Annotated in this window: 55 protein-coding genes and 1 pseudogene (1 of these 56 running past the window's edge); 24 read left to right on the top strand and 32 right to left on the bottom strand. The window is 66.6% G+C overall.

What is annotated here, in order from left to right:
- The first annotated feature begins 136 nt into the window (after window positions 1-136).
- A complete protein-coding gene (locus QSJ95_RS06760) occupies window positions 137-346 on the top strand; it encodes a hypothetical protein (protein ID WP_009615850.1) in 210 nt (69 codons plus the stop codon).
- Between the two features lie 64 nt (window positions 347-410).
- Here QSJ95_RS06760 and QSJ95_RS06755 read toward each other — a convergent pair whose 3' ends face one another.
- Window positions 411-998, bottom strand: coding sequence for a YajG family lipoprotein (locus QSJ95_RS06755; protein ID WP_009615848.1), 588 nt, complete (start codon window positions 996-998; stop codon window positions 411-413).
- Between the two features lie 513 nt (window positions 999-1,511).
- On the opposite strand from QSJ95_RS06755, the gene mqo reads away from it, so the two are divergent.
- Complete coding sequence (gene mqo / locus QSJ95_RS06750; RefSeq protein WP_009615846.1) at window positions 1,512-2,996, top strand: malate dehydrogenase (quinone); 1,485 nt, start codon at window positions 1,512-1,514, stop codon at window positions 2,994-2,996.
- Window positions 2,997-3,057: 61 nt separating this feature from the next.
- On the opposite strand, the gene QSJ95_RS06745 is transcribed toward mqo, so the two are convergent.
- The 3 genes from QSJ95_RS06745 to QSJ95_RS06735 form a co-directional block, all read right to left on the bottom strand.
- Window positions 3,058-3,459 carry a VOC family protein gene (locus QSJ95_RS06745; RefSeq protein ID WP_009615843.1) on the bottom strand — a complete coding sequence of 134 codons (402 nt, stop codon included), beginning with the start codon at window positions 3,457-3,459 and terminating at the stop codon, window positions 3,058-3,060.
- A 209-nt stretch (window positions 3,460-3,668) separates the two neighbouring features.
- On the bottom strand, window positions 3,669-3,956 hold the full coding sequence (locus QSJ95_RS06740; protein WP_009615841.1) for a PA4642 family protein: 288 nt from the start codon (window positions 3,954-3,956) through the stop codon (window positions 3,669-3,671).
- Between the two features lie 81 nt (window positions 3,957-4,037).
- Window positions 4,038-4,523: a hypothetical protein gene (locus QSJ95_RS06735; RefSeq protein ID WP_009615837.1), complete on the bottom strand. Its 486-nt coding sequence runs from the start codon at window positions 4,521-4,523 to the stop codon at window positions 4,038-4,040.
- A gap of 143 nt (window positions 4,524-4,666) precedes the next feature.
- Between QSJ95_RS06735 and QSJ95_RS06730 the strand changes: the two genes are divergently transcribed.
- Window positions 4,667-4,831, top strand: coding sequence for a hypothetical protein (locus QSJ95_RS06730; protein WP_285641015.1), 165 nt, complete (start codon window positions 4,667-4,669; stop codon window positions 4,829-4,831).
- Between the two features lie 393 nt (window positions 4,832-5,224).
- Here the strand turns inward: QSJ95_RS06730 and QSJ95_RS06725 are convergent, their stop codons facing one another.
- On the bottom strand, window positions 5,225-5,701 hold the full coding sequence (locus QSJ95_RS06725; RefSeq protein ID WP_043314067.1) for a WbuC family cupin fold metalloprotein: 477 nt from the start codon (window positions 5,699-5,701) through the stop codon (window positions 5,225-5,227).
- Between the two features lie 3 nt (window positions 5,702-5,704).
- Window positions 5,705-6,262: a hypoxanthine-guanine phosphoribosyltransferase gene (locus QSJ95_RS06720; protein ID WP_009615834.1), complete on the bottom strand. Its 558-nt coding sequence runs from the start codon at window positions 6,260-6,262 to the stop codon at window positions 5,705-5,707.
- A gap of 216 nt (window positions 6,263-6,478) precedes the next feature.
- Between QSJ95_RS06720 and upp the strand changes: the two genes are divergently transcribed.
- From upp to gpgF, 3 genes are all read left to right on the top strand, one after another.
- Window positions 6,479-7,117: a uracil phosphoribosyltransferase gene (gene upp / locus QSJ95_RS06715; RefSeq protein ID WP_285641012.1), complete on the top strand. Its 639-nt coding sequence runs from the start codon at window positions 6,479-6,481 to the stop codon at window positions 7,115-7,117.
- 3 nt (window positions 7,118-7,120) lie between these two features.
- A complete protein-coding gene (locus QSJ95_RS06710; RefSeq protein WP_285641010.1) occupies window positions 7,121-8,410 on the top strand; it encodes a uracil-xanthine permease family protein in 1,290 nt (429 codons plus the stop codon).
- Window positions 8,411-8,620: 210 nt separating this feature from the next.
- The gene (gpgF, locus tag QSJ95_RS06705; protein WP_043273284.1) at window positions 8,621-9,622 is read left to right on the top strand and encodes a glucosaminyl phosphatidylglycerol flippase; all 1,002 of its coding nucleotides are present in this window, start codon (window positions 8,621-8,623) and stop codon (window positions 9,620-9,622) included.
- A 291-nt stretch (window positions 9,623-9,913) separates the two neighbouring features.
- Here the strand turns inward: gpgF and QSJ95_RS06700 are convergent, their stop codons facing one another.
- The 3 genes from QSJ95_RS06700 to purU all read right to left on the bottom strand — a co-directional run bounded on the left by QSJ95_RS06700 (window position 9,914) and on the right by purU (window position 12,146).
- The gene (locus QSJ95_RS06700) at window positions 9,914-10,897 is read right to left on the bottom strand and encodes a zinc-dependent alcohol dehydrogenase family protein (RefSeq protein ID WP_285641009.1); all 984 of its coding nucleotides are present in this window, start codon (window positions 10,895-10,897) and stop codon (window positions 9,914-9,916) included.
- Window positions 10,898-10,923: 26 nt separating this feature from the next.
- On the bottom strand, window positions 10,924-11,109 hold the full coding sequence (locus tag QSJ95_RS06695; RefSeq protein ID WP_043314071.1) for a hypothetical protein: 186 nt from the start codon (window positions 11,107-11,109) through the stop codon (window positions 10,924-10,926).
- Between the two features lie 185 nt (window positions 11,110-11,294).
- Window positions 11,295-12,146, bottom strand: a complete 852-nt coding sequence (gene purU / locus QSJ95_RS06690; RefSeq protein ID WP_009615828.1) for a formyltetrahydrofolate deformylase — start codon at window positions 12,144-12,146, stop codon at window positions 11,295-11,297.
- Between the two features lie 251 nt (window positions 12,147-12,397).
- On the opposite strand from purU, the gene mvaT reads away from it, so the two are divergent.
- Entirely contained in the window at window positions 12,398-12,772 is a 375-nt protein-coding gene (gene mvaT, locus QSJ95_RS06685; RefSeq protein WP_009615827.1) for a histone-like nucleoid-structuring protein MvaT, read from the top strand.
- An 83-nt stretch (window positions 12,773-12,855) separates the two neighbouring features.
- On the opposite strand, the gene sbcB is transcribed toward mvaT, so the two are convergent.
- Window positions 12,856-14,289, bottom strand: coding sequence for an exodeoxyribonuclease I (sbcB, locus tag QSJ95_RS06680; protein ID WP_285641005.1), 1,434 nt, complete (start codon window positions 14,287-14,289; stop codon window positions 12,856-12,858).
- A gap of 116 nt (window positions 14,290-14,405) precedes the next feature.
- Here sbcB and QSJ95_RS06675 point away from each other — a divergent pair, with 116 nt between their 5' ends.
- From QSJ95_RS06675 to QSJ95_RS06645, 7 genes are all read left to right on the top strand, one after another.
- On the top strand, window positions 14,406-15,173 hold the full coding sequence (locus QSJ95_RS06675) for a DUF975 family protein (protein WP_009615825.1): 768 nt from the start codon (window positions 14,406-14,408) through the stop codon (window positions 15,171-15,173).
- A gap of 90 nt (window positions 15,174-15,263) precedes the next feature.
- Window positions 15,264-15,989: an RDD family protein gene (locus QSJ95_RS06670; RefSeq protein ID WP_285641002.1), complete on the top strand. Its 726-nt coding sequence runs from the start codon at window positions 15,264-15,266 to the stop codon at window positions 15,987-15,989.
- Window positions 15,986-16,969 carry a stage II sporulation protein M gene (locus QSJ95_RS06665; RefSeq protein ID WP_285641001.1) on the top strand — a complete coding sequence of 328 codons (984 nt, stop codon included), beginning with the start codon at window positions 15,986-15,988 and terminating at the stop codon, window positions 16,967-16,969. The genes QSJ95_RS06670 and QSJ95_RS06665 overlap by 4 nt, the downstream gene beginning before the upstream one ends.
- Entirely contained in the window at window positions 16,956-18,527 is a 1,572-nt protein-coding gene (locus QSJ95_RS06660) for a DUF4129 domain-containing protein (protein WP_285640999.1), read from the top strand. The genes QSJ95_RS06665 and QSJ95_RS06660 overlap by 14 nt, the downstream gene beginning before the upstream one ends.
- The gene (locus QSJ95_RS06655) at window positions 18,524-19,798 is read left to right on the top strand and encodes a DUF4350 domain-containing protein (RefSeq protein ID WP_058070315.1); all 1,275 of its coding nucleotides are present in this window, start codon (window positions 18,524-18,526) and stop codon (window positions 19,796-19,798) included. Before QSJ95_RS06660 ends, QSJ95_RS06655 begins: the two co-directional genes overlap by 4 nt.
- Window positions 19,795-20,805, top strand: a complete 1,011-nt coding sequence (locus QSJ95_RS06650) for an AAA family ATPase (RefSeq protein WP_009615810.1) — start codon at window positions 19,795-19,797, stop codon at window positions 20,803-20,805. The genes QSJ95_RS06655 and QSJ95_RS06650 overlap by 4 nt, the downstream gene beginning before the upstream one ends.
- Window positions 20,802-22,133: a DUF58 domain-containing protein gene (locus QSJ95_RS06645; protein WP_285640997.1), complete on the top strand. Its 1,332-nt coding sequence runs from the start codon at window positions 20,802-20,804 to the stop codon at window positions 22,131-22,133. The genes QSJ95_RS06650 and QSJ95_RS06645 overlap by 4 nt, the downstream gene beginning before the upstream one ends.
- A 335-nt stretch (window positions 22,134-22,468) precedes the next feature.
- Here QSJ95_RS06645 and QSJ95_RS06640 read toward each other — a convergent pair whose 3' ends face one another.
- The 3 genes from QSJ95_RS06640 to QSJ95_RS06630 all read right to left on the bottom strand — a co-directional run bounded on the left by QSJ95_RS06640 (window position 22,469) and on the right by QSJ95_RS06630 (window position 23,761).
- Window positions 22,469-22,828: a PilZ domain-containing protein gene (locus QSJ95_RS06640; RefSeq protein WP_009615807.1), complete on the bottom strand. Its 360-nt coding sequence runs from the start codon at window positions 22,826-22,828 to the stop codon at window positions 22,469-22,471.
- Window positions 22,829-22,887: 59 nt separating this feature from the next.
- A complete protein-coding gene (locus QSJ95_RS06635; protein WP_009615806.1) occupies window positions 22,888-23,313 on the bottom strand; it encodes a DUF4124 domain-containing protein in 426 nt (141 codons plus the stop codon).
- A 76-nt stretch (window positions 23,314-23,389) separates the two neighbouring features.
- On the bottom strand, window positions 23,390-23,761 hold the full coding sequence (locus QSJ95_RS06630) for a tol-pal system YbgF family protein (protein WP_285640993.1): 372 nt from the start codon (window positions 23,759-23,761) through the stop codon (window positions 23,390-23,392).
- A 101-nt stretch (window positions 23,762-23,862) separates the two neighbouring features.
- On the opposite strand from QSJ95_RS06630, the gene QSJ95_RS06625 reads away from it, so the two are divergent.
- The 3 genes from QSJ95_RS06625 to pyk all read left to right on the top strand — a co-directional run bounded on the left by QSJ95_RS06625 (window position 23,863) and on the right by pyk (window position 27,180).
- A complete protein-coding gene (locus QSJ95_RS06625; protein ID WP_043273300.1) occupies window positions 23,863-24,669 on the top strand; it encodes a tetratricopeptide repeat protein in 807 nt (268 codons plus the stop codon).
- Window positions 24,670-24,733: 64 nt separating this feature from the next.
- Window positions 24,734-25,663, top strand: a complete 930-nt coding sequence (locus QSJ95_RS06620; protein WP_058487545.1) for a universal stress protein — start codon at window positions 24,734-24,736, stop codon at window positions 25,661-25,663.
- 65 nt (window positions 25,664-25,728) lie between these two features.
- A complete protein-coding gene (pyk, locus tag QSJ95_RS06615) occupies window positions 25,729-27,180 on the top strand; it encodes a pyruvate kinase (protein ID WP_043314080.1) in 1,452 nt (483 codons plus the stop codon).
- A 647-nt stretch (window positions 27,181-27,827) separates the two neighbouring features.
- On the opposite strand, the gene QSJ95_RS06610 is transcribed toward pyk, so the two are convergent.
- Genes QSJ95_RS06610 through QSJ95_RS06600 form a run of 3 tightly spaced genes read right to left on the bottom strand, consistent with a single transcriptional unit; the run spans window position 27,828 to window position 30,705 of the window.
- Complete coding sequence (locus QSJ95_RS06610; RefSeq protein ID WP_285640992.1) at window positions 27,828-28,601, bottom strand: enoyl-CoA hydratase; 774 nt, start codon at window positions 28,599-28,601, stop codon at window positions 27,828-27,830.
- Between the two features lie 48 nt (window positions 28,602-28,649).
- Entirely contained in the window at window positions 28,650-29,585 is a 936-nt protein-coding gene (locus QSJ95_RS06605) for an iron-sulfur-binding ferredoxin reductase (RefSeq protein ID WP_285640991.1), read from the bottom strand.
- Window positions 29,578-30,705: a GGDEF domain-containing protein gene (locus QSJ95_RS06600; RefSeq protein ID WP_285640990.1), complete on the bottom strand. Its 1,128-nt coding sequence runs from the start codon at window positions 30,703-30,705 to the stop codon at window positions 29,578-29,580. Before QSJ95_RS06600 ends, QSJ95_RS06605 begins: the two co-directional genes overlap by 8 nt.
- A gap of 254 nt (window positions 30,706-30,959) precedes the next feature.
- Between QSJ95_RS06600 and QSJ95_RS06595 the strand changes: the two genes are divergently transcribed.
- Window positions 30,960-32,483, top strand: a complete 1,524-nt coding sequence (locus QSJ95_RS06595; protein ID WP_043273308.1) for a fumarate hydratase — start codon at window positions 30,960-30,962, stop codon at window positions 32,481-32,483.
- A 143-nt stretch (window positions 32,484-32,626) separates the two neighbouring features.
- On the opposite strand, the gene QSJ95_RS06590 is transcribed toward QSJ95_RS06595, so the two are convergent.
- The 10 genes from QSJ95_RS06590 to QSJ95_RS06545 form a co-directional block, all read right to left on the bottom strand.
- Window positions 32,627-33,223: a putative adenosine monophosphate-protein transferase Fic gene (locus QSJ95_RS06590; protein ID WP_285641330.1), complete on the bottom strand. Its 597-nt coding sequence runs from the start codon at window positions 33,221-33,223 to the stop codon at window positions 32,627-32,629.
- Between the two features lie 2 nt (window positions 33,224-33,225).
- Window positions 33,226-33,399: a YhfG family protein gene (locus tag QSJ95_RS06585; RefSeq protein WP_285640989.1), complete on the bottom strand. Its 174-nt coding sequence runs from the start codon at window positions 33,397-33,399 to the stop codon at window positions 33,226-33,228.
- A 422-nt stretch (window positions 33,400-33,821) separates the two neighbouring features.
- Window positions 33,822-34,124 carry a ribbon-helix-helix domain-containing protein gene (locus QSJ95_RS06580; protein WP_009615780.1) on the bottom strand — a complete coding sequence of 101 codons (303 nt, stop codon included), beginning with the start codon at window positions 34,122-34,124 and terminating at the stop codon, window positions 33,822-33,824.
- A 33-nt stretch (window positions 34,125-34,157) separates the two neighbouring features.
- Window positions 34,158-34,739, bottom strand: coding sequence for a DJ-1/PfpI family protein (locus QSJ95_RS06575; RefSeq protein ID WP_058070321.1), 582 nt, complete (start codon window positions 34,737-34,739; stop codon window positions 34,158-34,160).
- 93 nt (window positions 34,740-34,832) lie between these two features.
- Window positions 34,833-36,482, bottom strand: a complete 1,650-nt coding sequence (locus QSJ95_RS06570; RefSeq protein WP_285640988.1) for a GMC family oxidoreductase — start codon at window positions 36,480-36,482, stop codon at window positions 34,833-34,835.
- 53 nt (window positions 36,483-36,535) lie between these two features.
- Entirely contained in the window at window positions 36,536-37,753 is a 1,218-nt protein-coding gene (locus QSJ95_RS06565; RefSeq protein WP_285640987.1) for a mandelate racemase/muconate lactonizing enzyme family protein, read from the bottom strand.
- The gene (locus QSJ95_RS06560) at window positions 37,750-39,048 is read right to left on the bottom strand and encodes an MFS transporter (RefSeq protein ID WP_285640986.1); all 1,299 of its coding nucleotides are present in this window, start codon (window positions 39,046-39,048) and stop codon (window positions 37,750-37,752) included. Before QSJ95_RS06560 ends, QSJ95_RS06565 begins: the two co-directional genes overlap by 4 nt.
- A gap of 88 nt (window positions 39,049-39,136) precedes the next feature.
- Window positions 39,137-40,561 carry an aldehyde dehydrogenase gene (gene aldA / locus QSJ95_RS06555; protein ID WP_285640984.1) on the bottom strand — a complete coding sequence of 475 codons (1,425 nt, stop codon included), beginning with the start codon at window positions 40,559-40,561 and terminating at the stop codon, window positions 39,137-39,139.
- A 212-nt stretch (window positions 40,562-40,773) separates the two neighbouring features.
- Window positions 40,774-41,718, bottom strand: coding sequence for a LysR substrate-binding domain-containing protein (locus QSJ95_RS06550; protein ID WP_285640983.1), 945 nt, complete (start codon window positions 41,716-41,718; stop codon window positions 40,774-40,776).
- A gap of 90 nt (window positions 41,719-41,808) precedes the next feature.
- Window positions 41,809-42,990: a porin gene (locus tag QSJ95_RS06545; RefSeq protein ID WP_051879288.1), complete on the bottom strand. Its 1,182-nt coding sequence runs from the start codon at window positions 42,988-42,990 to the stop codon at window positions 41,809-41,811.
- A 232-nt stretch (window positions 42,991-43,222) separates the two neighbouring features.
- On the opposite strand from QSJ95_RS06545, the gene QSJ95_RS06540 reads away from it, so the two are divergent.
- From QSJ95_RS06540 to QSJ95_RS06515, 6 genes are all read left to right on the top strand, one after another.
- Complete coding sequence (locus tag QSJ95_RS06540; RefSeq protein WP_009615764.1) at window positions 43,223-44,098, top strand: LysR substrate-binding domain-containing protein; 876 nt, start codon at window positions 43,223-43,225, stop codon at window positions 44,096-44,098.
- A gap of 174 nt (window positions 44,099-44,272) precedes the next feature.
- Window positions 44,273-44,533, top strand: a complete 261-nt coding sequence (locus tag QSJ95_RS06535) for a hypothetical protein (RefSeq protein WP_009615762.1) — start codon at window positions 44,273-44,275, stop codon at window positions 44,531-44,533.
- 89 nt (window positions 44,534-44,622) lie between these two features.
- Window positions 44,623-45,564, top strand: a complete 942-nt coding sequence (locus QSJ95_RS06530; RefSeq protein WP_285640978.1) for a LysR family transcriptional regulator — start codon at window positions 44,623-44,625, stop codon at window positions 45,562-45,564.
- 120 nt (window positions 45,565-45,684) lie between these two features.
- Window positions 45,685-46,338: a hydrolase gene (locus tag QSJ95_RS06525; RefSeq protein WP_285640977.1), complete on the top strand. Its 654-nt coding sequence runs from the start codon at window positions 45,685-45,687 to the stop codon at window positions 46,336-46,338.
- Window positions 46,339-46,390: 52 nt separating this feature from the next.
- The gene (locus QSJ95_RS06520) at window positions 46,391-46,561 is read left to right on the top strand and encodes a DUF1427 family protein (RefSeq protein WP_285640975.1); all 171 of its coding nucleotides are present in this window, start codon (window positions 46,391-46,393) and stop codon (window positions 46,559-46,561) included.
- 448 nt (window positions 46,562-47,009) lie between these two features.
- Window positions 47,010-47,147, top strand: coding sequence for a hypothetical protein (locus tag QSJ95_RS06515; RefSeq protein WP_285640973.1), 138 nt, complete (start codon window positions 47,010-47,012; stop codon window positions 47,145-47,147).
- Window positions 47,148-47,334: 187 nt separating this feature from the next.
- Here QSJ95_RS06515 and QSJ95_RS06510 read toward each other — a convergent pair whose 3' ends face one another.
- The 6 genes and pseudogenes from QSJ95_RS06510 to QSJ95_RS06490 form a co-directional block, all read right to left on the bottom strand.
- Window positions 47,335-47,586 carry a hypothetical protein gene (locus QSJ95_RS06510; protein WP_285640972.1) on the bottom strand — a complete coding sequence of 84 codons (252 nt, stop codon included), beginning with the start codon at window positions 47,584-47,586 and terminating at the stop codon, window positions 47,335-47,337.
- 16 nt (window positions 47,587-47,602) lie between these two features.
- Window positions 47,603-48,268 (bottom strand): hypothetical protein, encoded by a 666-nt coding sequence (locus QSJ95_RS06505; RefSeq protein WP_285640970.1) that lies wholly within the window; start codon window positions 48,266-48,268, stop codon window positions 47,603-47,605.
- Window positions 48,269-48,383: 115 nt separating this feature from the next.
- Complete coding sequence (locus QSJ95_RS06500) at window positions 48,384-48,854, bottom strand: hypothetical protein (RefSeq protein ID WP_285640968.1); 471 nt, start codon at window positions 48,852-48,854, stop codon at window positions 48,384-48,386.
- Window positions 48,855-49,737: 883 nt separating this feature from the next.
- A pseudogene (locus tag QSJ95_RS06495) lies at window positions 49,738-50,652 on the bottom strand (RHS repeat domain-containing protein); the annotation flags it as partial.
- A gap of 52 nt (window positions 50,653-50,704) precedes the next feature.
- A complete protein-coding gene (locus QSJ95_RS32955; protein WP_502945264.1) occupies window positions 50,705-51,022 on the bottom strand; it encodes a hypothetical protein in 318 nt (105 codons plus the stop codon).
- Window positions 51,019-54,310: the 3' portion of an RHS repeat-associated core domain-containing protein gene (locus QSJ95_RS06490; RefSeq protein ID WP_285640965.1), read on the bottom strand. The gene runs 878 nt beyond the window's last position; only the last 3,292 of its 4,170 coding nucleotides appear in the window; its start codon lies off the right edge, out of view; it ends in the stop codon at window positions 51,019-51,021. The genes QSJ95_RS32955 and QSJ95_RS06490 overlap by 4 nt, the downstream gene beginning before the upstream one ends.

Below are 54,310 nucleotides of genomic sequence, written 5' to 3'. Positions count from 1 at the left end.
AGGCACAGCCAGTTCGGTCGTCTTATTCACGACGAACGTCAGCCTTATCGAGAAGGGTTCTAAGCCTTTTCCGACACCTGGCACGTGACTGGCTAGTCACCTTTCGCCATCCGGTATCCCGCCTAGGAGATTCGCCATGCTCGAAATCGTACCCCACGAAAGCGCCTACCTGATCGAACACCTGGATGAAATCGAAGCCGTGGTCACCGACCTCTCCTTCAACGTCCAGGACGACCACTGGCTGGTGTACTGCCAGGCCTGCGGCCACGAACACCTGGACCTGCCGGAAGCCGACGAGCGCCAGCCGGCCTACGAGACCGACCCGTTCCGCCAGGCCGCCGCCTGAATTCCCGCGACCATGAACGAAAAAGCCCGGCACTCGCCGGGCTTTTTCATTCGCGCCAGTATGATCAGCGCTGGTTCAGCGTCTGCCCGATGGTCGGGTCCTTGAACACGCGGTCCAGGGCATCGCTGAGCACGTCGCTGACCAGCTTGGTGTTGGTCTGCTGGTTCGGCGCCATGCCGAAGCGCTGGTTCAGGCTGGAGCCGTAGCGACCGTTGTAGCGGCGCCCGCCGGCCTGCACGTCGACGCGGAAGGTCGCGCCTATGGTGGCCTCGGTGACGTAGATGCCGTCCTTGGGCGACTGGTACTTCAGCTCGGCCAGGGTGAGGGTCAGGGTCGGGGCGTTATAGGCGTTCGGCGAAGGGGTGAAGCCGAGCAGGCGCACCGCCGCCTCGGTCTGCGCCTGCAGCTTGGGAATCACGTCCTGGCTGCGCACGGTGACCGCGCTGGTCTCCGAGTAGAGGCCGCCACGGGTGCCCAGCTCGGTGCTCTGGCGGCCGTCGACCACCTTCACCACCACCGGCTGGCCCTGGCCGACGGCGACCGGCTGGCCCTTGAATACCGGGTCCGGGTTCAGTTGTTGCGGGCTGAGGGCACAGCCGGACAAGGCCAGGGTGCCGGCGGCGATCAGACTGAGCAACAGACGCTGCAACATGTTCGTGTCTCCATGGGTTGGGCTCGGAACGGCGGGCAGTATACCGGCCGTCGGAGCGCCCTGATAGCGCTCTGCAGCTTGGACGCTGGCACTTTGTTACAGGTTCCTTGGCGGTGACATGCGCAAGGACATAGCGCACCATATTGGTGCAAAAATAGGAAATACGGTGACTGGAACTCGGAAAAAAGTCTAAGTCCGAGGGCTTTTTTTGCTTTTCGTCGTTATAATCGCCCCCCGATTATAAGGACGCCTCCTGATCGGGTCCCACAGCACGACAGCCTTGCGCCCGTCGGCCTGTCACACCCTCCTAGAGAGTCGCCAATTGCGCCGTGGCCACCGGTCCCGCGCTTTGTACCGATCGTTGCGACGACACTTTCAGGCAAGGATTGCCGCGAGTCCCCTCCGTACCGAGTCCGGACCCGCCCGCAGCGACGACCCCCTTTGAGCTTCACGTCTCCATAAGAGCGTGATTTGAAGGTTTTTCACTACTTCACGAGAGTGTGGCGAGCGAGAATGGCGAACGAACACGAAGCGTTGGATGTGCTGCTGGTTGGCGCCGGCATCATGAGCGCAACCCTGGCGACCCTGTTGAAGGAAGTCGAACCCGGCACCCGCCTGGAGATCGTCGAACTGCAGGAGTCCGGAGCCATCGAGAGCTCCAACCCCTGGAACAACGCCGGCACCGGCCACGCCGGCCTCTGCGAGCTGAACTACACGCCGCAGGCAGCCGATGGCTCCATCGACATCAAGAAAGCGGTGCAGATCAACGCCCAGTTCGAGGTGTCCAAGCAGTTCTGGGCGCACCTGGTGGACAAGGAAGGCTTCGGCAATCCGCGCAACTTCATCAACCCGGTGCCGCACCTGAGCTTCGTCCGTGGCAAGGACGTGCCCTTCCTGAAGAAGCGCTTCGAGACGCTGAGCCAGCACCACGCCTTCGAGTCCATGGTCTACACCGAGGACCGCGAGCAGTTGGGCCAGTGGGCGCCGCTGACCATCCCCGGCCGCCCGGCCGACGAGCAGGTCGCCGCCACCCGCGTCGAGCATGGCACCGACGTCAACTTCGGCGCCCTGACCAACCAGCTGCTGGCCCGCCTGGGCAAGCAGGACGGCGCGAAGGTCAGCTACTTCCAGAAGGTCGTGGGCCTTGAGCGCGACGGCCAGGACTGGATCGTCGACATCAAGAACACCCAGAACGGCCAGTCGCGCAAGATCCGCGCGAAGTTCGTCTTCCTCGGCGCCGGCGGCGGCGCGCTGCCGCTGCTGCAGATGTCCGGCATCCCGGAAAGCAAGGGCTTCGGCGGCTTCCCGGTGAGCGGCCAGTGGCTGCGCTGCGACAACCCCGAGGTGGTCAAGCAGCACCAGGCCAAGGTCTACAGCCAGGCCGAGGTCGGCGCCCCGCCGATGTCCGTGCCGCACCTGGACACCCGCGTGGTCGATGGCAGGAAGTCCCTGCTGTTCGGGCCCTACGCCGGCTTCTCCACCAAGTTCCTGCGCCACGGCTCCTTCCTCGACCTGCCGCTGTCGGTGCGCGGCAGCAACCTGATGCCGATGCTGGCGGTCGCCCGCGACAACATGGACCTGACCCGCTACCTGGTGCGCGAAGTCATGCAGTCCATGGACCAGCGCCTGGAAAGCCTGCGCAAGTTCTACCCGCTGGCCAACCCGGCCGACTGGCGCCTGGAAACCGCCGGCCAGCGTGTGCAGATCATCAAGAAGGACGCCAAGAAAGGCGGCATCCTGCAGTTCGGCACCGAGCTTGTGGCCTCCGAGGACGGCACCATCGCCGCCCTGCTGGGCGCCTCCCCGGGCGCGTCGGTCACCGTATCGATCATGCTCGGCCTGCTGGAGCGCTGCTTCCCGCAGCAGTACAAGTCCGAAGCCTGGGGCGCCAAGCTCAAGGAAATCTTCCCGGCCCGCGAGAAGCAGCTGGAGACCGATGCCTCGGCGTACCGCGAGATCAACGCCTACACCTGGCAGAAGCTGCAGCTGGATCAGTGATCCAGCGCCAGCGCAAAAGGCCCGCCATTCGGCGGGCCTTTTCGTTTGTGCAGCCTTCGCTTCAGCGGGCGCTGATCATCCAGCCGACGCCGAAGCGGTCGTGGAGCATGCCGAAGCGCTGCGCCCAGAAGGTCTTCTCCAGCGGCATGTCCACCTGCCCCTCCTCGGCCAGCGCGGCGAAAGCCTTCTCGGCGGCGGCCACGCTGTGCAGGGCCAGGTGCAGCGAAAAGCCATTGAACGGCGCCTCGTGCTCGCCGCGGCCGTCGGACATCAGCACCTCGGTCTGGCCGATCTGCAGGCTGGCATGCATGACCTTCTCGCACCAACCGTCGGGCACCTGCAGCGGCCCCGGTGCCTCCTCGTAGCGCATCAGCGCGTTGAGCTGCGCGCCGAGGGCCTGCTGGTAGAAGGCGATGGCTTCGTCGCACTGGCCGTGGAAGAACAGATAGGGCTGTACATGCATGTCGGCGTCCTCACCTTGTCGTTGTTCTACCTGCAAGTCTAGGCGGGGGGCGGGGGATCTGCGCCGATGCGCTCTTCGTAGGATGGGTTGAGCTTGCGAAACCCATGCGGCCATGGCGATGGGTATCGCTTCGCTCCACCCATCCTACGGGGCCAGGCATCAGGCACGAAAAAGCCCGCACACGGCGGGCTTCTTCACGGCGAGATCGATCAGCCGCGGGCGGCTTCGATCACCTCGATGTAGGGCTCGGCCTGGCGCTGGTCGCGGATCAGCGCGACGAAGTCCTCGCCCTTGGCGTTCTTCGCGCCGAGGTCGTAACCGGCCTCGACGAAGAACTTCACGAAGCGCTCGAAATCGTCGATGCGCAGGCCGCGGTAGGCCTTGATCAGCTTGTGCAGCGACGGCGGGGTGTCGTCGGCCGGTTCGACCTCGAGGAACAGCTTGATCGACTCGTCGCCGATCTCTTCGCCAATCACCTGCTTCTTGTCTTTACGCATCGCTCACTTCTCTCTACGGCACCAGTCGACGGCCCGGCCGTCATCAAAGGCGGGCAGTGTAACCCCGCGGCGGGCGCCGGCTCAACGCAGGCGCACGGCGCCGCTGTGCAGGTCGGCCCAGACGTGGCCGTTGGGATAGCTGAGGAACTGGCAGAACACCGGGCCATGGCGCAGCAGGTCGAGCAGCTGGGTATAGGACGCTGCCGGGTAGGACAGGCTCAGGGTGCGGCTGGCGGCGTCGTAGCTGGGCTTCTTCAGGCTCTTGCCCTCGCTGTCGAAGCTGATCAGCACCTGGGTCACGGCGCCGCCCTTGTTCAGCGGCTTGCCCTTCAGGCGCAGCAGCGCCGGGGTGGTGATCGGGATCGGCTGCTGGTTGGACTGGCGCTGGTTGCCCAGCACCACGCTGTATTCGGTGACCTGCAGCAGTTGCTGCTGCTCCGGCGCCTCGCCGCGCAGGTTGTTGTCGTCCGGCGGCAGGAACTGGGCATGGGCCACCGGCGCAGCGGCGGCGAACAGCGGCCCGGAGAAGGCCAGGAAGGCAAGGCAGAACAGGTGGCGCAACGTCATCGTGAACCCCGCGGGAAAACTCGTCCGGCACTCTAGCACGGGCCCGGCGGCACTCGTACAGGTACGTGGTGGGGGCTTTCACGCATCGATAAGATTCGATGCATTCGCTCGCTCACATGCCGCCAGACGGAGGCAGAGGCCCCATGCTGCACAACGTTTACGAGCTCGACCTGCGCCCGCTGCTCGCCGAACGGCTCGGCTACGGCATCGAGCACAGCCCGCTGCTGCGCGACGATGCGGGCCACAACCAGGCCCTGCAGGCGCTGGTGGAGGACCTTTGCGCCGTGCATGGCGTGTCCCTGCCCTAGCCTTTAAACACGCTCAGGAATCCGGCTATCGCGGACAAAGTCCGCTACGTTGCAGGCGAGCTCGGCGCAGCCTGCAAGACGGGCGTAGGCGCTATGCGCCCTACATTGCTATGCCCTCCGGCAAACACAGAACCCCCGTAGGATGGTGTTGAGCGAAGCGATACCCATCACCATGGCCCGATGAGTATCGCAAGCTCAACCCATCCTACGAAGAGCATCTCGGCGCAGCCTGCAAGACCGTGCTTCCTACGATGTGTCAGCGCGGCGCGGTGATGTGCTTGATGCCGAGGAACGCCGACAGCCCCCGGCCCCCAGCTCGCGCCCTATGCCGCTGGCCTTGCCGCCGCCCCAGGAGGTCTGCGGGAACACCACCTGCGGCGAAAAGCCTCGCACTCAGGCGGGGAACTGCGCCCGCATCCAGGCCAGATATTCAGCCGCGCCAGGCTCGCCCTCGCGCGGGGCCCAGGCGCCGCGTTCGTCGTCGGCCAGGGCCTGGTAGGGGCCGGCCTTGCACTCGAAGATCAGGCTGTCCGGCGCCAGCGCCACCAGGGCGTGGAAGGTGCCCGGCGGCAGGTCCACGCCGGGGCAGTCGCCTTCGGGCGACAGCTCGCGGGTGGCGAGCAGTTCGCCGGCCTCGGAGAAGATCAGCAGGCCCAGGCGTCCCTTGAGCACGATGATGCTCTCGGCCTTGTCGGGGCTGCGGTGGCAGTGCGGCTGCACGTAGGTGTCCGGCTGCAGCGCATTGAGCAGGCGATGGCAGGGCTCCTCCATCGCATGCAGGTTGTGGTGCTGGCGGCGGCGCGGGCTGGCGGCCGCCTGACCGGCCAGCCCGGCGAACAGGGCCTGGTCGAGGAAACGCGGCCCGGCCACGGCTCAGAGGCCCTTGACGGCGAAGATGCCCGGGGCGTTGCGCCAGTAGCCTTTGTAGTCCATGCCGTAGCCGAAGATGTAGCGGTCCACGCAGGACAGGCCGACGTAGTTGGCCTTCAGGTCCGGGCGCGCCTTGCGGTCGTGGTCCTTGTCGATCAGCACCGCGGTGTGCACTTCGCGGGCGCCGGCGTGGCGGCAGAAGTCGATGATCGCCGAGAGGGTGTGCCCTTCGTCGAGAATGTCGTCGACGATCAGCACGTCGCGGTCGATGAAGGAGATTTCCGGCTTGGCCTTCCAGAACAGCTCGCCGCCGGTGGTCTCGTTGCGGTAGCGGGTGGCGTGCAGGTAGGACAGCTCCAGCGGGAAGTCCAGCTTCGGCAGTAGCTTGCCGGAGAAGATCAGCCCGCCGTTCATCACGCAGAACACCACCGGGTTGCGCTCGGCCAGGTCCGCGTTGATCGCCTGGGCGACGCGACCGATGGCGGCGTCCACTTCGGCGTCGTTGTACAGGCAATCGGCTTCGGCCATGACTTGGCGGATGTGCGCGAGATCGACGGACATTGGCGGGCTCTCCCGGAAAAAGTGCGCAAAGGTACCCATCCCTCTGCCCTGGAGCAAGTACCGGCGGACGAAAGTCGCCGACAATCCCGCGCCAGGCCAGGCGGGTTCCGGCAGTAGGCGGCCGGCGGCTATTTGTCGCGCACCGACTGCCAACTGCCCCTAAGATGCTTTACGCTACCGCAATTTTTTGCCAGCCCTCTCCCGGAGACCCCGTCCATGCCCGTGCACGAGATTCGCCATCCCCTGATCCGCCACAAGATCGGACTGATGCGCCGCCACGATATCAGCACCAAGAATTTCCGCGAGCTGGCCCAGGAAGTGGGCGCCCTGCTGACCTACGAGGCGACCGCCGACCTGCCGCTGGAGAACTACGAGATCCCCGGCTGGGCCGGCTCGGTGCAGGTGGAGAAGATCGCCGGCAAGAAGATCACCGTGGTGCCCATCCTGCGCGCCGGCATCGGCATGCTCGACGGCGTGCTCAGCCTGATCCCCGGGGCCAAGGTCAGCGCCGTGGGCGTGGCGCGCAACGAAGAGACGCTGCAGGCGCACACCTACCTGGAGAAGCTGGCGCCGGACATCGCCGAGCGCCGCTCGCTGATCATCGACCCGATGCTGGCCACCGGCGGCTCCATGGTCGCCACCATCGACCTGCTGAAGAAGGCCGGCTGCAAGGAAATCCGCGCCATGGTGCTGGTGGCCGCGCCCGAGGGCATCAAGGCGGTGGCCGAGGCGCACCCGGACGTCATCATCTATACCGCCTCGATCGACCAGGGGCTGAACGAAAACGGCTACATCATCCCCGGCCTGGGCGATGCCGGCGACAAGATCTTCGGCACCAAGCAGAAGGAAAACTGATCCATGGCCGATGAATTCAACGACCCGCTGTGGCGCCAGGTCATCGCCGGCGCGCAGATGCTCTTCGTCGCCTTCGGCGCCCTGGTGCTGATGCCGCTGATCACCGGCCTGGACCCGAACGTGGCGCTGTTCACCGCCGGCTTCGGCACCCTCATGTTCCAGCTGGTGACCGGGCGCCAGGTGCCGGTGTTCCTGGCCTCCAGCTTCGCCTTCATCACTCCGATCATCCTCGCCAAGGGCCAGTTCGGCCTGGCCGCGACCATGGGCGGGGTGGTCGCCGCCGGCTTCGTCTACACCTTCCTGGGCCTGGCGGTGAAGATCAAGGGCACCGGCTTCATCGACCGCCTGCTGCCGCCGGTGGTGATCGGCCCGGTGATCATCTCCATCGGCCTGGCCATGGCCCCCATCGCCGCCAACATGGCCATGGGCAAGGCCGGCGACGGCACCGAGCTGATCCCCTACCGCACCGCCATGCTGATCTCCATGCCGGCGCTGATCACCACCCTGATAGTCGCGGTGTTCGGCAAGGGCATGCTGCGCCTGGTGCCGATCATCAGCGGCGTGCTGGTGGGCTACGCGCTGTCGTTCATGTTCGGTGTGGTCGACGTGGCCAAGATCGTCGCCGCGCCCTGGCTGGAGCTGCCGAAGTTCACCGCGCCGGAATTCAACTGGCAGGCCATCCTGTTCATCGTCCCGGTGGCCCTGGCCCCGGCCATCGAGCACATCGGCGGGGTGATCGCCGTGGGCGGGGTGACCGGCAAGAACTACCTGAAGACCCCGGGCCTGCACCGCACCCTGCTGGGCGACGGCATCGCCACCTCCGCCGCCGGCCTGTTCGGCGGCCCGCCGAACACCACCTACGCCGAAGTCACCGGTGCGGTGATGCTGACCAAGAACTACAACCCGAAGATCATGACCTGGGCGGCGGCGTTCGCCATCGGCCTGGCCTTCGTCGGCAAGTTCGGCGCCATCCTGCAGAGCATCCCGGTGCCGGTGATGGGCGGCATCCTCTGCCTGCTGTTCGGCACCATCGCCTCGGTGGGCATGAACACCCTGATCCGCCACAAGGTCGACCTGTCCCAGGCGCGCAACCTGTGCATCGTCTCGGTGACACTGGTGTTCGGCATCGGCGGCGTGCTGATCGGCTCGGGCACCGGCCCGGACGACTTCGGCCTGAAGGGCATCGCCCTGTGCGCCATCGTCGCCATCGTCCTGAACCTGATCCTGCCCGGCGAGGAAGGCTGGCAGAACAAGGCGCTGGAGGAAGGCGCCAAGGAAACCGAACACCCGTGAGCCCCGGATGCCCCGGACCGACGAAAGGACCGGGGCGCCACTGCCGAGGCTGCCGTAGACTCCCCTCAGCGACTGCGAACGCCTGCCCGAAGCGGTAGTCCACAGAAGAGGGAAGCGCACAGTCCCGGAGGTAACCGTCATTTTCGTCTGCCGCAACATCCTGCGCCCCGACCCGAACGGAGCGCGCCCCACTCGCCGCGAGGCCCGGCCATGAGCCGCGCCTGGTGGCTGCTGATCGCCCTGCTCGGCGCCTCGCTGGTGCCGCTGGTGCTGGGTGGCCGGCCGATGCTCGAGCAACTGGCGAGCTTCCCGCTGGACAACCTGCTGCTGTTGCTCGGCATGATCCTGCTGTGCTGGCTGATCAACGCCCAGAAGCTGCGCGTGCTGCTGGCCGGCCGCGCCGGGCCGCTGAGCCAGCGGCAGTCGATCGGCATCATCATGGCCTCGGAATTCGCCTTCTACGCCACCCCCGGCGGCAGCGGCGCGCCGCTGACGCTGATGGCCCTGCTGGCCCGCCGCGGCCTGCGCCCGGCGCAGAGCAGCGCGATCTTCGCCGTCGACCAGTTGAGCGACCTGCTGTTCTTCCTCAGCGCCCTGCTGGTGGTGCTGTGCTACACGCTGTCCCACAGCCTGAGCCCGAACCTGGAATCCTCGCTGCTGGTCAGCGCCGTGCTGCTGGGCGGCATCCTGTTCGGCGTGGTGCTGCTGGCGCGCTTCCAGCGCCGTGTGATCCGCGCCAACGGCCGCCTGCTGGCGCGCCTGGGCGTCAAGCCGCGGCGGCGCCTGCACTGGGCGCGCAAGCTGCTGCACTTCCGCGACAGCATCGCCACCAGCCTCAAGCAGCCGCGCAGGCGCCTGGCGCTGGTGTTCCTGCTCACCAGCAGCCACTGGCTGCTGCGCTTCTCGGTGCTCTACCTGATCCTCCAGGCCATGGGCGTGGAGCTGCATTGGGCCTGGACCTTCCTGATCCAGCTGCTGTCCCTGGCCGCCGGCCTGGCCACCCTGCTGCCGGGCGGCGCCGGCGGCACCGAGCTGACCTCGCTGGCGATGCTCAGCCCGCTGGTGGGCAAGCCGACCGCGGCCGCGGCCATCCTGGTCTGGCGGGTGGTGACCTACTACTTCTACCTGGTGGCGGGCGCGCCGGTGTTCGCCATCATGGCCGGACGCCCGCTGCTGCGCCGCCTGATCGGCCTGCGCAACCGCGACGCCTAGCGCCGGCCCTGCCGGCGATTTCGCGCGCAGGGCGCGCTCCTACAGGGGAATGGCGCGGATGGGAAGGTGTAGGAGCGGACCTTGTCCGCGATAGCCGGAACCACCGGCGCGTTTCGCGGATAAGATCCGCTCCTACACCGTCCGGCAAACCCATCGCCATGGTCCGATGGGTATCGCAAGCTCAACCCATCCTACGAAAAGCACCTCGGCGCAGTCGGCAAGACAGTTGCGCCTACCGCACAGGCAGGCACGGCTCGTTCCCACGAAAAGCCGGGGTATCCCGCTGCCCCCTTACGGCACCAACACCGCCGCGCCCTGAAAACGCCCGTGGCGCAGATCGTCCAGAGCCTGGTTGGCCTGCTCCAGCGGGTAGCACTGCACCTCGGTGCGCACCCCGGCCCGGGCGGCGACGGGGAAGAACTCCAGGCCGTCGCGGCGGGTCAGGTTGGCCACCGAAACCAGCTCACGCTCCCCCCACAGGATCGAATACGGGAAGCTCGGAATGTCGCTCATGTGGATGCCGGCGCACACCACCCGGCCACCCTTGCGCACGGCACGCAACGCGGCGGGCACCAGTTCGCCGGCCGGGGCGTAGATGATCGCCGCGTCCAGCGGCTGCGGCGGCGCCTGGTCGGACGGCCCGGCCCAGACGGCGCCCAGCGAGCGGGCGAAAGCCTCGGCGGCGTAGTCGCCGGGACGGCTGAAGGCATAGACCTCGCGCCCCTGCCAGCGCGCCACCTGCAACACGATATGCGCCGCTGCGCCGAAGCCGTAGAGGCCCAGGCGCCGGCCGTCGCCGGCCTTGACCAGCGAGCGCCAGCCGATCAGCCCGGCGCAGAGCAACGGCGCCAGCTCGGCGTCGTCGCCCGCCTCGCCCAGGGCGAAGGTGAAGCGCGCATCGGCCACCACGTACTCGGCATAGCCTCCCGGCCGGGTGTAGCCGGTGAACTGCGGCGCGTCGCAGAGGTTTTCCTGGTCGCGGGTACAGGGCGGACAGTGACCGCAGGTATGCCCCAGCCAGGGCACGCCGACCCGCTGGCCCAGGGTGAAACCCTCGACGCCTGCGCCCAGGGCATCGACGTAACCGACGATCTCGTGCCCGGGGATCACCGGCAGGGGCACCGCCGGCAGCTCGCCGTCGACCACGTGCAGGTCGGTACGGCACACCCCGCAGGCCGCCACGCGCACGCGCAGCTCAGCCGGGCCGGGTTGCGGCACGGGCAGCTCGCGCAGTCGCAGCGGCTGGCCCACCTGTTCGAGCAGCATGGCGCGCATAGGTCACCTCCACACGGGCGAATCGGCTAGGGTTTCTTCGGCGGCGCCTCGGGGCGCGGCCCGTCGTCCTGCAGTTCGCGCCAGAGTTCGGCGGCGCCGGGGAACTCGGTGCCGTCCTCCTCGCTCAGCGCATCGATGTCGTAGCGGCTGGTACAGCCCTCGCCCAGGGTGGGCGGCGGGGTGGCTGTGCCGGGGGCTTTCTCGTCGGACATGGCCGGGCTCTCCTGCAATGCGGGTTCGCCCGGCCGACGCGGCTCAGGGCCTGTTTACGATCTCGCGAGCTAGAGCAGAACAAGGCAGAAACAGGCGAGAGAGCGCAGTTTAGTCCGCTAAATGAGCATCGCTCGCCTGTTTTTAACGCCGTTATGCCGACGCGCAGCAGATCGTGGACAGGTCCTCAGTCGAACACCACGGTCTTGTTATCGTGCACCAGCACGCGGTCTTCCAGGTGATAGCGCAAACCGCGCGCCAGCACCATCTTTTCCACGTCCTTGCCCAGGCGCACCATTTCCTCGACGTTGTCGCGGTGGCTGACGCGCACCACGTCCTGCTCGATGATCGGGCCGGCGTCCAGTTCCTCGGTGACGTAGTGGCAGGTCGCCCCGATCAGCTTCACGCCGCGCAGCGAAGCCTGGTGGTAGGGCTTGGCGCCGATGAACGAGGGCAGGAAGCTGTGGTGGATGTTGATCACCTGGTGGCGGTACTTCTGGCACAGGTCCGGCGGCAGGATTTGCATGTAGCGCGCCAGCACCACGTTGTCGGCCTGGTGCTCGTCGATCAGCCGCGACACCTCGTCGAAGGCCGGCTGCTTGTTCTTCGCATCCACCGGCACGTGGAAGTAGGGGATGCCGTGCCATTCGACCATGCTGCGCAGGTCGTCGTGGTTGGCGATCACGCAGGGGATCTCGCAGTCCAGCTCGCCGCTGTGCCAGCGGTGCAGCAGGTCGGCCAGGCAGTGCGACTCGCGGCTGGCCATCAGCACCACGCGCTTCTTCACCGCCGAGTCGGTGATGCGCCAAACCATGTTGAACTCGCGGGCGATGGGGGCGAAGGCCTGGCGGAACCCGTCGAGGTCGAACGGCAGGGAGTCGGCGCGAATCTCGTGCCGCATGAAGAACCAGCCGTTGTCGTTGTCGGAGTGATGACTGGCCTCGGTGATCCAGCCGTTGTAAGTGGCCAGGAAATTACTCACCTTGGCGACGATGCCGACCCCGTCGGGACAGGCGATCACCAGTCGGAAAGTGCGCATGGGTGTGGCTCCAGATACTTCGCGAAGGCCGCCATTCTAGCGGCTGCCCGGGAAAACCGCGACCGCCGCCAAGGGACATTCGGACAGGTCCTGATTTAAGTGCGCGGACAATACGTCTATCGAAGCAACTTAAATATTACGTTAAGTAGCCAGAAAACTTTATCCAATGGTTTACTCGAACAAATCGGCTGACTATTATTGGGAGTACTAATATTCCAGCAACGCTTGACCTCAAGACAAGGTACGCCGACATGTCACTGATCAATGAGTACCGCGCCACCGAAGAAGCCATCAAGGAACTTCAAGAGCGCCTCAAGTCCCTGGAAAAGGACGACAAGCTGAAGAAGGAACTGGAGTTCGAAGAGAAACTCCGCACGCTCATGGGCAGCTATGGCAAGTCCCTGCGCGACATCCTCGCGCTGCTCGATCCGGACGCCAAACTGAGCAAGGCCCCGCGTGCCGCCAAGGCCACCGGCAGCAAGCGCGCGCGCAAGGTCAAGCAATACAAGAACCCGCATAACGGCGAAGTCATCGAAACCAAGGGCGGCAACCACAAGACGCTCAAGGAATGGAAGGCCAAGTGGGGCGCCGACACCGTCGAGAGCTGGGCCACCCTGCTGGGCTGAGCCCGCCCCGCCGCGTCACGCGCATTGCGAAAACGCCAGCTTCGGCTGGCGTTTTTTATTGCCCGCGAAGAACTCGCGGAACACTAAAGGCAATAACGCTGACGCAAGGCCGCGGCATATGCCTGCCACTCCTGCAGCAATGCCCTGCCCTGCAGCCCAGTATTTTCGAGCTGTTCGGCCAGAGCCACTTCGAAGTTCGCGAGGGTATTGGGCGCGCCGTACTCGTCGAGCATCAGCCGGCAACGGCAGAACTCCCGCCATTGTTCCTGCTCGGCCGTAGACAAAGTTTCCGGAAAATTCCGCGCGCGATAACGGAACAGAAGTTCCACCAGGCGCGGATCGTCGAATGGCCATTGTTCTCGTCCCAGGCGCACGGGGTCCGCCTGGCGTACCTGTTCGCAGAGCCGCCGGTCACGGTCGCCGATAAAACCGTCATATAGCTGCTGTTCCGGATCGGCGACGCCGGGGAAGTTCTCTTGTTCATATATCGCGGCCAGCTTGTCCTGCCACTGCGGCTTGCCTTCGACCAGCACCTGCGCGCGCGCCTGCCAGGCCGCCAGGTCGATGCCCAGGCGCGCCTGGTCCTGCTCGCGCAGCACAGCCAGCGGCGCCAGCACCGGGCAGCGGTTGACGTGCACCAGCTTCAGCGGCACCGGCAGCTCGCCCTCGCCCAGTTCCTCGCGGCGGGTGTACAGGCGCTGGCGCAGGGCCTCGGCATCCAGCTCCAGCAACGGCGCCGGGTCCAGCCCCAGGTCGCAGACGATCAGGGCGTTGCGGTTGCGCGGATGCCACGCCAGCGGCAGCACCAGCGACAGGAAGCTGCGCGCCGCCGAGAAGCGCCCGGACACGTGCACCAGCGGCTTGAGCAGCTGCACCTGGTCGAGCACCGCGTGCTTGCCGCGCAGGCGGTAGAGGAAGTCGTAGAGCTTGGGCTGGCGCTGGCGGAGCAGCCGGGCCATGGCGATGGTCGCGCGCACGTCGGACAGCGCGTCGTGAGCCTGGCCGTGCTCCAGGCCGTTGGCCTCGGTGAGGCGCTCCAGCTTCAGGGTGACCACGCCCTCATCGTTCAGCGGCCACTGGATGCCTTCCGGGCGCAGCGCGTAGGCGGTGCGCACCAGGTCGATGAGGTCCCAGCGGCTGTTGCCACCTTGCCATTCGCGGGCGTAGGGGTCGAAGAAGTTGCGGTAGAGGCTGTAGCGCGTGACTTCGTCGTCGAAGCGCAGGGTGTTGTAGCCGGCAACGCAGGTGCCCGGGCGCGACAGCTCGGCGTGCAGGCGGGTCATGAACTCGGCTTCGCCCAGGCCCTGCTCTTCCAGGCGCCGCGGGGTGATGCCGGTGATCAGACAGGCCGCCGGGTGCGGCAGGATGTCGTCGCTGGGGCGGCAATAGAAATTCAGCGGCGCCTCGATCTCGTTGAGCGCCTCGTCGGTGCGGATGCCGGCGACCTGCAACGGGCGGTCGCGGCGCGGGTCGATGCCGGTGGTCTCGTAGTCGTACCAGAAGATGCTGGCGGTCATGACGCTCTCCCTTGGCCTGGCCGGGCAGTCTACCATCCCCCTGCGGGCTGCCCGGAACCTCGGTATGGGTTATGGTGTAGGCGCGGTTTCTTTCACATCACCAGGGATTGGCTCATATGAACCAGGAATTCGAACAGAACCCCTACGCGACACCGGCCAGCCAGTTGCAGCAGCCAGCCTCGGGGCCGAGCGCCCCCGGCATCGAGGAGGCCCTGGCACGCGGCTATAACTTCAGCGTCGACGGGCTGATCAACGAGGCCTGGCGCCTCGTCAAAGGCAGCAAGGGCACCCTGATCGCCGGCGCCATCGTCTACTTTGTGGCGGTCAACCTGACCGGCTTCGTCCTGGGCTTCATCCTGTCTTTCGCCCACCTCGCCATGGGCGGTGCGGCGCCGCTCGGCAACGAGGCGCTGGAGGTCAGCGTCGGTGTCATCTCCAGTGCCCTCTGTTCCCCGCTACTGGTCGGGCTGAACATGATCGGCATCCGCCGCGCCGCCGGCCAGCCCACGACCATCAACGAAATCTTCGTCTACTTCAGCCGCTTCACACCGATCTTCCTGACCGCCCTGGCGGTGAGCGCACTGTTCTATCTGGGCATCCTGCTGCTGTTGCTGCCGGGCATCTACCTGGGGGTCGCCTACGCCCTGGCGGTTCCCCTGGTGGCCGAGCGCGGTCTATCGCCCTGGCAAGCCATGGAGGCCTCGCGCAAGGCCATCAGCCAGCACTGGTTCAAGGTCTTCGGGCTGTTCTTCACCCTCGGCCTCATGCTCCTGCTCAGCGCCATCCCCCTGGGCATCGGCCTGGTCTGGACGCTGCCGCTGGCCTTCATCGCCATCGGCGTGCTCTACCGCACCATCTTCGGCGTCTTGCCGCCGGCCAACTGAGAAACAGCCCGGAATTGCCCGCCGCCCTGGTTGCCTAGCAGGGCGGCGCTGGCTAGCATCGGACTTTCCCTCTAGCGACCGCCAACGCCCTTGATCGCCGCCGCACCACCACGCCCCGCCAGCCCGCCGCTGGACACCCGCTACCAGGTGGAAACCCCGGAAGGCATCGACCTGCTCCTGTGCCCGGCCGGGCCGGTGGCCCGCGCCCTGGCGTACCTGATCGACCTGGGCATCCGCGTGCTGCTGATGCTGGTGATGTACATCCTGCTGGCCTTCCTCGGTCAACTGGGCACCGGCCTGGGGCTGCTGCTCACCTTCCTCGTCACCTGGTGGTACATGGTCCTCTTCGAAGTGCTCAACCAGGGGCGCTCGCCCGGCAAGCAGGTCATGGGCCTGCGCGTGGTCCACGACGACGGCACGCCGGTCGGTTGGTCCGCCTCGCTGCTGCGCAACCTGCTGCGCTTCGCCGACATCCTGCCCTTCGGCTACACCCTGGGCCTGCTCGCCTGCCTGTCCAACCCGGCGTTCAAGCGCCTGGGCGACCTGGCCGCCGGCACCCTGGTGATCTATCGCGACCCGCCACCGAGCCGGCCGCCGGTTCCCCAGGTGCCGCCGCAACTGCCGCCGTGCCCGCTGAGCCTGGCCGAGCAACGCGCCGTCACCGGCTTCAGCGAGCGCGCCGCGGGCCTGTCGGCGGCGCGCCGCGAGGAGCTGGCGGGGATTCTCGCCGAGCCCCTGGGCGTGCCCGCGGAACAGGCCGAGGCGCGCCTGGCCGGCATCGCCAGCGGCCTGCTCGGCGGAGGCCTGGCGCCATGAAGCAGAGCCTGTTCGAGCAGCGCCACCGCAACGACTGGAAGCGCTTCGCCAAGCGCCTGGAGCAGTTGGAGAGCGGCAAGCGCGAGGAATCCACCCGCGACGGCGACTTCGCCAGCGACTACCGCAGCCTCTGCCAGCAACTGGCCCTGGCCCAGGACCGCGGCTACAGCAGCCACCTGATCGACCACCTGCAGCAATTGGCCATGCGCGGCCACCAGCAGTTCTACCGCCACCGCAGCCACCTCGGCTCGCGGCTGATCGGCTTCCTGCTGGCCGGCTTCCCGCGCCTGGTGCGCGAAGAGTGGCGCGCCATCGCCGTCGCCAGCCTGCTGTTCTACGGCACCCTGCTGCTCATGGGCGTGCTGGTGTACTGCTTCCCCGACCTGGTCTACAGCGTGCTCAGCGCCGAACGGGTGGCGGAGATGGAAAGCATGTACGCCCCCGACGCCGCGCGCCTGGGCCCGCTGGGCGAGCGCGGCGCCGGGGACAACTGGCAGATGTTCGCCTTCTACGTGATGAACAACATCGGCATCGCCTTCCAGACCTTCGCCAGCGGCCTGCTGTTCGGCCTGGGCAGCCTGTTCTTCCTGTTCTTCAACGGCCTGATGATAGGCGCGGTGGCCGGCCACCTGACGCAGATCGGCTACGTGCAGACCTTCTGGTCCTTCGTCATCGGCCACGGCGCCTTCGAGCTGACCGCCGTCACCTTCGCCGGCGCCGCCGGGCTCAAGCTCGGCTGGGCGCTGCTCGCCCCGGGGCGCCTGAGCCGCGGCGAGGCGTTGCGCCAGGCCGCGGCCAAGGCCATCCAGCTGATCGCCGGGGTGATCCTGCTGCTGCTCGTCGCCGCCTTCGTCGAGGGCTACTGGTCCTCGCTCACGCGCTTCCCGGCCACGGTCAAGTACGGCGTCGGCGCCGCACTCTGGCTGCTGGTCGGCAGCTACTTCCTGTTCGCCGGACGCCAACGCCATGCGCCTGACTGACGCCAGCGTGGCGATCCGCCCACGCAGCGCCTGGGAGGCGCTGGACCTCGGCGTGCTCCTGGCGCGACGGCATGCCGGGCTGCTGATGGCCAGCTGGGCGCTGGTCACGCTGCCGGTGTTCGCCGTGCTCAGCCTGTTGCTGTGGGACTACTCCAGCCTGGCCATCCTGATCTTCTGGTGGCTGAAGCCGGCCTTCGAGCGCCTGCCGCTGTACATCCTCTCCCGCGCCCTGTTCGCCGACACCCCGACGCTGCGCGAGGCCCTGCGCGCCTTCCCCGGCCTGCTGCGGCGCCAGCTGCTGCCCAGCCTGCTGTGGCGGCGCTTCAGCCCGACGCGCAGCTTCGACCTGCCGGTGCTGCAACTGGAGGGCCTGGCCGGCGCGGCGCGCAGCCAGCGCCTGGTGGTGCTGGGCCAGCGCAACGCCGGCGGCGCCACCTGGCTGACGGTGGTCGGCATGCACTTCGAGCTGGCCCTGTACCTGGGGCTGATGGCGCTGCTCTACCTGATGCTGCCGCAGCAATGGCTGTCGGACTGGAAATGGCAGGCCCTGCTGGATGCCCTGCAAGGCGACTGGCAATGGCTGGAGCACCTGTCCAACCTGCTCTACGCGCTGGTCCTGGTGGTCTGGGAGCCGGTCTACGTGGCCTGCGGCTTCACCCTCTACCTCAACCGCCGCACCGAGCTGGAGGCCTGGGACATCGAACTGGTGTTCCGCCGCCTGCGCCAGCGCCTGGTGGGCAGCGCCTACGCCCTGCTGCTGGTGTGCGCCGGCGCCCTGGCGATGCTGCCCGGCAGCACGCCCTGGGCCGCGGAAAGCGCCACCAGCTGCCCGCTGCCCAACCAGGACCCGAACGGCCCCGAAGCCGCGCGCCTGCTGCACCAGAAGCTGACCAGCGAGCAGTCGCGCCAGGCCGTCGACGCCCTGCTCGACGCCCCGCCCTTCCGCAACAGCGAGACGGTCACCCGCTGGCGCCTGGGCGAGCCGCCCAAGGAGAAGGCCGGCAAGGGCAACGAGGACGACCTCAAGGCCTTCTTCGAGGCCCTGGCCCACTGGCGGCCGCTGGGCCTGATCCTGCAATCGCTGCAGACGCTGCTGTGGGCCGCGCTGATCGCCGCCGTGGTCCTGCTGCTGTGGCGCTACCGCGAATGGCTGCGCCTGTTCGCCTCCCGCCTGGGCCTGCCGCAGAAGGCCCCGGGCGAGGCGCCGGCGGTGCTGTTCGGCCTGGAACTGGCGCCGGAAAGCCTGCCCGAGGACGTCGCCAGCACTGCCGAGCGGCTCTGGGACGAGCAACCCCGCGCGGCGCTGGGCCTGCTCTACCGCGCGCTGCTCAGCCGCCTGCTGCACGACTACCGGGTGCCGCTGCGCGACTCCAGCACCGAAGGCGAAGTGCTGAACCAGGTGGAAGGCCTGCAGCGGCCCGAGCTGGACAGCTACGCGCGGGAGCTGACCGGCCACTGGCAGGCCCTCGCCTACGGCCACCGCCCGCCGCCCGGCGAGCTGCGCCAGGCGCTGTGCGACGGCTGGCGCCGGCTGTTCGGCCCGGGAGCGCCGGCATGAGCCGCTCCACCCGCTGGCTGCTCGGCGTGCTGGTGCTGCTGGTCGGCGCCGCCGTGGCCTGGTACCTGTACCAGAACCTGCGGCCCTACCCGGAGAAGATCGAACACGGCCCCTCCCCCGAGGTGCGGGCCAACCCCTACCTGGCCGCCGAGCGCTTCCTCCGCGGCCGCGGCCTGCGGGTCGACAGCGCCAAGGGCCTGGAAGTGCTCGACAAACTCCCCAGCCAGGGCCACACCCTGATCCTGCTGGGCGGCCGCGAGAACGTCACCCCCGCGCAGAACCGCGCCCTGCTCGACTGGGCGCGCCGCGGCGGCCACCTGATCGTCACCGCCGAGCGCCTGTGGGACGAGAAGGACGGCAAGAGCGGCGACCTGCTGCTCGACCCACTGGGCATCCAGCAATACCTGACCGAGGACCTGGACAAGGGCGCCAGCGCCGACAAGCCCGAGGCCGATGGCGAGGCCACGGCGCCGGCCAAGGTGCCGCCGCCCAAGGGCGTCGAGCAGCCAGCGTCCCCCGCGGCGGACCCGGCCAAGGCCGGCGAAGAAGAGGACGCCGACGCCTACCCGGACCTGACCAAGCTCTACCTGGAGAACGAGCAGGCCCCGGCCTACATCGGCTTCGACACCGAGTACCACCTCTACGACTCGAAGAACCTCGCCTACGCCTGGGCCAACAGCCACGACGCCACCCACCTGCTGCAACTGCAGCTGGGCGACGGCCTGGTCACGGTGCTGACCGACAACTGGATCTGGCAGACCGCCAACCTCGACGCCTACGACAACGCCTGGCTGCTCTGGTACCTGACCCAGGACAGCGCCGTCACCCTGGTCTACCGCGCCGACGGCGACAGCCTGCTCAACCTGCTGCTGCGCAACTACCCGCAGGCGCTCGTCGCCCTCGCCCTGCTGCTGGCGCTGCTGCTGTGGCGCGCCGGCCAGCGCCAGGGCCCGCTGCAACCGGTGCCCAGCCGCGCCCGCCGGCAACTGGTGGAACACCTGCGCGCCGGCGCCGACTTCCTGCTCCGCCAGCGCGGCCACGTGGCCCTGGTGCAAGGCCTGCAGCGCGACGTGCTGCGCCGCGCGCGGCAGCGCCAGCCAGGCTTCGAACGCCTGCCGATCGCCGAACAGTGGCAACTGCTCGGGCGCATGACGCGCCTGCCGGTCAGCGCCATCAGCCAGGCCATGCGGCCCTACCCGGCGCCACGCATGAGCGCCGCCGAATTCACCCGCCAGGTCGCCCACCTGCAAAGCCTCAGGAATGCCCTATGAGCGAACAGACGCCCGAACCCAGCGCCACCCCGTCCGCCAACCCGGCGGCCCAGCGCCAGCGCGCCAGCCAGCTGGCCCAGGCCCTGCGCCACGAACTGCAGAAGGCCCTGATCGGCCAGGTCGGGGTGATCGACGACGTGCTCACCGCCCTGCTCGCCGGCGGCCACATCCTGGTCGAGGGCGTGCCGGGGCTGGGCAAGACCCTCCTGGTACGCGCCCTGGCCCGTTGCTTCGACGGCGCCTTCGCGCGCATCCAGTTCACCCCCGACCTGATGCCCAGCGACGTCACCGGCCACGCCGTGTACGACCTGGCCAGCGAGCAGTTCAAGCTGCGCAAGGGCCCGGCCTTCACCAACCTGCTGCTGGCCGACGAGATCAACCGCGCCCCGGCCAAGACCCAGGCGGCGCTGCTGGAAGTGATGCAGGAACGCCAAGTCACCCTGGAGGGCCGTGCCCTGCCGGTGCCGCAGCCGTTCATGGTGCTGGCCACGCAGAACCCCATCGAGCAGGAAGGCACCTACCCGCTGCCCGAGGCCGAGCTGGACCGCTTCATGCTCAAGCTGCGCATGGACTACCCGCAGGAGGCCGAGGAACAGACCCTGGTGCGCCAGGTGACGCGCTCGGCGCGCAGCGACATGCTCGACGTGGCGCCGCTGCGCCCGTTGCTCAAGGACAAGGACGTGCTGGCGCTGCAGAAGATCGCCGCCGACCTGGCCATCGACGACCAGGTGCTCGACTACGCCGTGCGCATCGCCCGCACCACTCGCAGCTGGCCGGGCCTGGCCCTGGGCGCGGGGCCCCGCGCCTCCATCGCCCTGGTGCGCTGCGCCCGCGCCCGCGCGCTGCTGCGCGGCGGCGACTTCGTGATTCCGGACGACGTGAAAGGCTGCGCCCTGGCCGTGCTGCGCCACCGCGTGCGGCTGTCGCCGGAGCTGGACATCGAAGGCCTGTCGGTGGACCAGGTGCTGCAACAGCTGCTCGACCAGGTACCGGCGCCGCGCCTATGAAGCCATCGCGCGTCCTGCTCGCGCTGCTCGCCGCGCTGGCCCTGGCCGCCATCGGCCTGGGCAGCGCCACGGCCCTGGGCAGCCCGGCGCCGGCCTGGCTGCAACAGCTGTGGTGGGTCCTGCTGCTGGCCCTGCTCGGCCTGGCCTTGGGCGACGCCCTGTGGCTGCGCCGCCTGCCCAGCCCGCGCCTGCAACGCCAACTGGCCGGCAACCTGCCGCTGGGGCGCTGGAGCGAGGTGCGCCTGCAACTGCAGCACGGCTTCGGCCAGCGCCTGCGGGTGACGCTGTTCGACCACCTGCCCTCGGGCATGGAGTTCGAGCACCTGCCCCTGGCCGCGGAACTGCATCCGGGCGAGACCACCCAGCTCGGCTACCGCGTGCGGCCGCTGCAGCGCGGCCACTTCGTCTTCCCCCGCTGCGAGCTGGAACTGCCCAGCCCGCTGCGCCTGTGGCGCGGCCGGCGCTTCCTCGAGGTGCGCGACGAAACCCGCGTCTACCCCGACTTCGCGCGCATCTACGGCGCCGAGCTGATGGCCGTGGACCACTGGCTCAGCCGCATCGGCGTGCGCCCCGGCCAGCGCCGCGGCCTGGGCCTGGAATTCCACCAGCTGCGCGAATTCCGCGACGGCGACACCCTGCGCCAGATCGACTGGAAGGCCACCGCGCGCAAACGCACGCCCATCGCCCGCGAATACCAGGACGAACGCGACCAGCAGATTCTCTTCCTGCTCGACTGCGGCCGCCACATGCGCAGCAAGGACGGCGACCTCTCGCACTTCGACCACGCCCTCAACGCCAGCCTGCTGCTGGCCTACGTGGCCCTGCGCCAGGGCGACGCCGTGGGCCTGCAGACCTTCGCCGGCGAACGGCCGCGCCATCTGCCGCCGGCCAAGGGCAATGCCCAGCTGGGCGCGCTGCTCAACGCCGTCTACGACCTGGACAGCAGCCAGCGCCCGGCGGACTACGCGGCCGCCGTGCAGGCCCTGCTCACACGCCAGCGCCGCCGCGCCCTGGTGGTGCTGGTGACCAACCTGCGCGACGAGGACGACGAGGAACTGCTGGGCGCGGTGCGCCGCCTAGGCCGCCAGCACCGCGTGCTGGTCGCCAGCCTGCGCGAGGAAGTGCTCGACCAGTTGCGGCAGACGCCGGTGCAAGGCTACGACGAAGCCCTGACCTATTGCGGCGCCCTGGACTACCTGAACGCCCGCGCCGGCCTGCACGAGAAACTGCTGGCCAATGGCGTGCCGGTGCTGGACGCCAGGCCCAGCCAGTTGGGTCCGGAACTGGTCAGCCGCTACCTGGGTTGGAAGCGCGCCGGGACTCTGTAACCAGCGCCTTGCATTGCGCGTAGGGCGCCGGCCCCGCCGGACGTCCCGGTGGCACGGCCGACGGTGGCGATGGGTATCGCTTCGCTCAACACCATCCTACGACGGCATTTCTCCCACATTCGTAGGAGCGGACCTTGTCCGCGATAGCCTGGCGTATCGGCGCGATTCGCGGATGAGATCCGCTCCTACGGGTCGCCCCACACGCCACGCCCATGTAGGAGCGCGCCCTGCGCGCGAATCGCGGGCAGGGCCCGCTCCTACACGTATCATTTGCGTACCGCCGATGTTTCCCTTTCCTTCACTACCGCCCAGGTCGGTTCAGCGCATCCCGCGACTCAGACCGACTCCACCTGGCGGCGAAAACTGAAATAACGGCGCAGCGCTTCGACCAGCTCGACGTACTCCGCCGGCGGCGCCACCAGGCTGAAGCCGGAGTCGAAGCTGCCCGGGGTGACGTCTTCGTGGCACCACTGGCAGGTGCCGCTGAAGTCGATGTGCTGGAGCTTGCCGTCCTGCCCGGGGATCTTCAGGCGCATGTCGAATCGCCCGCCCACCAGCATCGGCAGCTGGCTGATCAGCAGCATGCCGTCCAGCGATACGTTGCCCAGGTAGCCCATGGGCTTGTCGGTGATGCTATTGAACACCTTCAGGTAGTACGGCAGCTGATGGCGCTCTATGTGTCGTTGATGACGCATAATGGCTATTCGCTATGAGTTTTACCCAGTATGACGGCGCGACCGCCCTGCGGCCAGCACTAACGGCAACCTTCGGCCACACGCTCGGCCAGCGAGCGACGAGCGGCATCGATCTGCTCGTCGCTATAGTAGAGGCGTTCACCCTTGGTATCTGTGGAGTAGTAGCGACCTCCGCGCTGCAAGGTCGCCAACTGGTCGCGCAGGCGGTCGCACTCGGCGCCCGCCTTGGCCTGCTGCTCGGCGGCACGACTGCGCGCCGCGGCCTGCTCCTCGCTGCGCGCCTGGTAGAACTGGCGGGTACGCTCCTCGCGCTCGCGCGTGGCGGCATCGCGCTCGACCACCTGCGGCCGGACCTCGACGCGCTGGGCGCCGGGCGGCGGGGTTTCGCTGAAATGCACCTTGCCCTGGGCATCGGTCCAGCGATAGATGTCGGCCGCTGCCAGCAAGGGGGCCAGGGCCATGCACAGGCACAGCAACGCACGCATCGCAACCTCCTCCTTGAAGGCAGCCTCTTGAGCTTAGCGAGCACCCGGGCCCGCTCAAGCCGGCAACGACCGGCGGTCAGGGACGCACCGGCAACGGTTGGGCGGCCTCGCCCGTCAGGTGCCCATTCTGGCGCAGCGTTTCCAGGCGCGCCTTGGCGCGGTAGGCATATTCGCTGCTCGGGTAGCGGGCGATGATGAAGTCGTAGGTCTGCGCCGCGTCGACGTAGTACTTCTGGCGCTCCAGGCACAGGCCGCGAAGCATCGAGATCTCCGGCTGCAGCCAGGGCCGCGCGCGGCTCTTGCGCTCGGTACGCGAGAGGTCGAGCATCACCTGCTCGCAATCGCCGCGCTCGTAGGCGCGGTAGGCGTTGTCCAGGTTCTTGTTGGTCGACCAGCTGTTGCAGCCGGTAACACTCGCCGCCAGGGCCAGGATGCACAGGGTTCGCATGGGGCATATCCTCCGTTGGGAACTGTATCGGCGCGCCTTGGCCGCGCTGAAGGGCATCACTAGACTGCGCAGGGAACCCGCCCCGGCGCCAAGGAGATGCCATGCGCTTGCACCCCGCCCTGCCCCTCGCCGTCCTGCTGGGCCTGCTGGCCGCCTGCTCGCCGACCACCCCGCTGTTCGTCGCCCAGGTCACCACCGGCGAAGTCGCCGAGTACAAGAAGCTCAAGAGCGACCGCATGACCGCCGCGGTGGAAGAGGAAGGCGACCTGCTCACCTACAGCGCCCAGGCCATCCGCGACAACCAGAGCGCCGAGGCCGAGCGGCTCTACCTCAGCGGCTACGACAATAGCCGCTACAGCCCGGACGTGCGCGCCATCGCCCTGTACCAGATCGGCCTGATCTACATGAGCCGCTACAACGACCAGCGCGACGACGCCAAGGCCTTGGACTACTTCCAGCGCATCGACCGCGAGTTCCCCGGCACCGCCGCGGCCAGCCACGCCGACGCGCGCATCCTGATGATCCGCCAGCGGGCGAAGGAGCCGGTGCAGAAGAACGCCCGCGAGCTGCTGGCCACCTGGAAGCCGCAGCAGAACCTCGACCTGAACAAGACCAGCCTCGACCCGGACATGACCCTGCTGTCGCGCCGCGCGGTGCTCAAGGACCGCGTCGCCGAGGCCGAGCAGCTGTATCTGCTGGCGGTCAACGACCCGGCCATCCCCGCCGACATCAAGCAGAAGGCGCTGTACCAGCTGGGCCTGATGTACATGGCCCCCGACAACCCGCACCCAAGCCGCGCCAAGGCCATCGGCTACCTGCGCCACCTGCTGGTGGACTACCCCGACGGCGAGCTGGCGAACAAGGCCGCGCGCCACCTGGACCAGGCGCTGAACCAGGGCGGCGACTGACGCAGGTCAAGCCGGGCCGGCTACGCTTGCACTGCAATGGCAGCAGCCAAGCGAGGAGCCGACCATGAAACTGCAGCACCTGCTGGTGGTCATCGACCCCACCCGCGACGACCAGCCAGCCCTGACCCGCGCCCAGTGGATCGCCGAGCGCAGCGGCGCCAGCGTGGCGCTGCTGGTGTGCGACTACAACCCGGCGCTGGACAACGGCCTGCTGATCCCGCAGCACGAACTGGAGCGGGTGCGCATCCTGCAGCAGACCGAGCGCCTGGACTGGCTCGACAAGCTGGCCGCGCCGCTGCGCCAGGCCGGCCTGGACGTGCGCTGCCACACCCGCTGGGGCAAGCCGCTGTACCGCGAGATACTCGCCGCGGTGGCCGAGCACCAGCCCGACCTGGTGCTCAAGTCCAGCAGCCGCCACGGCCTGCTCAAGCGCCTGTTCCTGACCAACACCGACTGGCAGCTGATCCGCCATTGCGAGGTGCCGCTGTGGCTGGTCCACCACGGCACCTGGGAAGGGCGCAAGCTGTGCGCCGCCCTCGACCCGCTGCATGAGGGCGACAAGCCGGCGAAGCTGGACCGCCGGCTGATCGCCACGGCGCTGGAACTGAACCGCCGCCTGGGCCTGCACGCGAGCTACCTGCACGCCTACGTGGCGTTGCCGCAGACCCTGGCCTTCGACGCCCAGCTGCTGGGCAGCTACGACGAACACCTGAAGGCCACCGAAGCGCACCACCGCCAGGCCCTGCACATGCTGATGGCCGCCCATCCGGCCATGGCCGCCGGTGACACCCACCTGCTGCAGGGCTTCCCCGAGGAGGTGATCCCCGAGTTCGTCCGCAACCAGGGCATCGACCTGCTGCTGATGGGCGCGGTGGCCCGTGGCCAGCTGGAGAGCGCGCTGATCGGGCATACCGCCGAGCGCGTGCTGGAAGAAGTCGAGTGCGACCTGCTGGTGCTCAAGCCGGCAGGCGAACCGTCATCGGAAAAGGGGTAAGATGGCCGCCGGGCCGGCCTGGCTCCCGCCGCCGGCCCGCACGCTCGTCTTCCAAGGAGTCCCGCATGTCCGTCCGCCGCACCAAGATAGTCGCCACCCTCGGCCCAGCCAGCCAGTCCCCCGAAGTCCTCGAGCAGCTGATCCTCGCCGGGATCGACGTGGCCCGCCTGAACTTCTCCCACGGCACCCCCGACGAGCACCGTGCCCGCGCCCAACTGGTGCGCGACCTGGCCGCCAAGCATGGCCGCTTCGTCGCCCTGCTCGGCGACCTGCAAGGGCCGAAGATCCGCATCGCCAAGTTCGCCAACAAGCGCATCGAACTGGCCGTGGGCGACAGCTTCCGCTTCTCCACCAGCCACCCGCGCGACGCCGGCACCCAGGAAGTCGTGGGCATCGACTACCCGGACCTGGTCAAGGACTGCGGCGTGGGCGACGAGCTGCTGCTGGACGACGGCCGCGTGGTCATGGTGGTGAAGCAGGTGAAGGCCGACGAGCTGGTCTGCGAAGTGCTGATCGGCGGCCCGCTGTCCGACCACAAGGGCATCAACCGCCGCGGCGGCGGCCTGACCGCGCCGGCCCTGACCGAAAAGGACAAGGCCGACATCAAGCTGGCCGCGAGCATGGACCTGGACTACGTCGCCGTGTCCTTCCCGCGTGACGCCAAGGACATGGAATACGCCCGCAGCCTGCTCCAGGAGGCCGGCGGCAAGGCCTGGCTGGTGGCCAAGATCGAGCGCGCCGAGGCAGTGGCCGACGACGAGGCGCTGGATGGCCTGATCCGCGCCAGCGATGCGGTGATGGTGGCCCGCGGCGACCTCGGCGTGGAAATCGGCGATGCCGAGCTGGTCGGCATCCAGAAGAAAATCATCCTGCACGCCCGCCGCTACAACAAGGCGGTGATCACCGCGACGCAGATGATGGAGTCGATGATCCACAACCCGATGCCGACCCGCGCGGAAGTCTCGGACGTGGCCAACGCCGTGCTCGACTACACCGACGCCGTAATGCTCTCGGCCGAGAGCGCCGCCGGCGAATACCCGGTGGAAGCGGTCCAGGCCATGGCGCGCATCTGCCAGGGCGCGGAAAAGCACCCGACCACCAAGAAATCCAGCCACCGCCTGGGCCAGACCTTCGAGCGCTGCGACGAGAGCATCGCCCTGGCGGCCATGTACACCGCCAACCACTTCCCGGGCATCAAGGCGATCATCTGCCTCACCGAGAGTGGCTACACCCCGCTGATCATGTCGCGCATCCGCTCCTCGGTGCCGATCTTCGCCTACTCCCCGCACCGCGAGACCCAGGCCCGCGTGGCGCTGTTCCGCGGCGTCGAGACCATCCCCTTCGACCCCGCCGCGCTGCCGCCGGAGCGCGTCAGCCAGGAAGCCGTGGACGCGCTGCTGCAACGCGGCGTGGTGACCAAGGGCGACTGGGTGATCCTGACCAAGGGCGACAGCTACACCACCCAGGGCGGCACCAACACCATGAAGGTGCTGCATGTGGGAGACCTGCTGGTCTGAGTGGGATGGTGGGTGATGGAGGCCGCCCTTTGGGCGGCCTTTGTTTTTTGGGGTTTCGCCGGGGGTATCGCGGCGTTGGCTCGGCTCCGTTCCCTCTCCCCAGCCCTCGGCTGCGCGCCCCGCCCTGAAGGGAGAGGGGGCCGTCCGTGCAAGTGGGAAATAATGGTTTTCGCCGGCAACACCGAAGTTGCCGGAAAGCACCGCGGTTACAGTTCGCGCCGAACCAGTCCCCTCTCCCTTCAGGGAGAGGGTTAGGGAGAGGGCAGCGGCCAAGCCACCATCCAAAACCAACCGGCGTGCGCCCCCATCGCCACGGCCGCCTTCAAGTCAGTTGATCAAAACCCCGCCAGCGCCACCCAACCCCAGCAACCACGCGCCCCCGACACATCCGCCCCAAGCTTATCCACAGGCCTTCCCACAGTTATTGTGGGCAAGCCCGGTGCGCTGATCGCACAACCCGACCCACCGGCCAGCTGTAGGACAATCCCAGCAAATCAGGCACTTACGAAGGCCCCGGCCGGCAGCGGAACGGGCGATGGATCAAATACCGCACAACATCGCCCAACCCAGGCCCGGCGGGCGCCCGGGCAGTTGGCCCCAAGGTTGTCCACAACTCTGCCCACAGTTTCTGTGGGCAGCCGGCCAGCTCAGGCGAGGCGCGAGAAGTCCGGCTGGCGGCGCTGGGTGAAGGCGCTCAGGGCCTCCAGGGCTTCCGGCGAGCTCAGGCGCTGAACGAACAGTTCCCCCTCTTCCGCCACCACCTTGCGCAGCTCGTCCATGTACGGCGCCTTGAGCAGGCGCTTGCTCAGCGCCAGGGCTGCCGGCGGCAGGGCCTGCAGGCTCTGGGCCACTTCGCGGGCGCGTTCGAGGGCGGCGGCGCCGTCGGCCAGGGCCTCGTTGGCGATGCCGAAGGCCACCGCCTGTTCACCGCTGAAGCCGTCGCCGCGCATCAGCAGGCTGACGGCGCGGACGTGGCCGAGCAGGCGCGGCACCAGGAAGCTGGAGCCGAATTCCGGGCACAGGCCGAGGTTGACGAAGGGCATCTTCAGCTTGGCGCCGCGGGCCACGAAAACCTGGTCGCAGTGCAGCAGCAGGGTGGTGCCGATGCCCACCGCCGGGCCGGCCACCGCCGCCAGCACCGGCTTGCTGAACTCCATCAGCGCGCGCATGAAGCGGAACACCGGGCTGTCCTGGCCGCTGGGCGGGTACTGGAGGAAATCGTGGATGTCGTTGCCGGCGGTGAAGCACTCGGCGTTGCCGGCGATCAGCACCACGCGCACGCCACGGTCGTGCTCGGCGGCCTCCAGGGCGTCGGCCAGGGCCGCGTACATTTCCCGGGTCAGCGCGTTCATCTTGTCCGCGCGGTTCAGGCGCAGGGTCAGCAGGCCCTGCTCGCGCTCGACGAGAATCTGTTGGCTCATGGCAACTCCTTGGCAGCAGGCTGTGACGGCCGGGCTCTGCGGCCCGGCTCAGGCGTGGGAGAGGAACAGGTCGGCCAGGGTCTGGCCGCGCGGCACCCCGGCCAGGTACAGGTGGCGGGCGAAGCGCTCGACGCTGGCGGGCTGGCCGCAGAGTAAGGCGATGCTTCGCCGCGAGACAAGGCGGAATTGCGCCAGATGCGCGTCCAGATCGGCCGGCAGCGCCAGCGCCACCTGCAGGTCGGGATGGGCCGCGGCCAGCGCCGCCAGTTCCGCCGCCAGGTAGTGCTCGACCGGCGTGCGCGCCAGGTGCAGCAGGCGGATCGGCCCCTGGTGCCCTTCGTCCAGGGCCTGGCGCAGGATGCCCCACAGCGGCGCCAGGCCGGTGCCGCTGGCCATCAGCAGCAGCGGGCGTTCCTGCCATTCGGCGTCGTAGTGCAGCGCGCCGCCGCGCAACTCGCCCAGGCGCAGTTCGTCGCCCACCCGCAGCTGGCGCGCCGCGTCGCAGAAGGCGCCGGAGGCCTGGCAGGCGATGTGGAATTCCAGCCAGGGCTCGGCGCCCGGCAGGCTGGCCAGGGAATAGGGCCGCGCCACCTCGCCCAGCCACAGCACCAGGTGCTGGCCGGCGCGGTAGCGCAGGGGGCGTTGCGGCTGTAGGCGCAGACGCAGAATGTCCGCCGCCGGCCAGTCCAGCTCGGCGACCGTCGCCGGCAGGCCGTCACGCAGGGGGTCGAAGACCTCGACAGCACAATCCTCTACCACCCGGCACTGGCAGGCCAGGCGCCAGCCCTCGGCGCGGCGCGCGGCGTCCAGCGCCTCGGGGCGATCGTCGAGCAGCTCGCCGCCACTGCAGCGCACCAGGCAGGCATGGCAACTGCCCGCGCGGCAGCTGTAGGGAATGGCGATCCCCTCGGCGCGCAGGGCATCCAGCAGGTTGCTTCCGGCGGCCACTTCCCAGTGTCGGCCGCCGGCATGCAGTTCAGGCATCGCTCTCCTCCCATGCCGCCTCGCAGCGATTGCGTCCGCTGCGTTTGGCACGGTAGAGCGCCTGGTCGGCCCGCTGCAAGGCCTCGTCGAGATCGTCGCCGCTGTGCAGCAGCGTCATGCCGGCGGAAAGGCTCAGCACCGGCACTTCCACGCCCATCGGCTCGGCCGCCGCATAGGCCTGGCGCAGGCGCTCGCAGCAGGCGGCGAGGCGGTCGCTGTCGGCCTCGGGCAGCAGCAGCACGAACTCCTCGCCGCCGTAGCGCGCCAGCACGTCGCCCTCGCGCAGGCAGGCCCGCGCCACCGCGGCGAAGGTCTGCAGCACGCGGTCGCCGGCGGAATGGCCGTGGACGTCGTTGATGCGCTTGAAGTGGTCCAGGTCGATCAGCGCCAGGCCGTGGCGCTGCCCCTCGTCCAGATCGTCCAGCGCGCGCCCGGCCAGGCGCAGGAAGTGCCGGCGGTTGAACAACCCGGTGAGTTCGTCGGTGGCCACCAGGTCTTCCAGCTGGCGCATCATCCCGCGCAGGGTGTCCTGGTGCGCCTGCAGCGCGTAGCGGCGTTGGCGCATGCGCTGGCGCAGGGCCTGCACGTAGCCGGCGAACAGCGTCAGCCAGACCAGCACGATGAACAGCACCAGCAGTTGCAGCACGGCCTGCCCGGGCAATTGCAGGCGCTGGCGGAAGGCCTCCCAGAGATTGAGGCCGGCGAAGGCGATGAAGGCCAGGCCCGCGCAACGGGCGAACACCCGCGGCTGCAACTGGAACACGCCGAACAGCAGGATCAGCACGTAGAGCACCATCAGGGTGCCGCGCACGCTGTCCACGTGGGCCAGGAAGAAGGTGGTCCAGACCAGCGCCACCAGCACCTGCGGCTCGGTCAGGCTGGCGTCGACGAAGCGCTGGTTGCGGCCGCTGGCGAACAGCCAGAAGAACACCGCCTGGCTGGCCACGGCGCACAGGCTGGCGGCCAGCGCCAACGCCGGGGAGCCATGGTAGAAGTCGCCGATCACGGTCAGCCAGAGCAGCAGCAGGGCCATCGCGTAGGTGCCGAGGGCCATGCCGAACCGCCTGAACAATAGTTTTTGGAGGGCGCGCTGCTTCAGCGGGGAACTCGGTGTGCTCATGGGGGCTCCATCCCGTAATGGCACTTAGCCCTCACTCTACTATCAAAGCCACAGCATGCCTAGCCGACCGGAAAGTGGGCGCTTGCCGCCCCTGCCGACCAAGGTCGGATCGCCGGCGCGTGCGCCCGGCCCTGGCACGGCGCTATACTACGGCGCCCTTTTTGCGCCGGTGCCTGACCGGACGCGTTCGGTGTACGTGGCTTAGCCGCCTGAAATACCCGCCTGACATTCCCGCCTGAAGAGGACCGTGCTCCATGGCCGTGATCAAGCAAGACGACCTCATCCAGAGCGTCGCCGATGCCCTGCAGTTCATCTCCTACTACCACCCGGTCGATTTCATCCAGGCCATGCATGAGGCGTACCTGCGCGAAGAATCGCCGGCCGCCCGCGATTCCATGGCGCAGATCCTCATCAACTCGCGCATGTGCGCCACCGGCCACCGCCCGATCTGCCAGGACACCGGCATCGTCACCGTGTTCGTCCGCGTCGGCATGGACGTGCGCTGGGACGGCGCCACCATGAGCGTCGACGACATGATCAACGAAGGCGTGCGCCGCGCCTACAACCTGCCGGAGAACGTCCTGCGCGCCTCCATCCTGGCCGACCCGGCCGGTGCGCGTAAGAACACCAAGGACAACACCCCGGCGGTGATCCACTACTCCATCGTCCCGGGCAACACCGTGGAAGTGGACGTCGCGGCCAAGGGCGGCGGCTCGGAGAACAAGTCGAAGATGGCCATGCTCAACCCGTCCGACTCCATCGTCGACTGGGTGCTCAAGACCGTCCCGACCATGGGCGCCGGCTGGTGCCCGCCGGGCATGCTCGGCATCGGCATCGGCGGTACCGCCGAGAAGGCCGCGGTGATGGCGAAGGAAGTCCTGATGGACCCGATCGACATCCACGAGCTGAAGGCTCGCGGCCCGCAGAACCGCATCGAGGAACTGCGCCTGGAGCTGTTCGACAAGGTCAACCAGCTGGGCATTGGCGCCCAGGGCCTGGGCGGCCTGACCACCGTGCTCGACGTGAAGATCATGGACTACCCGACCCACGCCGCCTCGCTGCCGGTGTGCATGATCCCCAACTGCGCCGCCACCCGTCACGCCCACTTCGTGCTCGACGGCTCCGGCCCGGCCGAGCTGGAAGCGCCGCCGCTGGACGCCTACCCGGAAATCGTCTGGGAAGCCGGCCCCTCCGCGCGCCGCGTCGACCTGGACAAGATCACCCCGGAAGAAGTGCAGAGCTGGAAACCGGGCGAGACCCTGCTGCTCAACGGCAAGATGCTCACCGGCCGCGACGCCGCGCACAAGCGCATGGTCGACATGCTGAACAAGGGCGAAGAGCTGCCGGTGGACCTGAAGGGCCGCTTCATCTACTACGTCGGCCCGGTCGACCCGGTAGGCGACGAAGTGGTCGGCCCGGCCGGCCCGACCACCGCCACCCGCATGGACAAGTTCACCCGGCAGATCCTGGAAAGCACAGGCCTCTTGGGCATGATCGGCAAGTCCGAGCGCGGCCCGATCGCCATCGAGGCGATCAAGGACAACAAGGCCGTGTACCTGATGGCCGTCGGCGGCGCCGCCTACCTGGTGGCCCAGGCGATCAAGAAGTCCAGGGTCCTGGCCTTCGCCGAACTGGGCATGGAAGCGATCTACGAGTTCGACGTGAAGGACATGCCGGTGACCGTGGCGGTCGACACCAACGGCGAGTCGGTGCACATCACCGGCCCGGCGATCTGGAAAGACAAGATCGCCCACAGCCTGGCGGTGGAAGTGAAGTAAGCCTTCGCTTCAGCGCCAGGAAAAAGCCCGGCCATGCGCCGGGCTTTTTCATGCCTGCGGAAACCGTAGGGCGCATAACGCCCCAGGCGTTATACGCCACCGCGCCAACGCCAACGGCGGATAACCGCGAACGGTCATCCGCCCTACGATCCGATGGGTTGGCCGATGCAGCGCGCGAAGATGCGTTCCAGCGCCCTGTAGTCGCAGAGCACTGCGTCGATATTGGCGCCAATCCACTCGTTCTCTTCCACCGCCCACCAACTGACCTCGAAGCCGACGTTGACGATCAGGTGCTCGAACAGGATGCGCTGGGCCCGGCCATTGCCCTCGCGGAACGGGTGGATCATGTTGAGGTCGCCGTAATGCTCGGCCACGGCCACTATCAGTCGCTCACGCTCGTAGCCCTCGAACCAGTTGGCTCGCGCCATGGCCCGGAAGATCTTGTCGGCCTCCGGTTCGATGCGATTGACGTTGCAGAAATGGGTGTCGCGCTTGGAGATATCCACGCTGCGAATCTGCCCGGCCCAGTCGTAGAGGTCCTGGAACAGGATATGGTGGATGCGTTTCAGGTACGCCAGGTCGTAAGGCGGTGGTTCGAAGTCGAGATGACTGGCGGCGATTTCGGAAAGGTCGCGTTCGGCGCGGGACAGCAGGTCATCGCTATGGAGATCGAGGCGATTGCGCAGGACACTCGTACCCGAATAGCAGTACGGGTCCTGGCCGGCGCCGTACTTGTCCAGGCTCAGGCCTGCTTGCGCTTGCGGTAGGCGCGCAGGACCGCTTCGCGGCTGGGCAATTCGCGGGCGGCGTCGCTCTCAGTAACTTCGTAGCCTTCCAGACGCAGGCTGGCCGCGTAGTTGGAACGACGGGTCTTGGCGCAGTAGGCCTTCTTGGCTTCCAGGCTGGGGGTTTTCACCAGTCGATGCCTCGCTTCAGGGGCTGAAATTCCATTATACGTGAGCTGGCGCGACTTGGCCGCGTATTCCCCCGGCGCGGATACCTCCGCGATTGCGCCAAGGCGCTCTTCGTAGGATGGTGTTGAGCTTGCGAAACCCATGCGGTCATGGCGATGGGTATCGCTTCGCTCAACGCCATCCTACGAAAAGCGCCACCCGCGGCATTCCCATGTAGGAGCGCGCCCTGCGCGCGAAATCGCGGGCAGGGCCCGCTCCTACAGGGCCGGGGATCAGGCGCTGCGCGGCACCCGGCTCAGTTGCGCTGATGGGTATCGCTTCGCTCAACGCCATCCTACGAAAAGCGCCGCCCGCGGCATTCCAATGTAGGAGCGCGCCCTGCGCGCGAAATCGCGGGCAGGGCCCGCTCCTACAGGGCCGGGGATCAGGCGCTGCGCGGCACCCGGCTCAGCTCCACGATGTTGTCGCGGCGCTGGGCCAGGTAGCGGGTGCAGCTCACGCGCAGGAAGGAGGCGAAGTTGACCACTTCGCCGCGGTAGTCCATCACCTCGTCGTAGAGCTTGGCGATCAGCTGGTTGGTGGTCATGCCGTCGACTTCGGCGATCTCCCGCAGGATGTCCCAGAACTGGTTCTCCAGGCGCAGGGTGGTGACCACGCCGCGGATGCGCAGGGAGCGGGAACGCGACTCGTAGAGGATCGGGTCGGCCTTCACGTAGAGTTCGCACATGCTCTGCCTCCTTCTATAGACGCGAACGCCAGTCTACAGGCTGATCTTCGTGCCGAGCACTTCGAGGAACTTCGCCAGCCACGCCGGATGCGCCGGCCAGGCCGGGGCGCTGACCAGGTTGCCGTCGACGTGGGCGGCGTCCACCGGGATGTCCACGTATTCGCCGCCGGCCAGCTTCACTTCCGGGCCGCAGGCCGGGTAGGCGCTGCAGGAGCGGCCCTTGAGCACGCCGGCCGCGGCCAGCAGCTGGGCGCCGTGGCAGACGGCGGCGATGGGTTTCTTGGCGGCGTCGAAGGCCTTCACCAGTTCGATCACCCTGGCGTTCAGGCGCAGGTATTCCGGGGCGCGGCCGCCGGGGATCAGCAGCGCGTCGTAGTCTTCAGCGCGAACAGTGGCGAAGTCGGCGTTGAGGGCGAAGTTGTGCCCCGGCTTCTCGCTGTAGGTCTGGTCGCCCTCGAAGTCGTGGATGGCGGTGCGCACGCTCTGCCCGGCCTTCTTGTCCGGGCACACCGCGTGGACGACGTGGCCGACCATCTGCAGCGCCTGGAACGGCACCATGGTTTCGTAGTCCTCGGCGTAGTCGCCGACCAGCATCAGAATCTTCTTCGCGGCCATCGCAGCATTCCTCCGGGCAGGGGCCCGGCCATGGGCGGCCGGGCATGCCAGACAGGTTAGCCACTCCCCGCCGCGGCGGGTAATAGGCCGCTACTACACCGCCAGGCGCTGTGGCACTTCGGCCCGGACCTGGCGGGCATCCTCCAGGATCAGCTCGGCGCCCTTCTCCGCCACCATCATCACCGCCGCGTTGGTGTTGCCGGAGGTGACGTTGGGGAAGATCGACGCATCCACCACGCGCAGGCCCTCGATGCCGTGCACCCGCAGGCGCTTGTCGACCACGCTGGACTGCGGGTCGGCGCCCATGGCGCAGCTGCCGCACAGGTGGTAGATGGAGCCGCAGTTCTCGCGGAAGTACTGCAGCATGGCCTCGTCGGACTGCACCGCCGGGCCCGGCAGCACCTCCTCCACGGTCACCGCCTTGAGCGCCGGGGCGTTCATGATCCTGCGGATCAGCCGGCTGCCCTGGATGGCTTCGTCTATGTCCTTCTGCGTGCTCAGGTAGTTGGGGTCGATCAGCGCCGCGTCGGCCGGGTTCTCCGAGGCGATGCGCACTTCGCCGCGGCTGGTCGGCCGGCACGGGTTGAAGCACAGCAGGAAGCCCGAGTACGGCTCCGGCTTGAGGCTGGCCTTGCTGCTCTTGGGAATCTGGTAGGACAGCGGGTTGAAGTACAGCTGCAGGTTCGGGTGCGCCTGGCCTTCGTCGCTGCGGAAGAAACCGCCGCTCTGGTTGACGCTCATCGACAGCGGCCCCTTGCGGGTGAACAGGTACTCCAGGCCCAGCTTGGCCTGGCCCAGCAGCGAGCCGAAGTCGTCGTTCAGGGTGCGCACGTTGGCCTTGTAGTAGTAGCTGACGCACAGGTGGTCCTGGAGGTTCTTGCCCACCGCCGGCAGGTGCAGCACTTCCGGAATCTGGTGCTGACACAGCAGCTCGCGGTCGGCCACGCCGGAGAGTTGCAGCAGCTTCGGCGAATCCACCGCGCCGGCCGCCAGGATCACTTCGCGGCGCGCGCGGAATTCGCGCTGCACGCCATGCTGGCTGAGGCTCACGCCGACGGCGCGCCTGTTCTCGTCGAACAGCACGCGCTCCACCTGGGCGTGGCGCTCGATGTTCAGGTTCGGCCGGCCCAGCGCCGGGTGCAGGTAGGCGAAGCTGCTGGAGCAGCGCTGGCCGTCGCGGGTGTTGACGTCGTAGATGCCGGCGCCTTCGAAGTGCGCGCCGTTGAAGTCCTCGCTGCGCGGGTAGCCGAGTTCCTCGCAGCCCTTGAGGAAGGCGTCGCAGATCGGGTGGGTGTGGCCCTTCATCGGGCTGATGCGGATCGGCCCGCTGCCGCCGTGGTACTCGCTGTCGCCCAGCGGGTGCGATTCCAGCTTGCGGAAGTACGGCAGCACTTCCTTGAACGACCAGCCGTCGTTGCCGTTGGCCGCCCAGTCGTCGAAGTCGTGGGCCTGGCCGCGCACGTAGATCATCGCGTTGATCGAGCCGGAGCCGCCCTGCACCTTCCCGCGCGGCGCATACAGTTGGCGGCCGGCGAGTTGCCGCTGCGGCTGGCTGTAGTACATCCAGTTGAAGGTCGGGTTGTAGTAGAGCTTGGCGAAGCCCACCGGCACCTTGAACCAGGGCGAGGAATCCTTGCCGCCGGCCTCCAGCAGCAGGACGTTGTACTCGCCGGACTCGCTCAGGCGGCTGGCCAGGATGCAGCCGGCCGAGCCGGCGCCGACGATGATGTAGTCGTAAGTCATGAATCTCGTACCGCAAGTAAGGGGGCCCGCGCCGGCCGGCGCGGGCGCGGGTGTCAGCCCTTGGCCGGGGCGTTGTCCTTGACGTCGACCGGGTCCGGGCCCATCTGCAGGTGCAGGCGCTCGCCGGTGTAGGGGGAATGCCGGCGCACCACGTCCATGTCCAGCTCCACGCCCAGGCCGGGCTCGTTGGAGGGGATGATGTAGCCGTCTTCCCAGTGCAGCGGCTTCTTGAGGATTTCCGCGTGGAAGCCGTCCCAGGTGCCGATGCTTTCCTGGATCAGGAAGTTCGGCGTGCAGGTCGCCAGCTGGAAGCTGGCCGCCGCGCCAATGGGGCCGTTATACAGGTGCGGGGCGATCTGCGCGTAGAAGGCCTCGGCCATGGAGGCGATCTTCTTGCCTTCGAGCAGGCCGCCGCAGCGCCCCACGTTCATCTGCAGGATCGATGCGCCGCCGGCCTGCAGCAGGCGGAAGAACTCGTACTTGGTGGTCAGCCGCTCGCCGGTGGCGATGGGGATGCTGGTCTTGGCCGCGACCTGGCCCATGGCCTCTTCCTGGCCCGGCGGAATGGGCTCCTCGAACCACAGCGGGTCGTATTTCTCCAGGCGCCTGGCCAGGCGAATGGCCGAGGACGGCACCATCTGCCCGTGGGTGCCGAACAGCAGGTCGCACTTGCTGCCCACCGCTTCGCGGATCTTGCGGCAGAAGGTTTCGCAGCGCTCCAGCACCTCCAGCGACAGCTGGTGGCCGGAGAACGCCGTGTAGGGCCCGGCCGGGTCGAACTTCAGCGCGCTGAAGCCCAGGTTCATGTTGTGTACCGCGCATTCGGCGGCCAGGTCCGGGTCGGAGTAGTCGTACTCGCCCTGGGCATTCTTCGGATACAGGTAGGTGTAGGAACGCAGGCGCTCGTGAACCTTGCCGCCGAGCAGCTCGTACACCGGCTTGTTCGCCGCCTTGCCGACGATGTCCCAGCAGGCCATCTCCAGGCCGCTGACCACGCCCATCATGGTCAGGTCGGGGCGCTGGGTGAAGCCGCTGGAATAGGCGCGGCGGAAGAAGCGCTCGATGTGGTGCGGGTCCTGGTCCAGCAGGTAGCGCTGGAACACGTCCTCGATCACCGGGACCATCGCCCTGGGGTGGAAGGTGGCGGCGTAGATTTCGCCGACGCCCTCGATGCCGCAGTCGGTCTTGAGGGTCACGAACAGCCAGTACATGCCGCCGATGTGCGGCGGCGGGACGGCGACCACGTGGGTCTGCAGGGAGACGACTTTCATGCTTGGCGCGCTCTCTTGTCGATGCGTTTCTTCAGGATCAGGGTGGCGACCACGCCCAGCAGGCCCACCGCCACGACGTAGGAGAAGTAGATCTGGTAGCCGACGAAGCCGGGGAAGCGGTCGGTGATCCAGCCGTTGAGCAGCGGCAGGAAGACGTCCGGCGAATAGCCGACCAGGGAAATGATGCCGATGGCCAGGCCGGTGACGCGCAGGGGGATGTGGCAGTCGTCGAGGATCGCCCAGTACAGGCCGCGGATGGCGTAGGTCATCAGGCCGATGAAGATCACCAGGAACACCAGCACACTCAGCACGTGCAGGCTCGGCAGCAGCACCAGGCCAAGCATGCCCAGGGCCGAGAGCAGCATGGCCCAGGTCAGCACCCCGGTCTTGGAGAAGCGGTCGCCCAGCCAGCCGCCGCCGATGCCGCCAACCGGGCGCATCCACAGCTTGATGGTGGTGATCAGCCCGGCCATGGTCGCGCTCAGGCCGAAGCCGCCTTCCTGCAGGTAGGCCGAGAAGCTGTAGGTGGCCCAGAAGAAGTGGTAGCCGCAGAAGACGATGGCGGTCACCAGCCACAGCTCGGGGATGCGCGCCAGGGTGCGCAGGTCTTCCAGCAGGTTGCCCTTGCCCGAGGCGGCGCGCTCGCCCTGCGCGCCTTGCGGGTCGCGCAGCATCATCAGCACCACGCCGAGGACGATGCAGCAGGCGGCGTAGAGGTGGATGACCAGTTGCAGGCCCTCGGCGTTGCGCTCGCCGCGGGTCTGGGTGACGTAGGCGAACAGCGCGATGGCCACGGTGGCCAGCAGCGCTTCCACCAGCCCGCGGCCGCCGTCGAGCACGCCGAAGAAGCGGCCCTGCTCGGTCTCGCCGGCGAGCATGTTCACCCGCTTGATCAGCGAGGCCCAGAAGGTCAGCCCGGTGGTGATGCCGAAGCCGCAGAAGATCGCCAGCAGCGCCTGGAAGCCGGGCAGCTGCGCGTACCACAGGCCCAGCACGCCGGTGCCCAGCAGCGAGAAGCTGATCAGGTAGCGCGGCGAGATGCGGTCGGCCAGCCAGCCGCTGGGCAGGTAGCTGACCAGGAAGGCGCTGCCGAGGATGGAATACAGGTAGCCCAGCTCGCTGTTGCTGATGGCCAGGGCCTCGAGCATGGTGCTCTGGTACACCTGGCGCAGGTAGAGCATGGGGTAGATGGCGCCGGCGGCGAGCACCAGCAACGCCAGTTGCAGGTAGCGCGACAGGTTGGCGCTGGACGGAACGGCCATGGGCATGGCCTCTGCACTTATTGTTTTTTTCATCATGCGTCTCGTGGCCGGCGCTGGCACCGGCGGGTTGTCGGAAAAGCGCGGCGCACGCCGGGCGCAGGCAGGCGCCCGGCGCGGCTCGTCAGTACTTCAGGACCACCAGGCGGGTCTGGGTGAACTCCAGCATCCCGTGCTTGCCGTCGTCGCCGCCCAGGCCCGAGCGCTTCCAGCCGGCGTGGAAGCCCTGGTAGGGGTCGGCGGGGGTGCGGTTGACGTACAGCTCGCCGGCCTCAATGGCGTTGGCCACCTTCATCGCCGTGCGGTAGTTCTCGCTGTAGAGCACCGAGGACAGGCCGAACTGGTGGTCGTTGGCCATGGCCAGGGCTTCGTCGAGGGTCTCGTAGCGCAGCACCGGCAGCACCGGGCCGAAGATTTCCTCCTGGACGATCTCCATGTCCTGGCGGCAGTTGCTCAGCAGAGTGGCCGGGTAGAAGTGGCCCGGCCCTTCCGGCAGCACGCCGCCGCATTCCAGCCGGGCACCTTCGGCCAGGGCGCGCTGCACCTTGGCATGGATTTCCTGGCGCGAACGCTCGTTGACCAGCGGGCCCATGCGGCTCGGGTCCTCGCTGCGGTCGCCGCTGCGCACCGCGGCAAGCTTGTCGCGCAGCAGGGCGAGGAAGCGGTCGTGCACGCTGGCCTGCACGTACACGCGCTCGATGGCGGTGCACAGCTGGCCACAGTGGGTGGTCTTGGAGGCGGCGATGGCGCTGGCCGCCTGCTCCAGGTCGGCGTCGGCCTCGATGATCGCCGGGGTCTTGCCGCCCAGTTCCAGCGACGGTTTGGCGATGTTGGCCTTGCAGTAGTCGAGCACGGTGCGCCCGGCGCCGACGCTGCCAGTCAGGGTGATCATGCCCACCGCCGGGTGCTGGCAGAGCGTAGCGGCGACCTCGTGGACCATGGTCAGCACGTTGAACACGCCGGCCGGCAGCTCGGCCTCGGCGGCGGCGCGGGCGATCTCGAAGGCCGAGGTCGGGGTGTTGTTGCTCGGCCGCACCACCACCGTGTTGCCGCTGATCAGCGCCGGGGCGACCTTGCGCAGCAGGGTGTAGACCGGGTAGTTGAAGGGGATCAGGCAGGCCACCACGCCGATCGGCTCGCGTTGCAGCAGGATGGTTTCGTCGCGGGAATCGCTGGGGATCACCTCGCCCTCGATGCGCCGCGCCCATTCGGCGTGGTAGCGGGTGATCTGCGCGGCGTAGACTGCCTCGTTGGTGGCGTCCTGCAGGCTCTTGCCGGACTCGCGGGCCAGCGCCTCGCCGATGCGAGCGGCGTTGCGCTCGATGGCCTCGGCGAAGCGCCGCAGGTATTCGCCGCGCTCGATGGCCGGCCGCTTCGCCCAGTCGCGCTGGGCGCGTTGCGCGGCTTCCACGGCCTGGCGCACCTCGGCCTCGCTGGCGGCCGGTACCTCGGCGATGCAGGCCCCGGTGGCCGGGTCGGACACGGCGATGCGGGCGGCCACGGAGCCGTCGCGGAAACGGCCGTCGATGAAGTTCTGGTCAGTACGCATGGGCATTCCTGTGGTTCAAGCAGCGCGGTGGCGGAGGAACGACAGGAGCGACGCGGGGCGGGCGCTAAGCCGCGCCGGCAGGCGGGTGCGGGCAGGCATGGGAAACACTCTTGTCGTTCTTGGATGGCCAAGTTTCGACAGGCGCGGCAGGCCGGACAAACGATTAATAGCGCCGGGCAACCTGCGTTTTTCGCATGTTACCCGGCGGCGTTTCAGCGCGGGCTGACGATGTGCGCGGCGTTGTCCAGGCTGCGCTCGGCCAGGCACACCTCTTCCAGCAGCCAGTCGCGGAAGCGCTCCACGTGCTCCGGCAGTTCCTGCCCCGGGCGGCTCACCCACCAGTAGGACTGATGGCCATCCACCTGCACGTCGAGCAGTTGCACCAACTGCCCGGCCACCAGCTCGCGGGCCACCATCTGGCGGTCGGCCATGGTCACGCCCAGGCCGTCGATGGCGGCGCGGATGGCCATGTCCAGCAGGTCGAACTCGTAGCCGCCCTGCAGGTCGACGCCCTGGATCTTCGCCGCATCCAGCCAGTGGCGCCAGGTCAGGTAGCGCTGGTCGTCGCGGGCCAGCACGTGCAGCAGGGTCATGCCATTGAGCGGCATCCCCTGCTCCGTTTCCTCGCGCTGCGCCAGCAGGCCCGGCGCGCATACGGCGATGTGCTTCTCGTGCATCAGCAGCGAACTGTCCAGGCCCTCCCACTCGCCGTTGCCGAAGCGGATGGCGCAGTCCAGGGTGCCGGTCTCGGCCAGGCTGTCCTGCAGGTGCGTGGTGAGGGTCACCTCCAGCCCCGGATGGGCCTCGCGCAGGCGCCCCAGGCGCGGCAGCAGCCAGCGGCTGGCGAAGGTCGGCGGGGCGTTCAGGCGCAGGCGGTTGAGGTGCTGGCGCTGCTGGATGCCGCGCACCGTCAGCTCGATGCGGTCGAACGACTGCTGCAGCGCGCGCAGCAGCATGCGCCCGGCGTCGGTCAGTTGCAGGTGGTGGTGGCGGCGCTGCAGCAGCGGCTCGCCGAGCTGCTCCTCCAACTGGCGCACCTGGCGGCTGACCGCGCTCTGGGTGACGTTGAGCAGTTCGGCGGCGCGGGTGAAGCTGCCGGTGCTGCCGGCCACCTCGAACGCCTTGAGTGCATTGAGCGCCGGGATCTTGCGCTTCATCGCTGGCCCTCCCCTCGCGCCCCCGTTGGACGCGGCATGCGCATTGGAGTATGGCAGCGGCCCTAGAGTCACCAGGGCCGCCGCCGAGGCTCAGAAGTAATAACCGACGTTGGCGTACAGCTGGTTCTCCCAGTGGTCGGTGCCGCCCTGGGCCAGACTGTCGGTATAGCTGCTGCCGCCGATGTAGGGGTCGTTGCGGCCGTTGAGCCATTCCACGGCGATGTAGAAGGAACGCACCGAGAACGAGGTGCCGAGGATGAAGCGCTCGGAGGCGTCGAAGCCGCTGGCGGACTTGTCGAAGCGGCTGTAGTTGCCGTACACCTTCAGGCCACTCACCCAGCCGCCGACAAAGGTGCCGGGGAAGCTGTAGCTGAGGTCGCCGACATAGAGGTTGCCGCGGCTGGCGACGTTGAAGGTGCCGTCGTAGCCGCCGAAGCTGACCACCTCGTCGCTGCCCGGGTTGCGCGGCGACATCTGCTGGCGCCCGGCCTGCAGCTGCACGCCCCAGGGGCCGTTCTGCCCCAGGTAGTGCAGGGCGTAGGCGTTGCGCCGGCCGGCGTCGTGGGTGTCCTTGTTCTCCAGGCGCGAAGTCAGGGCCGACACGCCCACCTCGGACTTCCAGTCGCCCAGCTGCAGCGAACGCGCCAGGCGCGCGACCACTATCTGCCGTTCCTGGTTGCGGGTGCCCTCGGGCACGTAGTCGTCGGCCGAGGTCACCACCGTGGAGTAGGTGCTGCCGTTGCTGGTGCCGCGCCCCGGCCAGGCCGGGCGGCCGTACAGGCCCGCCTGCAGGTTCCAGTCGCCCTGCTGCTGGATGTACTTGGCGCCCACCGCCGAGACGTCCTCCAGGCCCACCACGTTGCCGAGGGTCTCGTAGAAGGTGCTGCCGAAGAACGGCTGCAGGCCGAAGGGAATCTGGTTGAGGCCGACCTGCACCTGGCGCTCGGCGTCGAAGCGGTAGCCGACCCAGGCATACTCGGCGAAGGCGACGTCGCCGATGTGGTCGGTGTACTGGTAGGGGTACTGCTTGCCGTAGAAGCGGTAGCGCGCCGCGCCTATCCAGCTGTCGGAGGTATAGGTGGCGCGCAGCATCAGAGTGTCGAAGCCGGCCTTGTCGATGTCGCGGTCCGGGTCGTGGTCGAAGCGCGCGCGGATGGCGCCGCCGACGTCGAGTTCGTCCGTCACCGGCACCGCCAGGGCGGCGGCGCTGCAAGTCAGCAGGACGGGAAACAGCAGGTGCGCACAGCGGCGCGGCAGGGGAAATCTGGCCACAATGGAAAGCCTCGGCGAAGTTCTTGTCGTTATTCGGCGCACCGGCGCGGACACTCCCCCCACACCTTGTGCGCGGCCGAAACTAGCCCCTGGCGCGAGCCGCGCACAAACGACTAAATCGCCGGGCAAACCGGAGAAAAACGCATGTTTGTAGGAGCGGCCCGGCGCTAGAATCGGCGCACCACGACCAGCCCGCGCGCGCCACCCCGCGCGCCCTTTCGGAAGCCGCCCCATGCGCAGCCTGCCGCCCCTGAACATGCTCCGGGTCTTCGAGGAAGTCGCCCACCACCGCAGCTTCAACCGCGCCGCCGAGGCGCTCAACGTCACCCAGGGCGCGGTCAGCCGGCAGATCAAGCAACTGGAGGACTACCTGGGCGTCAGCCTGTTCGTGCGCACACCGCGCGGCCTGACCCTCACCGAGACCGGCAGCGCCCTGGCCCCGCACCTGGGCGAGGCCTTCGACCGCATCGAGCGCGCCCTGCAGGCGGTGCGCGTGCCCAACCTGCGCCAGCGCCTGCGCATCCTCGCGCCGCCGACCTGGGGCACGCGCTGGCTGTCGCCGCGCCTGCGCAGCTTCCTCCAGCGCTACCCGGACATCAGCCTGAGCGTGACCAACGCCCAGGACGCGGACAACCCCGGCGAACTGGACTGCCGCATCCGCTTCGGCCTGGAGGCCGCCGCCCACTGCCACAGCCAGCTGCTGGTGATGGAACGGCACATCGCCGTGGCCAGCCCGGAGCTGTTCGACGGCGAGCGCCCGCCGGAGCTGCACGCCCACCCGCTGCTGCACATCCTCCACGAGGGCAAGCGCCTGAAGGTCTGGGAGAACTGGCTGGAAGCCGTGGGCCGCAACGACGTCGACGCCGGCAGCGGCATCGAGTTCAGCACCCTCGACCAGGTCATCCACACCGCCCTGGCCGGCGGTGGCCTGGCGGTGATCGACCGGCAGATGATCGAACGCGAACTGGCCGCCGGCAGCCTGCTGCCGATCACCCCGGTGGAAGTGCTCGGCCCCTACGGCTACTGGCTCGACATCCCCGCCGACAAGCGCGGCCTGTCCAAGGTGCAGCGCTTCCAGGACTGGCTGGAACTGATGAGCAACCCCTAGCCGTTTTGAGGATTTGCCGACAGCTTCGCCCCTCGCGTGGAAATCTCCCCCGTCCGACTCGGAGGAATTGCACAGACCTTGCCGCTCCTCCCAAAGGCATGGCGGTCCAAGATCATGCGCTGGAGTCCGCCCCCGCTCACGGACGCCGGAAATCGCCACCGCAAGGACCCGATCATGTCTATCAAGCACACACTAAACCTGCTGGACGAGCGACTGCTGAAGGAGTTGCTCGACGCAGCCCAGGAAGCCCTGAACGACACCGCCACCGCCAAGCGCGTCGCCCACGTACTGGGCGTGGAACCCGCGCGGGTCCACGCCCTGGCCAACGTCGCCCTGGGCCTGTCGCAGGCGGACGACGAACGCGCCCACGACGTCGGCACCCTGCGCCAGCTGGACGACCTCACCCGGCGCATCCGCGGGCTGATGAGCCCCTGAGGCCACGCGTCCGGCGGGAGCGGTAGGCGATCCCCGAGGCTTTTGCTGCTACCTTCCAGGTCCGTAGCGAGCACCCTCCGAGGAACCCCATGACCGATCCCCTGCACAAGCTTTCCTGGGACGACCTGCGCATCGTCAAGGCGATCGGCGAAGGCGGCAGCCTGGTGGCCGCGGCCGCCGCGCTGGGGTTGAACCACTCGACCGTCTCCCGGCACCTGGCGGCCCTGGAGGGCACCCTCGGCGTGGCCCTCTTCGACCGGCGCCGCAGCGGCTATGCCCCCACCGCCGCCGGCGCCGAGCTGGTCGAACTGGGCGGGCGCCTGGAGCAGGACATCCTCAGCGTGGCGCGGCGGGTGTCGAGCCACGCCCAGGGCCACAAGGGCGACCTGCGCATCACCACCAGCGATGCCCTGCTGCTGGACTTCCTCACCCCGATCATCGCCGGCTTCCAGGCGGCCAACCCGGAAATCCGCATCGAGGTGCTGGTGAGCAACCAGCCGCTGAACCTCGCCCGCGGCGACTCGGACATCGCCTTCCGCGCCACCCTGGTGCCGCCGGAGAACCTGTTCGGGCGCAAGGTGGCGACCGTGGCCTGGGCCATCTACGGGCGCCGCGTCGACTATGTCGGCCACGCCCCCATCCTCGACGACCTCTGGCAGCGCCAATGGGTGTCCTACGGCCGCGGCCTGGCCGGCCTGCGCGCGTATGGCTTCGTCGAGCAACGCGTCGCGCCGCAACGGATCGGCTACCGCAGCGACTCGGTGGCCGGCGTCGCCGCGGCCATCGCCGCCGGCATGGGCATCGGCTTCCTGCCCTGCATGCACGGCGACCTGGTGCCCGGCCTGGTGCGCATCAGCCCGGTGCAGCCGGAGGTCCACGACGAACTCTGGGTGCTCACCCATCCGGACATCCGCAAGTCCGGCCGGGTGTACGCCTTCCTCACGCACTGCGCCGAGGCCATCGTCCGCCAGCGCGACTTCATCGAAGGCCGCGAACTGCGCCCCGCCTCCCTCGCCCTGCCCGGCCGCTGATCCGCGATCCTGCGGATTCGACTCCGCGCAAACGCACACCCGGGCGCCGTGCCAGGTCCCTAGACTCGGCGGAGACCGGCAGCCACGGCTGCCGGCAGCCCACCAGAGGAGGACTTCCCCATGAACGTCAAAGCGTCCACCAAGCCCGCCCGTTCCCTGCTCAGCCCCCAGGACCACGCCCTGGTGCTGATCGACCACCAGTCGCAGATGGCCTTCAACACCAAGTCCATCGACATCGCCAGCCTGCGCGCCAACACCGCGATCCTCGCCAACGCCGCCAAGGGCTTCGGCGTGCCCACGGTCATCTCGACCATCTCCCGGGAAAGCTTCGCCGGCCCGCTGTTCCCCGAAGTCAGCGAGGCCTTCCCCGACGCCGAGGTCATCGACCGCACCACCTCCAACGCCTGGGAAGACGAGCAGTTCATCGCCGCCATCAACGCCACCGACAAGCCGCGCCTGGTGATGTGCGGCCTGTGGACCTCGGTGTGCTGCAACGGCCCGGTGCTCTCGGCGCTGGAACAGGGCTTCGAGGTCTACGTGGTGACCGACGCCTGCGGCGACTGCACCGCCGAGGCCCACGAGCGCGCGGTGCAGCGCATGCTCCAGGCCGGCGCCCGGCCGATCACCGCCCTCACCTACCTGCTGGAACTGCAGCGCGACTGGGCCCGCGTGGAAACCTACGACCTCACCACCGGCATCTCGGTCGAGTTCGGCGGCGCCTTCGGCATCGGCATCCAGTACGCCAAGGCCATGCTCGGCGGCCACCAGGGCTGAGCACCGCGGCCCCGTGGCGGCCAGCCCCCACGGGGCCCTGGGGAGACGCGGCATGAAAGCCTATTTCCTTTCCCTGGGCGTCGGCCTGCTGGTGGGCGTCATCTATTCCCTGAGCGGCGTGCGCTCGCCGGCGCCACCAACCATAGCCCTGCTCGGCCTGCTCGGCCTGCTGGGCATGCTGCTCGGCGAACAGGCCCTGCCACTGACCAGGCGGTTGCTCTAGGCGCCGTCGGCTGCCAGCGTTGCTGCGGAACGGCAGACGCCGGAAGTATCGGTTGGGCAGAAGGTTCGGGCTCCGAAAGATCGGCAAAGGCAGTAAAGCGTCTCCTCGTCTGATAAGCACGCCTCCTGCCGATACGATTCCGCCCCTCCTTCTCCCCGCCGCCGATTGACGGCTCCAGAGCAGCCCCCTGATGCTTGGCGCCTGACATGGCTGCATCCGCGTTATGGGCGGGTCGTGCGGGGCATCCTCGGATGCGCCGGTCCTAATCCCGGCACGCCAACCTGTGCGGTCCGCCCTCCCTGATTGGCGTCAGGAATCGGAAACCCATTCGATTAGGAAACAACCCCATGAACCTTGCAGCCCAAGTGCTACCCATACCCTGAAAAGCACCGCCCCACCGGGGCTAGACGACGCCGCGCAATCCCGACAGGCGGCCCTGGTCAATCTGGTGCGCCTGCTGGCCGACGCACCAGACCTGGGCGCCCCCACCGAGGAAGTGCTGGACGGCACCTTCAGCGCGCAGGAATACCTGGCGGCCGATGTCGAGCGGCTGTACACCGCCGCCGAGCAACGCACCCGACCGTAGGGCGCATAACGCGAAGCGTTATCCGCCGTTGCTGGATAACGCTTCGCTCCGTAGACGGGAAAGGAGATTTAAAAGCCCTATCAAAGTTTGGCGCCCAAGTCCCAGCCAACTAACTCTGCAGGGTTATTCTGCACATACGGCTCCCACTCGACTTGTAATTCCTAAATTAGCCTTGACGCGGCCCTCTCTATATCGAAGCACGGCCTCGGAAACGCAGTGAGCTGTCTATAGCACTGATAAAACCCTGAGTCCGCCAAGTCACTTCGCCGCGCTTCTCGAACGCCACTTCCGGCGTACCCAGGTGGCTGGTACCGAAGTAGCTCACGCTCCAGGCCTGGGTATCGCGGCGTTGAGCCTGGGTGAACAGCGGCTGGCTCATCCAGGGCGCGCCGGGGTCGTAGGCGTATTCCTGTACCAAGCCGCCCTGGGCGTCGTACACACCGATCAGGCCTTCTTCACTGTAGAAGTAGTAGGTGAGCTTGGCAGCAGTGTCTTGCTGATGCGTTGGCCCAGGGAGTTGTAGCGGTAGCGGGCCTGCGGGTGGCCGTTCTTCTCGACCTCGACCAGGCGCTCGCGGCTTCGGCTACGAAGTTTTCCGCGGGATGTCCGGGCAGCAACGACAACGACTGGACATCCGGCCCCTGGGTGTCGACTCGCAGGGTCTTGCCCTCGACGATTTCAGTACCTTCGTTGCCAACCGGGTCGTAAGCCGAAACCCGGGCATGGAGCAATCCGGACGGTACGGCATCGCTCAGGTCGAAGCTCCCCTGGTAGTCCAGCGAGTCGTTGGCCGCTTGGCTCAGGCGCACGGGGATCGAACCGCCCTGTGGCACATCCAGGCTGAAGAAGGGAGCATTACGTAGCTGCTCACTCATGCGCAGCCGGACATCGATCCTCCCGGGTCCATGGCGACCATCGGTGGCTACCGCCCCGTGGCTTTCGTATTCGACCGCCTCGACCCTGGGCAAGGTGCGATCGGCCTCCGCCATGCGCAGCACCGACGGCGCACTTTCCGAGCCGAGCGAATTCGCTGCCACCACCCGGTAGTAGTAGGTGCCATCTTCGGTGGTCTGGTGGCTATGGCCCAACCCCGTCAACAATCCACTGTTGAGCCTAGTCACGCCGGCATCACCGGCCGTCTCGAACGGCTGGTTAGCGGCATAAAAATTACCAACTCACATAAAGGAAAAATTGATATTAAGCGCCCCTCTCGTAGAACCTGACCATTCTATGAAACTAGCGCTGAAGCACACGCACGACCCTCCTCCAACAAAATGCCATCCCTCCTCCAATAAGAACCCCACAAACACTCACAATCAAATTAAGATATTCCTCACGCTTAACTCCCCATTCTCCCGTGGCAACTCCGAACACCAACACATCTCCTACGAAATATATGGAGTCCAAAACTGATTCAACCAAGAAATACAAACCCACCCCAACTACCATCACCTCAATTGCCGGCGCCGCAACCAAAATGATCTGTTTACCCCCCCCAAAAAAGGAAAATATCGTTTTCGGAAAAACCCAAAATGCGACAGAAGACAAGAAAATCAGGGAAACCCAGAGTACATACAATTTCGCCAGCAGTAAATTTTGTTCACTGCGTAAGTACTGAGCCAAGCTAATGGCCTGTTCCAAACCATAGAAACCAATAAAAATGGCCAATACTCTCATTACAATACGCACACAATTCACTTCACTCATAGTTACCTCGCAACAATTTCCCACCGAGCAGCCTGTCCTACACCCAAGGCACAAGAAGATGCTAAGGCTACCAACTCCGCCCCCTAAAGATCACTGAACCCTCAAATGAAATACTTTGATACAAACAGCCTTCCCCATGAAAGCGTTAATACTTCAGTGAAAATACCTCACGAGAGGTCGGCCTGCCGATCCTGTCTACAACAGACAGAGCAGACAACATATTTGATTCATCAAACCCAAACACAACAACCCTCACAAACTTATTATTGATGCCACAACAAATATATACAATATTTTTAATAACCCCTTCATAGCGAATTAGCACCGGAGCACACGCACAATTCGCCTACAGAAAACCACCATCCCCCCACCTATAAAAATCCCACACATACTAACCAACATGTTTAGGAAAAAATTGCGCCCCCACATGTTATACATCAACCCCATAACCAGAAAATCTCCCGCGAACCTTACTAAACCGAACACTGAACAAGCCCAAAAATATAAACCCAGACCAAGAACTACAAATTCAAATCCTGACAAGGACTCAGAGGAAGCGTTTCTATCGACCAACTCCTTCCTCCACAAAACAGAAGAAAACTCCCCCGAAAACCGCCAAAGCATAATGGAAAACAAACAAGCCAAAAGAACCCACAATAAATAAATCTCATCCACAGGGCTTCCCTCAGAGAGATACCTAACTAGGTTGGTTGCTTGCCCCAAGCAATAGAAAGCTAGAAGAGCAGCCAACCCCCTAACTACAACGCATATAAAGACCACACCACTCACAAAAACCTCACAGAAATATTATCTATAATTTAACACTTCCATTTTTCGCCATAGCAGATGCAATACTCATCCCACGGGGCGACTTAGTAAAATATCAATTAGAATTCTGCGACCCACAAGAATCTATATAATAGTTGCCAGCCATACACTGATACATAGAACATTCAGTCTCAAAGTAGCAACTGGGAGAGTTAAACGGGCATGCATATGCTCCAGGCGTTTGAGGTTGCTCATTCAGATTCCCAACAGGGTCATTGTTGGCATTAGGCGGATCTCTATCAAGCCGATCCGGGGGATAAGACTCATGCCTTTCACACTGCGCTTTATCTCGTAGATGCCTTACTCCATTCTCACCCGGGCCTTTTCCAGGGCTAGTTCTCTGTTGAGGACTCCAAGGGTTAATTGGAGGTCGACCTCCAATTGCCCACGCCCTGGGCCCAAACACATCAACTGAATAAATAGGGTTCAATCCAACATACCAGTAAATATTTATCCCGCCGTCTAGCCCGACTGGATCTTGCTGCACATACCGTCCCAGTCGCAGGTCATAATCCCTGAGGTAGTTCTGATACAGCCCCGTCTCCGCATCGAAATACTGCCCCGGGAAACGCAGCGCGTTGTCGATGGCATTGAGCGTTATCTGTGTTTCGCCAAAAGCCTGGGCCTGGGCGCGCCAGGTCACTTCGCCGCTCTTCTCGAACGCCACTTCCGGCATACCCAGGTGGCTGGTGCCGAAGTAGCTCACGCTCCAGGCCTGGGTATCGCGGCGTTGCGCCCGGGTGAACAGCGGCTGGCTCATCCAGGGCGCGCTGGGGTCGTAGGCGTATTCCTGTTCCAAGCCGCCTTGGGCGTCGTACACGCCGACCAGGCCTTCTTCGCTGTAGAAGTAGTAGGTGGTCTTTTCGCTCGGCAGCAGCGTCTTGCTGATGCACTGGCCCAGGGGGTTGTAGCGGTAGCGGGCCAGTGGCTGGCCATTCTTCTCGACCTCGACCAGGCGTTCGCGGCTGTCGTAGCGGTATTTGCTTTACCATAGCTAAACTTATTAAACCAGACAAAATCAATTAACCCCTGGGTCGTCGAAGCCATCTGACAACGGCAGGAATAAATACAAACCACTGAAAATAGCCGACCAAAAATATACCTAGCCAAGTAATAAATATCGAAAAAAATGTATCATTTATTTTTATAAAAAACACAAAATCCAATATAAAATATATAAAAGATATCACACTACCCATCGGAAAAGACAGCGCCAACATACTCCATGCGAAAACTATCACAATGTCATTTGACACCTTCTCGCAGAAACCTGACAGGGTGAACCCCAAAACTATAAAATTTGCCACCACCCATACCAACTTAATTATATTTAAAATCACTGCCACCACCGCTTCTGCTTAACATCACACTCTTTCCGGCAACTCTTAACTACCTTATCATCATATTCTTGGCAGTCAGTTCCAAAGGGTATCCCATACTTTGGTCTTGGTTTACCCCACTCAGAAATCAAGCACTGTTCAAAGCAGTCATTATCGGGCTCAATTTCCTTACATTCTCGCCCTGCCTCTAAAGAATCTTGGCTTGGTTTGCCTTCTCCTCTCAAAGCCGAATCCGCCGCATCTTGCCCCCCACACGTTACCTTCCCATCTTTTCCTACAACACATGAGTATTGATGGTAAAAGTACGGTACCCAGTCGTGCGCTATTTTGGCGCCATCAGGACCAATTTTTTCCTCCAAGGCATTTAACGGCTTCGTACATTGAATTGTCTTTAATCCGTAAGGATCTGAGCGAAAAATAGGATTTCCAATTACATAAGCGTACCTATTAAGCCCTCCGTTTAGTCCAATCGGATCACTTTGCACATACCGTCCCAGGCGCGGGTCATAATCCCTGAAGTAGTTCTGATACAGCCCCGTCTCCGTATCGAAATACTGCCCGGGGAAACGCAGTGCGTTGTCGATGGTATTGAGCGTTATCTGTGTTTCGCCAAAAGCCTGGGCCTGGGCGCGCCAGGTCACTTCGCCGCTCTTCTCGAACGCCACTTCCGGCGTACCCAGGTGGCTGGTGCCGAAGTAGCTCACGCTCCAGGCCTGGGTATCGCGGCGTTGCACACGGGTGAACAGCGGCTGGCTCATCCAGGGCGCGCTGGGGTCGTAGGCGTATTCCTGTTCCAGGTTGCCCTGGGCGTCGTACACGCCGACCAGGCCTTCTTCGCTGTAGAAGTAGTAGGTGGTCTTTTCGCTTGGCAGCAGTGTCTTGCTGATGCGCTGGCCCAGGGGGTTGTAGCGGTAGCGGGCCAGTGGCTGGCCGTTCTTCTCGACCTGGACCAGGCGTTCGCGGCTGTCGTAGCGGTAGCGCCAGTGGTCGAGGGCGCCGCTCTGGATCAGGCTGCCGTCGCTTTGCAGCGCGCCCTTTTCGATCAGGTGGCCGTCGGCGTTGTAGCGGTAGCCGATGCCGTCGTGGCTGAGCAGTTGGTTGTGGGCGTTGTATTGCCAGCGGCCGATGTCCAGTTCCGCTTTGTCGGCCTTGGCGTCCAGGCGGTTGCCCACGCCGTCGTAGGCATAGGCTTCGTCGCTTCGGCTGTCGCCACTGGGGTAGTGGGCTTCGGTCAGGCGATAGAGCTTGTCGTAGCCGTATCGCTGTTCGCCGGTCTGGCTGGCAATGGCCGTGATATTGCCCGCGGCGTCGTACTGGTAGTGCTGCCGCTGGATCGGGTTGCCGGCCAGGTCGTCGAGATTGCGCTGGGTGTAGCGCAGCAGGCCGTCGTGGACGCTGCGCAGGGCATTGCCGCCGGGGTAGAGGACGGTCCGTGGCTTTTGCCAGTTGAAGTTCTGCCAACTGATGCTGCCTTCGCCGGGGATGCTCAGGCCGTCGAGTGGGCCATGGGCACTGTAGCGGTAGCTGTAGGTCTGCTGCTCCGGGGTGCTATAGCTGACCTTGCGGCCGTTGGCGTCGTAGTTGTAGGCAATGCTCTTGCTGAAGACGGGGCTGGCCGTCTTGTAGGTGACGGTCAGGCGAATGACCCGGCCCAGGGCGTCATGCTCGTAGAGCGCCTGGCTGTCTTCGTCCTCGTAGCTTTGCAGCCGGTTGAGCGCGCTGTAACGGTAAGTGGTGGTGCGCTCGGCGCGGTCGGTCTCGGCCTGGCCGGCGTTGCTGAAGTGTCGGGCCTGGACCAGGCGGTTGGCTGCATCGTACTGGTAGCGGCTGATACGGCCATCCGGCGTGATGACCTGGCTCAGGTTGCCGGCCGCATCGTACAAGTAGTGCCGCTCGGTAGGCGGGGTGTCGGCATCGCCGGGTTTGATTTCGGCGACCAGGGCATCACGGGCATCGTAGCGAAAGCGGGTACTGCGGCCGGCGGGGTCGGTCACCTGGATCAGGTTGCCACGGGCGTCATAGGCATAGCGGGTGATGCCGCCTTCGGCATCGCGGCTTTCCACCAGGCGGCCCAGGGCATCGTATTGGTTGTCCGTGGGGTTGCCCGCCGCATCCAGCCATTGTTCCAGCAAACCGTCGGCCAGGTAGCGGTAGTGTTCCGTCTGGTCGCGGGTTTCGCCGTCGACGGGGTATTCGCGGCGTTGGCGCTTGAGTCGTTCCCGGGCGTCGTAGTCGAAGCGTTCGCGGTAGGTCGGGTAATCGATGCCGACCAGGCGTTCCTTGTCGTACTGGTACTGGGTGAGATTGTCGGCGGCATCCCTTTCGTTGAGCAGGCGGCCACGGGCGTCGTAGCCGCGCCGGCGGGTGTGGCCCAAGGGATCGATCAGCGCCACCAGCCGCTGGCTGGCGTCGTATTCGAAGCGGGTTCGGGCGTTGACCGCATCGGTGAGGCTGGTGGGCAGGCCGGCGGCGTTGTACTCGCTCAGCCGTTCGCCGCCGTTGGGCGCGACGCTTTTGATGCGTTGGCCCAGGGCATCGTAATGATGGGTGAGCGTTTGCTGCAGGGGGGTGCTCAGGCTGGTCAGATTGCCTGCCGCGTCGTAGGTGCTGCTCCAGGTCTGGCCCAGGGCGTTGGTCAGGCTCAGGACGTTGCCCAGCACGTCATGGGTCGAGGTGCTGGCATGGCCCAGGGGGTCGAGGGTCTGGCTGCGGTTGCCCTTGCCGTCGTACTGGTATTTCCAGGTGGCCGCCGGGGTGTCGCCGCTGCCCGGGCGATGCTCTTCGATGAGTTGCCCGAGGCTGTCGTAGACGTAGGTGGTGCGGCTGGCTTGCGGGCTGTCGGCGGCGTCGATCCGTTCGATCAGGTTGCCCTTGCCGTCGTAGCGGTAGCGGGTGACGATGCCGCGCTCGTCGATGCGCTCGCTGAGTTGGCGGGCCGCCGGGTCGTAGCTGTTGCGGATCTCGCTGCCGTTGGCGTACTGGATGCGGATGACCTGGTTGTAGCGGTTGTATTCGGTGGTGGTGCGCTGCCCCTGGGCGTCCTGTTCGATCATCTGCGCCACGTAGGGGGAAGGCGAGCGGCCCTGGCGCCGGGAGATCTCGCGGCTCAGCGCCAGGCTCTTGCCGGTCAGTTGGTAGGCCTCGGCCACCTTGCCCACGTTGCTCGAGCGGTCCGACAGTTGGTACTGCCGGCTGAACAGGGTTTCGCCGTTCTCCGCCTGGCGCACCCGATGGCCGAGGCGGTCGTACCATTGTTCACGGACCAGTCCACCCTGGTCGGCCTGGCGG

This window comes from Pseudomonas sp. NBRC 100443 (assembly GCF_030268185.1).
GTDB classification, from domain to species: domain Bacteria; phylum Pseudomonadota; class Gammaproteobacteria; order Pseudomonadales; family Pseudomonadaceae; genus Pseudomonas; species Pseudomonas citronellolis.
The sequence above is the reverse complement of the archived record's forward strand: the minus strand, read 5'-3'. Positions and strand labels throughout refer to the sequence as shown.

Excerpts from the sequence above, each read along its gene's own strand:
- QSJ95_RS06760 (WP_009615850.1), top strand. The coding sequence starts at position 137 with ATGCTCGAAATCGTACCCCACGAAAGCGCCTACCTGATCGAACACCTG.
- QSJ95_RS06755 (WP_009615848.1), bottom strand. The coding sequence starts at position 998 with ATGTTGCAGCGTCTGTTGCTCAGTCTGATCGCCGCCGGCACCCTGGCC.
- mqo (WP_009615846.1), top strand. The coding sequence starts at position 1,512 with ATGGCGAACGAACACGAAGCGTTGGATGTGCTGCTGGTTGGCGCCGGC.
- QSJ95_RS06745 (WP_009615843.1), bottom strand. The coding sequence starts at position 3,459 with ATGCATGTACAGCCCTATCTGTTCTTCCACGGCCAGTGCGACGAAGCC.
- QSJ95_RS06740 (WP_009615841.1), bottom strand. The coding sequence starts at position 3,956 with ATGCGTAAAGACAAGAAGCAGGTGATTGGCGAAGAGATCGGCGACGAG.
- QSJ95_RS06735 (WP_009615837.1), bottom strand. The coding sequence starts at position 4,523 with ATGACGTTGCGCCACCTGTTCTGCCTTGCCTTCCTGGCCTTCTCCGGG.
- QSJ95_RS06730 (WP_285641015.1), top strand. The coding sequence starts at position 4,667 with ATGCTGCACAACGTTTACGAGCTCGACCTGCGCCCGCTGCTCGCCGAA.
- QSJ95_RS06720 (WP_009615834.1), bottom strand. The coding sequence starts at position 6,262 with ATGTCCGTCGATCTCGCGCACATCCGCCAAGTCATGGCCGAAGCCGAT.
- upp (WP_285641012.1), top strand. The coding sequence starts at position 6,479 with ATGCCCGTGCACGAGATTCGCCATCCCCTGATCCGCCACAAGATCGGA.
- QSJ95_RS06710 (WP_285641010.1), top strand. The coding sequence starts at position 7,121 with ATGGCCGATGAATTCAACGACCCGCTGTGGCGCCAGGTCATCGCCGGC.
- gpgF (WP_043273284.1), top strand. The coding sequence starts at position 8,621 with ATGAGCCGCGCCTGGTGGCTGCTGATCGCCCTGCTCGGCGCCTCGCTG.
- QSJ95_RS06700 (WP_285641009.1), bottom strand. The coding sequence starts at position 10,897 with ATGCGCGCCATGCTGCTCGAACAGGTGGGCCAGCCGCTGCGACTGCGC.
- QSJ95_RS06695 (WP_043314071.1), bottom strand. The coding sequence starts at position 11,109 with ATGTCCGACGAGAAAGCCCCCGGCACAGCCACCCCGCCGCCCACCCTG.
- purU (WP_009615828.1), bottom strand. The coding sequence starts at position 12,146 with ATGCGCACTTTCCGACTGGTGATCGCCTGTCCCGACGGGGTCGGCATC.
- mvaT (WP_009615827.1), top strand. The coding sequence starts at position 12,398 with ATGTCACTGATCAATGAGTACCGCGCCACCGAAGAAGCCATCAAGGAA.
- sbcB (WP_285641005.1), bottom strand. The coding sequence starts at position 14,289 with ATGACCGCCAGCATCTTCTGGTACGACTACGAGACCACCGGCATCGAC.
- QSJ95_RS06675 (WP_009615825.1), top strand. The coding sequence starts at position 14,406 with ATGAACCAGGAATTCGAACAGAACCCCTACGCGACACCGGCCAGCCAG.
- QSJ95_RS06665 (WP_285641001.1), top strand. The coding sequence starts at position 15,986 with ATGAAGCAGAGCCTGTTCGAGCAGCGCCACCGCAACGACTGGAAGCGC.
- QSJ95_RS06660 (WP_285640999.1), top strand. The coding sequence starts at position 16,956 with ATGCGCCTGACTGACGCCAGCGTGGCGATCCGCCCACGCAGCGCCTGG.
- QSJ95_RS06655 (WP_058070315.1), top strand. The coding sequence starts at position 18,524 with ATGAGCCGCTCCACCCGCTGGCTGCTCGGCGTGCTGGTGCTGCTGGTC.
- QSJ95_RS06650 (WP_009615810.1), top strand. The coding sequence starts at position 19,795 with ATGAGCGAACAGACGCCCGAACCCAGCGCCACCCCGTCCGCCAACCCG.
- QSJ95_RS06645 (WP_285640997.1), top strand. The coding sequence starts at position 20,802 with ATGAAGCCATCGCGCGTCCTGCTCGCGCTGCTCGCCGCGCTGGCCCTG.
- QSJ95_RS06640 (WP_009615807.1), bottom strand. The coding sequence starts at position 22,828 with ATGCGTCATCAACGACACATAGAGCGCCATCAGCTGCCGTACTACCTG.
- QSJ95_RS06635 (WP_009615806.1), bottom strand. The coding sequence starts at position 23,313 with ATGCGTGCGTTGCTGTGCCTGTGCATGGCCCTGGCCCCCTTGCTGGCA.
- QSJ95_RS06630 (WP_285640993.1), bottom strand. The coding sequence starts at position 23,761 with ATGCGAACCCTGTGCATCCTGGCCCTGGCGGCGAGTGTTACCGGCTGC.
- QSJ95_RS06625 (WP_043273300.1), top strand. The coding sequence starts at position 23,863 with ATGCGCTTGCACCCCGCCCTGCCCCTCGCCGTCCTGCTGGGCCTGCTG.
- QSJ95_RS06620 (WP_058487545.1), top strand. The coding sequence starts at position 24,734 with ATGAAACTGCAGCACCTGCTGGTGGTCATCGACCCCACCCGCGACGAC.
- pyk (WP_043314080.1), top strand. The coding sequence starts at position 25,729 with ATGTCCGTCCGCCGCACCAAGATAGTCGCCACCCTCGGCCCAGCCAGC.
- QSJ95_RS06610 (WP_285640992.1), bottom strand. The coding sequence starts at position 28,601 with ATGAGCCAACAGATTCTCGTCGAGCGCGAGCAGGGCCTGCTGACCCTG.
- QSJ95_RS06605 (WP_285640991.1), bottom strand. The coding sequence starts at position 29,585 with ATGCCTGAACTGCATGCCGGCGGCCGACACTGGGAAGTGGCCGCCGGA.
- QSJ95_RS06600 (WP_285640990.1), bottom strand. The coding sequence starts at position 30,705 with ATGAGCACACCGAGTTCCCCGCTGAAGCAGCGCGCCCTCCAAAAACTA.
- QSJ95_RS06595 (WP_043273308.1), top strand. The coding sequence starts at position 30,960 with ATGGCCGTGATCAAGCAAGACGACCTCATCCAGAGCGTCGCCGATGCC.
- QSJ95_RS06580 (WP_009615780.1), bottom strand. The coding sequence starts at position 34,124 with ATGTGCGAACTCTACGTGAAGGCCGACCCGATCCTCTACGAGTCGCGT.
- QSJ95_RS06575 (WP_058070321.1), bottom strand. The coding sequence starts at position 34,739 with ATGGCCGCGAAGAAGATTCTGATGCTGGTCGGCGACTACGCCGAGGAC.
- QSJ95_RS06570 (WP_285640988.1), bottom strand. The coding sequence starts at position 36,482 with ATGACTTACGACTACATCATCGTCGGCGCCGGCTCGGCCGGCTGCATC.
- QSJ95_RS06565 (WP_285640987.1), bottom strand. The coding sequence starts at position 37,753 with ATGAAAGTCGTCTCCCTGCAGACCCACGTGGTCGCCGTCCCGCCGCCG.
- QSJ95_RS06560 (WP_285640986.1), bottom strand. The coding sequence starts at position 39,048 with ATGAAAAAAACAATAAGTGCAGAGGCCATGCCCATGGCCGTTCCGTCC.
- aldA (WP_285640984.1), bottom strand. The coding sequence starts at position 40,561 with ATGCGTACTGACCAGAACTTCATCGACGGCCGTTTCCGCGACGGCTCC.
- QSJ95_RS06550 (WP_285640983.1), bottom strand. The coding sequence starts at position 41,718 with ATGAAGCGCAAGATCCCGGCGCTCAATGCACTCAAGGCGTTCGAGGTG.
- QSJ95_RS06540 (WP_009615764.1), top strand. The coding sequence starts at position 43,223 with ATGCGCAGCCTGCCGCCCCTGAACATGCTCCGGGTCTTCGAGGAAGTC.
- QSJ95_RS06535 (WP_009615762.1), top strand. The coding sequence starts at position 44,273 with ATGTCTATCAAGCACACACTAAACCTGCTGGACGAGCGACTGCTGAAG.
- QSJ95_RS06530 (WP_285640978.1), top strand. The coding sequence starts at position 44,623 with ATGACCGATCCCCTGCACAAGCTTTCCTGGGACGACCTGCGCATCGTC.
- QSJ95_RS06525 (WP_285640977.1), top strand. The coding sequence starts at position 45,685 with ATGAACGTCAAAGCGTCCACCAAGCCCGCCCGTTCCCTGCTCAGCCCC.
- QSJ95_RS06520 (WP_285640975.1), top strand. The coding sequence starts at position 46,391 with ATGAAAGCCTATTTCCTTTCCCTGGGCGTCGGCCTGCTGGTGGGCGTC.
- QSJ95_RS06500 (WP_285640968.1), bottom strand. The coding sequence starts at position 48,854 with ATGAGTGAAGTGAATTGTGTGCGTATTGTAATGAGAGTATTGGCCATT.